At 72.4% G+C, this 49,837-nt stretch carries 50 protein-coding genes; 12 read left to right on the top strand and 38 right to left on the bottom strand.

All coding sequences use genetic code 11. From position 1 onward, the window contains the following. The first annotated feature begins 104 nt into the window (after nucleotides 1-104). The gene (locus tag AC0682_RS28785) at nucleotides 105-884 is read left to right on the top strand and encodes an SDR family NAD(P)-dependent oxidoreductase (RefSeq protein WP_478536083.1); all 780 of its coding nucleotides are present in this window, start codon (nucleotides 105-107) and stop codon (nucleotides 882-884) included. 132 nt (nucleotides 885-1,016) lie between these two features. Here the strand turns inward: AC0682_RS28785 and AC0682_RS28780 are convergent, their stop codons facing one another. The 17 genes from AC0682_RS28780 to AC0682_RS28700 form a co-directional block, all read right to left on the bottom strand. Further along, nucleotides 1,017-1,763, bottom strand: a complete 747-nt coding sequence (locus tag AC0682_RS28780) for a Clp protease N-terminal domain-containing protein (protein WP_478536081.1) — start codon at nucleotides 1,761-1,763, stop codon at nucleotides 1,017-1,019. Between the two features lie 79 nt (nucleotides 1,764-1,842). Continuing rightward, nucleotides 1,843-2,622, bottom strand: a complete 780-nt coding sequence (locus AC0682_RS28775) for an exodeoxyribonuclease III (RefSeq protein WP_478536079.1) — start codon at nucleotides 2,620-2,622, stop codon at nucleotides 1,843-1,845. A 106-nt stretch (nucleotides 2,623-2,728) separates the two neighbouring features. Continuing rightward, a complete protein-coding gene (locus AC0682_RS28770; protein ID WP_254811398.1) occupies nucleotides 2,729-3,382 on the bottom strand; it encodes an MBL fold metallo-hydrolase in 654 nt (217 codons plus the stop codon). A 12-nt stretch (nucleotides 3,383-3,394) separates the two neighbouring features. Further along, a complete protein-coding gene (gene pcaDC, locus AC0682_RS28765) occupies nucleotides 3,395-4,663 on the bottom strand; it encodes a bifunctional 3-oxoadipate enol-lactonase/4-carboxymuconolactone decarboxylase PcaDC (protein WP_478536084.1) in 1,269 nt (422 codons plus the stop codon). Between the two features lie 276 nt (nucleotides 4,664-4,939). Beyond that, a complete protein-coding gene (locus AC0682_RS28760) occupies nucleotides 4,940-5,530 on the bottom strand; it encodes an anthrone oxygenase family protein (protein WP_478536077.1) in 591 nt (196 codons plus the stop codon). A 150-nt stretch (nucleotides 5,531-5,680) separates the two neighbouring features. Beyond that, a complete protein-coding gene (locus tag AC0682_RS28755; RefSeq protein ID WP_478536076.1) occupies nucleotides 5,681-6,610 on the bottom strand; it encodes an alpha/beta hydrolase in 930 nt (309 codons plus the stop codon). After that, a complete protein-coding gene (locus AC0682_RS28750; RefSeq protein ID WP_478536075.1) occupies nucleotides 6,607-7,440 on the bottom strand; it encodes a beta/alpha barrel domain-containing protein in 834 nt (277 codons plus the stop codon). The genes AC0682_RS28755 and AC0682_RS28750 overlap by 4 nt, the downstream gene beginning before the upstream one ends. A gap of 33 nt (nucleotides 7,441-7,473) precedes the next feature. Beyond that, nucleotides 7,474-8,169, bottom strand: a complete 696-nt coding sequence (trpF, locus tag AC0682_RS28745) for a phosphoribosylanthranilate isomerase (RefSeq protein WP_478536074.1) — start codon at nucleotides 8,167-8,169, stop codon at nucleotides 7,474-7,476. Next, on the bottom strand, nucleotides 8,166-9,311 hold the full coding sequence (locus AC0682_RS28740; RefSeq protein WP_478536072.1) for an acyl-CoA dehydrogenase family protein: 1,146 nt from the start codon (nucleotides 9,309-9,311) through the stop codon (nucleotides 8,166-8,168). The genes trpF and AC0682_RS28740 overlap by 4 nt, the downstream gene beginning before the upstream one ends. 133 nt (nucleotides 9,312-9,444) lie before the next feature. Then, on the bottom strand, nucleotides 9,445-9,819 hold the full coding sequence (locus AC0682_RS28735; protein ID WP_478536071.1) for an ectoine synthase: 375 nt from the start codon (nucleotides 9,817-9,819) through the stop codon (nucleotides 9,445-9,447). Further along, nucleotides 9,806-10,648 (bottom strand): tryptophan synthase subunit alpha, encoded by an 843-nt coding sequence (gene trpA / locus AC0682_RS28730; RefSeq protein WP_478536069.1) that lies wholly within the window; start codon nucleotides 10,646-10,648, stop codon nucleotides 9,806-9,808. The genes AC0682_RS28735 and trpA overlap by 14 nt, the downstream gene beginning before the upstream one ends. Continuing rightward, entirely contained in the window at nucleotides 10,635-11,669 is a 1,035-nt protein-coding gene (locus AC0682_RS28725; protein WP_478536068.1) for a hypothetical protein, read from the bottom strand. The genes trpA and AC0682_RS28725 overlap by 14 nt, the downstream gene beginning before the upstream one ends. Nucleotides 11,670-11,672: 3 nt before the next feature. Then, a complete protein-coding gene (locus AC0682_RS28720) occupies nucleotides 11,673-11,936 on the bottom strand; it encodes an acyl carrier protein (protein ID WP_478536066.1) in 264 nt (87 codons plus the stop codon). A gap of 134 nt (nucleotides 11,937-12,070) precedes the next feature. Beyond that, nucleotides 12,071-13,567 (bottom strand): AMP-binding protein, encoded by a 1,497-nt coding sequence (locus tag AC0682_RS28715; protein ID WP_478536064.1) that lies wholly within the window; start codon nucleotides 13,565-13,567, stop codon nucleotides 12,071-12,073. Continuing rightward, on the bottom strand, nucleotides 13,564-14,415 hold the full coding sequence (locus AC0682_RS28710) for a MaoC family dehydratase (protein ID WP_478536063.1): 852 nt from the start codon (nucleotides 14,413-14,415) through the stop codon (nucleotides 13,564-13,566). The genes AC0682_RS28715 and AC0682_RS28710 overlap by 4 nt, the downstream gene beginning before the upstream one ends. Beyond that, nucleotides 14,412-15,671, bottom strand: a complete 1,260-nt coding sequence (locus AC0682_RS28705; protein ID WP_478536062.1) for a beta-ketoacyl-[acyl-carrier-protein] synthase family protein — start codon at nucleotides 15,669-15,671, stop codon at nucleotides 14,412-14,414. Before AC0682_RS28705 ends, AC0682_RS28710 begins: the two co-directional genes overlap by 4 nt. Nucleotides 15,672-15,763: 92 nt before the next feature. Continuing rightward, entirely contained in the window at nucleotides 15,764-16,978 is a 1,215-nt protein-coding gene (locus AC0682_RS28700; protein ID WP_478536060.1) for an aminotransferase class I/II-fold pyridoxal phosphate-dependent enzyme, read from the bottom strand. 414 nt (nucleotides 16,979-17,392) lie between these two features. On the opposite strand from AC0682_RS28700, the gene AC0682_RS28695 reads away from it, so the two are divergent. Beyond that, entirely contained in the window at nucleotides 17,393-18,199 is an 807-nt protein-coding gene (locus AC0682_RS28695) for an AfsR/SARP family transcriptional regulator (protein ID WP_478536059.1), read from the top strand. A gap of 63 nt (nucleotides 18,200-18,262) precedes the next feature. On the opposite strand, the gene AC0682_RS28690 is transcribed toward AC0682_RS28695, so the two are convergent. Genes AC0682_RS28690 through AC0682_RS28680 form a run of 3 tightly spaced genes read right to left on the bottom strand, consistent with a single transcriptional unit; the run spans nucleotide 18,263 to nucleotide 20,268 of the window. Next, on the bottom strand, nucleotides 18,263-19,018 hold the full coding sequence (locus tag AC0682_RS28690; RefSeq protein WP_478536057.1) for an SDR family NAD(P)-dependent oxidoreductase: 756 nt from the start codon (nucleotides 19,016-19,018) through the stop codon (nucleotides 18,263-18,265). After that, complete coding sequence (locus AC0682_RS28685; RefSeq protein WP_478536055.1) at nucleotides 19,015-19,998, bottom strand: 3-oxoacyl-ACP synthase III family protein; 984 nt, start codon at nucleotides 19,996-19,998, stop codon at nucleotides 19,015-19,017. Before AC0682_RS28685 ends, AC0682_RS28690 begins: the two co-directional genes overlap by 4 nt. 9 nt (nucleotides 19,999-20,007) lie before the next feature. Beyond that, complete coding sequence (locus AC0682_RS28680; RefSeq protein ID WP_010064097.1) at nucleotides 20,008-20,268, bottom strand: hypothetical protein; 261 nt, start codon at nucleotides 20,266-20,268, stop codon at nucleotides 20,008-20,010. Between the two features lie 202 nt (nucleotides 20,269-20,470). Between AC0682_RS28680 and AC0682_RS28675 the strand changes: the two genes are divergently transcribed. The 6 genes from AC0682_RS28675 to AC0682_RS28650 all read left to right on the top strand — a co-directional run bounded on the left by AC0682_RS28675 (nucleotide 20,471) and on the right by AC0682_RS28650 (nucleotide 26,792). Further along, nucleotides 20,471-21,355: a class I SAM-dependent methyltransferase gene (locus AC0682_RS28675; RefSeq protein WP_478536053.1), complete on the top strand. Its 885-nt coding sequence runs from the start codon at nucleotides 20,471-20,473 to the stop codon at nucleotides 21,353-21,355. Between the two features lie 5 nt (nucleotides 21,356-21,360). Next, nucleotides 21,361-22,887 carry a flavin-containing monooxygenase gene (locus tag AC0682_RS28670; protein WP_478536051.1) on the top strand — a complete coding sequence of 509 codons (1,527 nt, stop codon included), beginning with the start codon at nucleotides 21,361-21,363 and terminating at the stop codon, nucleotides 22,885-22,887. A gap of 25 nt (nucleotides 22,888-22,912) precedes the next feature. Continuing rightward, the gene (locus AC0682_RS28665) at nucleotides 22,913-24,421 is read left to right on the top strand and encodes an FAD-binding protein (protein ID WP_478536049.1); all 1,509 of its coding nucleotides are present in this window, start codon (nucleotides 22,913-22,915) and stop codon (nucleotides 24,419-24,421) included. Between the two features lie 67 nt (nucleotides 24,422-24,488). Beyond that, a complete protein-coding gene (locus AC0682_RS28660) occupies nucleotides 24,489-24,989 on the top strand; it encodes an SRPBCC family protein (RefSeq protein ID WP_478536048.1) in 501 nt (166 codons plus the stop codon). After that, the gene (locus AC0682_RS28655; protein WP_478536046.1) at nucleotides 24,986-25,867 is read left to right on the top strand and encodes an alpha/beta fold hydrolase; all 882 of its coding nucleotides are present in this window, start codon (nucleotides 24,986-24,988) and stop codon (nucleotides 25,865-25,867) included. The genes AC0682_RS28660 and AC0682_RS28655 overlap by 4 nt, the downstream gene beginning before the upstream one ends. A 157-nt stretch (nucleotides 25,868-26,024) precedes the next feature. Further along, complete coding sequence (locus AC0682_RS28650) at nucleotides 26,025-26,792, top strand: 4'-phosphopantetheinyl transferase family protein (RefSeq protein ID WP_478536045.1); 768 nt, start codon at nucleotides 26,025-26,027, stop codon at nucleotides 26,790-26,792. On the opposite strand, the gene AC0682_RS28645 is transcribed toward AC0682_RS28650, so the two are convergent. From AC0682_RS28645 to AC0682_RS28595, 11 genes are all read right to left on the bottom strand, one after another. Then, nucleotides 26,782-27,774 carry an AraC family transcriptional regulator gene (locus AC0682_RS28645; protein WP_478536044.1) on the bottom strand — a complete coding sequence of 331 codons (993 nt, stop codon included), beginning with the start codon at nucleotides 27,772-27,774 and terminating at the stop codon, nucleotides 26,782-26,784. The genes AC0682_RS28650 and AC0682_RS28645 overlap by 11 nt on opposite strands. A 186-nt stretch (nucleotides 27,775-27,960) precedes the next feature. Continuing rightward, a complete protein-coding gene (locus tag AC0682_RS28640) occupies nucleotides 27,961-28,473 on the bottom strand; it encodes an anthrone oxygenase family protein (protein WP_478536042.1) in 513 nt (170 codons plus the stop codon). Between the two features lie 57 nt (nucleotides 28,474-28,530). Then, a complete protein-coding gene (locus AC0682_RS28635) occupies nucleotides 28,531-29,136 on the bottom strand; it encodes a hemerythrin domain-containing protein (RefSeq protein ID WP_478536040.1) in 606 nt (201 codons plus the stop codon). Between the two features lie 170 nt (nucleotides 29,137-29,306). Beyond that, nucleotides 29,307-30,134: an NmrA family NAD(P)-binding protein gene (locus AC0682_RS28630; protein ID WP_478536039.1), complete on the bottom strand. Its 828-nt coding sequence runs from the start codon at nucleotides 30,132-30,134 to the stop codon at nucleotides 29,307-29,309. Nucleotides 30,135-30,260: 126 nt separating this feature from the next. Next, nucleotides 30,261-30,725, bottom strand: coding sequence for an anthrone oxygenase family protein (locus AC0682_RS28625; RefSeq protein ID WP_478536038.1), 465 nt, complete (start codon nucleotides 30,723-30,725; stop codon nucleotides 30,261-30,263). A 127-nt stretch (nucleotides 30,726-30,852) separates the two neighbouring features. Further along, nucleotides 30,853-31,452, bottom strand: a complete 600-nt coding sequence (locus AC0682_RS28620) for a hypothetical protein (protein ID WP_478536036.1) — start codon at nucleotides 31,450-31,452, stop codon at nucleotides 30,853-30,855. A gap of 184 nt (nucleotides 31,453-31,636) precedes the next feature. Continuing rightward, nucleotides 31,637-32,803 carry an ROK family glucokinase gene (locus tag AC0682_RS28615; protein WP_478536034.1) on the bottom strand — a complete coding sequence of 389 codons (1,167 nt, stop codon included), beginning with the start codon at nucleotides 32,801-32,803 and terminating at the stop codon, nucleotides 31,637-31,639. Between the two features lie 132 nt (nucleotides 32,804-32,935). Further along, the gene (locus AC0682_RS28610) at nucleotides 32,936-33,781 is read right to left on the bottom strand and encodes an ATP-binding cassette domain-containing protein (RefSeq protein WP_478536033.1); all 846 of its coding nucleotides are present in this window, start codon (nucleotides 33,779-33,781) and stop codon (nucleotides 32,936-32,938) included. Next, nucleotides 33,778-34,824 carry an ABC transporter permease gene (locus AC0682_RS28605; RefSeq protein WP_478536032.1) on the bottom strand — a complete coding sequence of 349 codons (1,047 nt, stop codon included), beginning with the start codon at nucleotides 34,822-34,824 and terminating at the stop codon, nucleotides 33,778-33,780. The genes AC0682_RS28610 and AC0682_RS28605 overlap by 4 nt, the downstream gene beginning before the upstream one ends. Then, nucleotides 34,821-35,825, bottom strand: a complete 1,005-nt coding sequence (locus AC0682_RS28600) for a sugar ABC transporter substrate-binding protein (protein WP_478536030.1) — start codon at nucleotides 35,823-35,825, stop codon at nucleotides 34,821-34,823. The genes AC0682_RS28605 and AC0682_RS28600 overlap by 4 nt, the downstream gene beginning before the upstream one ends. 196 nt (nucleotides 35,826-36,021) lie before the next feature. Further along, nucleotides 36,022-36,777 carry a GntR family transcriptional regulator gene (locus tag AC0682_RS28595; RefSeq protein ID WP_478536029.1) on the bottom strand — a complete coding sequence of 252 codons (756 nt, stop codon included), beginning with the start codon at nucleotides 36,775-36,777 and terminating at the stop codon, nucleotides 36,022-36,024. Nucleotides 36,778-36,876: 99 nt separating this feature from the next. Between AC0682_RS28595 and AC0682_RS28590 the strand changes: the two genes are divergently transcribed. Beyond that, nucleotides 36,877-37,890 carry a Gfo/Idh/MocA family protein gene (locus AC0682_RS28590; protein WP_478536028.1) on the top strand — a complete coding sequence of 338 codons (1,014 nt, stop codon included), beginning with the start codon at nucleotides 36,877-36,879 and terminating at the stop codon, nucleotides 37,888-37,890. Between the two features lie 158 nt (nucleotides 37,891-38,048). Here AC0682_RS28590 and AC0682_RS28585 read toward each other — a convergent pair whose 3' ends face one another. From AC0682_RS28585 to AC0682_RS28565, 5 genes are all read right to left on the bottom strand, one after another. Further along, complete coding sequence (locus AC0682_RS28585; protein WP_478536026.1) at nucleotides 38,049-39,392, bottom strand: cytochrome P450 family protein; 1,344 nt, start codon at nucleotides 39,390-39,392, stop codon at nucleotides 38,049-38,051. Between the two features lie 39 nt (nucleotides 39,393-39,431). Then, nucleotides 39,432-40,604: a cytochrome P450 family protein gene (locus AC0682_RS28580; RefSeq protein WP_478536024.1), complete on the bottom strand. Its 1,173-nt coding sequence runs from the start codon at nucleotides 40,602-40,604 to the stop codon at nucleotides 39,432-39,434. A gap of 53 nt (nucleotides 40,605-40,657) precedes the next feature. Then, nucleotides 40,658-41,407: a response regulator transcription factor gene (locus tag AC0682_RS28575; protein ID WP_478536023.1), complete on the bottom strand. Its 750-nt coding sequence runs from the start codon at nucleotides 41,405-41,407 to the stop codon at nucleotides 40,658-40,660. Between the two features lie 83 nt (nucleotides 41,408-41,490). Continuing rightward, the gene (locus tag AC0682_RS28570; RefSeq protein WP_478536021.1) at nucleotides 41,491-42,711 is read right to left on the bottom strand and encodes a sensor histidine kinase; all 1,221 of its coding nucleotides are present in this window, start codon (nucleotides 42,709-42,711) and stop codon (nucleotides 41,491-41,493) included. 372 nt (nucleotides 42,712-43,083) lie between these two features. Beyond that, a complete protein-coding gene (locus AC0682_RS28565; protein WP_478536020.1) occupies nucleotides 43,084-44,046 on the bottom strand; it encodes a DMT family transporter in 963 nt (320 codons plus the stop codon). 270 nt (nucleotides 44,047-44,316) lie between these two features. Between AC0682_RS28565 and AC0682_RS28560 the strand changes: the two genes are divergently transcribed. Beyond that, nucleotides 44,317-44,958: a TetR/AcrR family transcriptional regulator gene (locus AC0682_RS28560; RefSeq protein ID WP_478536019.1), complete on the top strand. Its 642-nt coding sequence runs from the start codon at nucleotides 44,317-44,319 to the stop codon at nucleotides 44,956-44,958. Between the two features lie 430 nt (nucleotides 44,959-45,388). Here AC0682_RS28560 and AC0682_RS28555 read toward each other — a convergent pair whose 3' ends face one another. Then, entirely contained in the window at nucleotides 45,389-46,507 is a 1,119-nt protein-coding gene (locus AC0682_RS28555) for a fatty acid desaturase family protein (protein WP_478536018.1), read from the bottom strand. 7 nt (nucleotides 46,508-46,514) lie between these two features. After that, the gene (locus tag AC0682_RS28550) at nucleotides 46,515-47,570 is read right to left on the bottom strand and encodes a ferredoxin reductase (protein WP_478536017.1); all 1,056 of its coding nucleotides are present in this window, start codon (nucleotides 47,568-47,570) and stop codon (nucleotides 46,515-46,517) included. 87 nt (nucleotides 47,571-47,657) lie between these two features. Here AC0682_RS28550 and AC0682_RS28545 point away from each other — a divergent pair, with 87 nt between their 5' ends. Both AC0682_RS28545 and AC0682_RS28540 read left to right on the top strand, forming a co-directional pair. After that, nucleotides 47,658-48,797 (top strand): PucR family transcriptional regulator, encoded by a 1,140-nt coding sequence (locus AC0682_RS28545; protein WP_478536015.1) that lies wholly within the window; start codon nucleotides 47,658-47,660, stop codon nucleotides 48,795-48,797. A gap of 255 nt (nucleotides 48,798-49,052) precedes the next feature. Continuing rightward, nucleotides 49,053-49,391 carry a thioredoxin family protein gene (locus AC0682_RS28540; RefSeq protein WP_478536014.1) on the top strand — a complete coding sequence of 113 codons (339 nt, stop codon included), beginning with the start codon at nucleotides 49,053-49,055 and terminating at the stop codon, nucleotides 49,389-49,391. Nucleotides 49,392-49,837: the final 446 nt, after the last annotated feature.

Below are 49,837 nucleotides of genomic sequence, written 5' to 3'. Positions count from 1 at the left end.
GGCATCGCCCGGATGCACAACCTCGCCCTCGCCGGATAAGCAAGGCGGCCGCCATGCCCGAGGCGGCTTCAAGATCTTTGCGGGACAGCCCTTAGGGTACGAACATGAGTGCACAGGCGTACGTGTCGAAGCTGTTTTCGTTGGCCGGGCGGGTCGCCGTTGTGACCGGGGGGAGTTCCGGGATCGGGCGGGGTATTGCCGGGGCGCTGGCTCGGGCCGGGGCCAGTGTTGTTGTGGTGGCTCGGCGAGAGGCCGAGTTGAAGGACACCGTTGGGGAGTTGGAGGGCTACGGGTGCCGGGCCGCCTGGGTCAGTGCTGATCTGGGGACCGGTGAGGGAGTGCGGGCGGCCGCCGATGGGGTCGTTGCCGCATTCGGGGAGCCGGACATTCTTGTCAACTGTGCTGGGATCAACCTGCGGCCGCCCATGGACGACCTCGGTGAGGACGTGTGGGACACCACCATGGCCGTGAACCTCAAGGCGCCCTTCCTCCTTGGGCAGCGATTCGGGCCCGGGATGGCTGAGCGGGGGTACGGGCGGATCATCCATGTCAGCTCGCAACAGGCACACCGCGCCTTTGTGAACAGCGGGGCGTACGGGGTGTCCAAGGGCGGGCTGGAGTCGCTGGCCCGGTCGCAGGCCGAGGCGTGGTCCCCGTACGGCGTCACCGTGAACACGCTGGTGCCGGGGTTCGTGCTGACCCCGCTCAACGCGCACCTCGCCTCCGATCCGGAGAAGGTCGCCTCGCTCGCCGCCCGCACCTTCGTCGGGCGCAACGGGCTCGCGGAGGACTTCGCGGGGGCCGCCGTCTTCCTCGCCGGGCCCTCCTCCTCGTACGTCACCGGGCAGGCGTTGTTCGTGGATGGTGGGTTCTCGTCGCACTGAGGCTGAGGCCCGGGAGTTCTCCCTGGTCGCTGGGGCCGGGGAGTTCTCTGTTCGTCGGGGTTCGAGCGACAGCGACCGGGCGGCGGGCCCCGTGCTTGCCGGAAGCCCGCCGCCCCTCCCCCGGAACGGCCCTCAGGAACTCTGCTGCCAGAGCGCTGCCGCCGCCTCCTCCACCGCCGACGCGACCGCCGTCGACGTCGCCTCCTTCGTGAGGCCGAGGCCGGTCAGGACGCCGGTGCCGGCTTCGAACTCCAGCAGGGCCAGCAGGATGTGCTCCGTGCCCACGTAGTTGTGGCCGAGCCGCAGCGCCTCGCGGAACGTCAGCTCCAGGACCTTGCGCGCGTCCGCGTCGTACGGGATCAGCTCGGGGACCTCGTCGGCGGCGGGCGGCAGGGCCGCTTCCGCCGCCGTGCGCAGGGCCTCCGGGGTTACGCCCTGGGTCGTGATGACGCGGAGCGCGATGGCTTCCGGTTCGGCCAGGAGTCCCAGGGTCAGGTGGGCCGGGACGATCTCGGCGTGGCCGGCGGCCTTGGCCTCGTTGTAGGAGGCCATGACGACGTTCCGGGCCCGCTGGGTGAAGCGGCCGAAGCCCTGGCTCGGGTCCAGGTCGGACGCTTCGTCGCCCTTCTTCGTGACGAAGCGCTTCTGGGCGGCCTGACGGGTGACCCCCATGCTGCGGCCGATGTCGGTCCAGGACGCACCCGAGCGGCGCGCCTGGTCCACGAAGTGGCCGATGAGGTGGTCGGCCACGTCTCCGAGATGGTCGGCGGCGATGACCGCGCCGGAGAGCTGCTCCAGTGCGTCGGGGTTGGACTTCTTGATGGCCTCGATCAGGTCGTCGAGGCGCACGGACGGCGTCGCGGGAAGTGGCTGCGTCATGCGTCAACCCTAAGTTGACACCCGGAGAGTGTCAACCTTAGGTTGCGCTCAAGCCCCAAGCCGCTCCCTGGCCGCTCCGTCAGAGGTCCAGGTCGACCACCACCGGCGCGTGGTCGGACGCGCCCTTGCCCTTCCGCTCCTCGCGGTCCACGTAGCTGTCCTTGACGGCGGCCGTGAAGGCGGGGTTGCCGTACGTCAGGTCGATCCGCATGCCCTTGTTCTTGGGGAAGCGCAGCTCCCGGTAGTCCCAGAAGGTGTACGCGCGGTCGTACTTGAGGGGGCGGGGCAGCACCTCGCCCAGCCCCTCCCCCTCCAGGGCCGAGAGGGCCGCGCGCTCGGCGGGGGTGACGTGGGTGGCGCCGACGAAGAGCGCGGGGTCCCAGACGTCCTCGTCGGTCGGGGCCACGTTGAAGTCGCCTAGGACGGCGAAGGGCAGCGGGCCCGCCACCTCGGGGGCGACGGCCTTGCGGAGGGCTTCCAGCCAGGCCAGCTTGTACGTGTAGTGGTCGTGCTCCACCTCCCGGCCGTTGGGGACGTAGACCGACCAGAGGCGGACCGGGCCACAGGTCGCGGAGATCGCGCGGGGCTCCTGGGCCCCGTCGTAGTCCGGGCCGCCGGGCAGTCCGGTGACGACGTCGGTGAGGCCGACCCGGGAGAGCAGCGCGACCCCGTTCCACCGGCCGTTGGCGTTGACCGCGGATTCGTACCCCGCCTCGCGCAGGGCTTCGGCGGGGAACTGCTCGGCCGTGCACTTGGTCTCCTGGATGCACAGCACGTCCGTGCCGCTGCTCTCCAGCCAGGCCAGCAGCCTCGGCAGCCGGGCGGTGATCGAATTGACGTTCCAGGTGGCGATGCGCATGACCCCAAACCTAGCGGCTCCCACTGACAGTCGACGAAACCCCGCCGTCGGGCGACGAACGGCGGGGCGGGGTGGGCTGCGGCAGAGGGGGCGGGCCGTCGGGCCCTCACAGCTCCGTGACGCCGCCCGGGGCCAGTCGGCCGTGGTCCGCGCCGCCCAGGGCACCGATCTGGTTGTCGTAGATCGGCCGGGCCAGGTCGGTGAGCAGGGCGTCGTGGACGTCGATCGCGCGGCGCGGCTTCACCTCCCGTACGTAGTCGATGACCTCGGAGATCTTGCTCCAGGGGGCCATCACCGGGAGCAGCAGGGTGTCCACGGCGCGGTCCGGGACGGTCAGCGCGTCACCGGGGTGGAAGACCGAACCGTCCACCAGGAAACCGATGTTGGTGATCCTCGGGATGTCCGGGTGGATCACCGCGTGCAGTTCCCCGTGCACGGTGACGTCGAACCCGGCCGCCGAGAACGCGTCGCCGTCGCCCACCGTGTGCACCCGGCCGGGGAAGGCGGCCGAGAGCTGGTCGGCCACGCTGCGCAGGGTCCAGATCTCGGCCGCCGGGTTCGCCTCCAGGCCCGCCCGCAGCCGGGCCTCGTTGAAGTGGTCCGGGTGCTCGTGCGTGACCAGGAGGGCGTCGGCGCCGAGGGCCGCGTCGTCCTCGGAGAAGCCGCCCGGGTCGATGACCAGGACGCGCCCCTCCTTCTCGATCCGCACGCAGGAGTGGGTCTTCTTGGTGAGCGTGAGTGGCTGAGGCGATGCGTTCATGGGTCCATCCTGCTACGCGGGCGGGGTGGTTTCCTCCTGGATGACGGACTGCGCGACCGTGAAGGCCGCGCCTGCCGCCGGGATGCCGCAGTAGACGGCGGCCTGGAGCAGAACTTCCTTGATCTCGGCGGGTGTCAGACCGTTGCGCAGGGCGGCCCGGGTGTGCGCGGCCAGGCCCTCCAGGTGGCCGGAGGCGACGAGCGCGGTGAGCGTGACGCAGCTGCGGGTGCGGCGGTCGAGCCCGTCCCGGCTCCAGGCCTCGCCCCACTCGTACCGGGTCACCAGCTCCTGGAAGTCCTCGGTGAACGCGTCGGTGGCGGCGGTCACCGCGTCGACGTGGGCGTCCCCCAGCACCTCGCGTCGCATCCTCGTGCCGCGTTCGTGGCGGCTGTCCGGCTGCGGGCCCGCTCCCTCGGGCGCGTCGGGCGCCGGGGCGATCTCGGCGACGGGCGCCGCGGGCACGAAGGGGGCGGGCGTGGCCGGGCCGGGGACGAGCGACGGTACGGAGGCCGTGGCGGGCGCGTCCTGCCAGGCGGTGGAGAAGTGGGTCAGGAGCAGGTCGGTCACGGCGGCGGGCTGCTCGACCGGGGCCAGGTGGGAGGCGCCGGGGACCAGCGCGAGTCGGGCGTCGGGTATCCCGGCGACCAGCGTGCGCGCCTCGGCGGGTCCGGTGACCTGGTCCTCCGCACCGACCAGTACGAGGGTCGGGACGCCGATCCGGCCCAGGTGGTCGCGGATGTCGAAGGCGGCCAGCGCCTCGCAGGCAGCGATGTAGCAGCCGGGGTCGGTGGTACGGACCATCTGCACGGCCCATTCGACGATCGCGGGCTGCGAGGCGGCGAAGCCGGGGGTGAACCAGCGCTCCGGAGCGGTACGGGCCATCGGCTCCAGGCCGTTGGTGCGGACGATCACCCCGCGCTGGCGGAACTCGTCGGCCGTGCCGAACCGGGGCGAGGAGGCGACCAGTGCCAGCGAGGCCACCCGGTGCGGGTGGCGCAGGGCCAGGTCCGTCCCGACGGCACCGGAGATCGAGCAGCCCAGGTAGCCGAACCGGTGCACGCCCAGCTCGTCCAGGGTCGCGATCAGCCGGTCAGCGAGCTCGGCGACGGAGGACGCCGGGTGGGCGGGGGCGCCGCCGTGGCCGGGCAGGTCGTAGCGGAAGACTCTCCAGTGCTGGGCCAGCTCGGGTATCTGGCGGTCCCACATGTGCCATGTGGTTCCCAGCGAGGGCCCGATCACCAGGACCGGTGCACCCTCGGGGCCGTCGAAGCGGTACTGCATGGATTCCGTCGCCTTCTCACTCACCGTTCCCACGCTCCCACAGCTCTCCGGGCCGCCGGACGGCGGGGGCACGGTACCCGGGCTCCGCCGTGCCGAGCGGTACGGGGAGACGGGCCGCCGGGCGCACCGATGGGCCGGCCGCCTCCCCCTGACCGGACCAGACCTGACCAGTGAATAGCGAGGGCCGTCATGTGTGAACGCAAAGAGGGAAAGTGAAGCGGCGGCCTTTCACTGCAAAGCGGCAGCTGTTTCGTGAGTTTTCCTTCGGGATCTCCTCTATCCCGGTGTCATGGAGGATTCCGTCCGCCCGTGGCGGATCAGTGCGGCGCACAGAGCGCCCAGGCTCAGTACACAGAAAAGGGTCCGGAACACATTGGCCGTGACCCATGCCGACTTGAATTCGTCGATCACCGCGTGGAGGTCCTTGGCGGGCGCCGGGTCGCCCAGCGCCTCCAGGTCCGCGTTGAGGGGAAGGTTGAGCGCGACGGTGACGACGAGCACCGCCAGGTAGCACAGGGCCGCGACGGTCAGCGGCAGGGCCACCGAGCGGCGCTTGCGGCGGAAGGCCAGGATCGCGGAGGCGACCGTCAGGCCCAGTGCGGCGAGGAAGACCAGGCCGAACAGCGCACTGCCGTCGATCGCCGTGTTGAACCGCCGCATGGCCGCGGCGTAGGCGGCGTCGTCCAGCTCGGCGAGGCCCGGCATGACGGAGATGTCGTAGGCGAAGAACAGCCCCGCCATCAGCCCCGTGCAGAGCACGGAGGCCACCAGTAGCGCCACGGTGGTCCGCTCACGGGCGGGCGGGGGTCCGCCGGGCCGGACCGGGTCGGCGGAGTGCGGGGCGGCGTGGGGAGGGTACTGGCTCATGTGGCGGTCCCGTCGGTCGGATGGACTCTCCCGGATGGTTGCGTACGGTGCACGCAGCAGAACAGAGCGTACGTGCCGTGCGCGTGGTCATCCCAGCAGGTTCGGGGCCCCGCGGTCCATATCCCACACGCTCACGCGCATACGCGTGCGTCACCGCGCGCGGTCGAAGGAGGCTGCCAGGCACTCCTCCAGGAACGTCAGTGCCCGCGCGTGGTAGAGCGGGGCGGCCTGTCCGAGGCTGAGGTTGTGCCCGGCCTCCGGCAGGCGTTCGACGACAGGGCGGCGGGTGCCCGTGAAGCTGGCGGCCACGGCGGCCAGTTCGTCCCGGTCCAGGCACCACCAGCCCTCGTACGCGCCGAAGGTGAGCCGCACGGGGCAGCGGACCCGGGCGGCGGCGGCCGGGAACCGGCCGGGCCACCGGGCCGTCTCCTCCTCCTCGGCGGCCGGGACCTCCCGGAGCAGGGTGCGGCTGGCCCGGAAGGTGCCGCCCGGATAGAGGCGCAGCGGGCCCCAGTTGAGCGATCCCGCACCGCCGCCCAGAGTGTCCGGGAAGTGGGCGGCGGCCGGTGCGTAGTGCCAGCCGCAGCCGTTGAGGTCGAGTCCGAGGAGGCGGTCGGCGGGGGTCTGCCCGGGCCAGGGCTCCCCCGCCAGGTGCAGGGCCGTCTTGCCGCCGTCGGAGTGCCCGAGGAGATGGAATCCGGCCCCTACGGGGTGCAGTTCGGCGTAGTCGGCGAGCGACCGGCGCAGCAGCCGGGCCTGTTCGGCGAGCGGCAGGCCGCGGGGCAGGGTGGCGCGGGAGAGGCCGTAGCCGGGCCGTTCCACCGCGAGGACGGTGTGGCCGAGTGCGGTGGCGAGGGCGAGCAGCGAGGTGTGCGGGGCGACCGGTCCGGCGAAGTAGCCGGGCGACATCGCCCGGCCGTGGACGGCGACGAGCACGGACCGGGGCGCCCCGGTGGCGGGTTCGGCCCGCCAGGCGCCGAGGCGGTGGGGGCCCCGGCCGAGCACGATCTGCTCCACGCCCCTGGGGACGAGGTCCCGCGCGGCGGCGTCCGCGGTGGCGACGGTCGGCGGAGCGCTCATGCGGGCACGTCCTCGGCCTCGGGGCCGGCCGGGACCTCCGGTTCGGCGGTCTCCGTTCCGGGTACGGGGGCCGGGGGCGGCAGGACCGGGGGCGCCTCGGCGGTCGGCGGGACCACGATGCGCCCGGTCGCCTCGGCGCTCGCCGCCCGGTGCGCGTCGAACGCGCCCAGCCAGGCCTCCACGCTCGGGGCCCGCAGGAGCGAGGTGCCGATGAGCAGGCCCCGGTAGCCCTCGGCCAGCAGACCGGCGGCGGTGGCGGGGTCGCCGACCGCGCCGGCGCTGACGGGGCAGAGGGTGCCCGCGGCCCGTACGGCGGGCAGCAGCGCGCGGCTGCGGTCCAGGTCCCCGGCGTCCCGTTCGCGGGCGGTGATGTCCTTGTTGTTGACCGCGACGACGCAATCCTGCGGGTCGGGCAGGCCGACCGCCTCCTCGGCGCGGGTCACCTCCACGAACGGGGTCAGCCCGTGCTCCTGGCACTCACGGGCCAGGTCGTGCAGGGACTCCCGGGGCAGCAGGGCCGCGGTCAGCAGGACCGCCGAGACGCCCGAGCGGGCTGCGGCGGTGATCTGGTCGCGCCGGGTCACGAAGTCCTTGAGCAGGACCGGGACGCCGACGCGTGCGGTCACCTCGTCGAGCATGGCGGCCGTCCCGCCGAACCACCGGCCGGTCACGACGGAGACGCACGGCGCCCCGGCCCGCTCGTAGGCGGCGGCGACATCGCCGGGGGCGCGGCCCCGCAGCAGGTCGGTGCCGTGTGCGTCGCGGGACTTCACCTCCATGATCACGGGGCGTTCCGCGCCGAGGAGCGCGGACAGGAAGGGCTGCGTCATCGGGGGTTCCTCACGGGGTGATCGGGGCGCCTCTCACAGGGCAGAGGTGCCGGTCCAGGCGCGGTCCAGCGCGGCGACCAGGGCGGGGTCGAGCGGACCGCCGTCGCCGCGGGCGGCGTGGTCGATGTCGACGCCCCGGAAGCCGGGGTGCGCCGCGACGGCATGGCCGGCGGCGTCGGCCTCGGTGAGGCCGCCCGCCAGGAGGAAGGGCAGGGGCAGGGCGGGCAGCAACGTCTCCAGCTCCTCCGCGGGGACGCGGTGGCCGGTGCTGCCGACCGCGCCGTCCCGGGTCGCCGCGTCGACCAGGAGGAGGTCCGCCCCGGCGCGGGCGTACGCCGTCAGGAACGGCCGTTCCACACAGGCCCCGTCGAGTACGTGCACCGCCTTGACCAGCACCGCGTCGGGCAGCTCCGCGCGCAGGGCGGTGACGACGGCGGGCGGCTGGTAGGCGTGGAGCTGGATCCAGCGCACCCGGGCGGCGTGGGCGGCCGCCGCGATCCGCTCGGCGTCGTGCAGGAAGGTGACGAGCACCGGCTCGGCCCGGTCCGCCGTGCGGACCGCGTCGGCCAGTGCGGTCAGCTGAGCTCCGGTCAGGTCGCGGGACCCGCCCTCCACCCCGTACCAGAGGCCGACGAGGTCGGCCCGTACGGCCACGGCGGCGGCCTCATCGGGGGCGGTCGCGCCGCACACCTTGAGCAGTGGCCGGGGCGGACCGGTCGGGGCGCTCATCCGCCCAGTCCCAGGGCCGAGGCGACGTGGTTGTACTGGATGTCGTTGGTCCCGGAGTAGAGGGTGCCGGCGACCGCCGCCCGTATCTCCTTCTCCAGGCCGACCTCGGTGAGGTAGCCGGCGCCGCCGAAGACCCGGACCGCGGAGAGGCTGGTGGAGAGGGCGGCCTCGCTGGCGAGGATCTTGGTGATGGCGAGGTCGGCGGTGACGTCCTCGCCCGCGGCGAGCCGCTCGGCGGTGTCGTAGAGCCACTTGGCGGCGGTCTCGGTGCGGATCTTCATGTCGGCCACGCGGTGCGAGACCGCCTGGTAGTCGCCGATGGGGTGGCCGAAGGCCCGGCGTTCCCGGGCGTAGGCGACGGTGCGCTCCAGCCGGTGGCGCATCTCTCCGAGCTGGACGGTGAAGCCGAACAGGATCTCGCGCTTCATCACGTGGTCCAGGACCAGCAGTCCGCCGCCCACCCGGCCGAGCACCCGGTCGGCGGGTATCCGGCAGCCGTCGAGGTGCAGGGTGGACAGCGGGGCGGTCCGCAGCCCCATCTTGGCTGTCGCCCCGCCGACGGAGAGTCCGGGGGTGTCCCGGTCCACGAGGAAGGCGGTGGTGCCGAGCGGTCCGCCCTCCGGGCGCGTACGCGCGTAGACGACGAAGACGTCGGCGATGGGGCCGTTGCTGACGAACGCCTTGCCGCCGGTGAGGACGTAGTGCGTGCCGTCGCGTACGGCGCGGGTGGTCATCGCCATGGCGTCGGAGCCGCTGTCGGGTTCGGTGATGGCGTGCGCACCGATCAGCTCGCCCGAGCAGATGCCGGGGAGATAGCGTTCGCGCAGGGTCTCGCTGCCGAAGGCGGTGAGCGGGACGCCGGTGCTGGCCATCGAGGTGGTGGCGCAGAAGTTCAGGCCGGACTCCCGGCAGGTCTCGCCGAGGGTCTCCAGGACGTGCAGCGTGGTGACGAGGGACTGTCCCGCGCCGCCCCACCGCGGGGGGAACGGCAGCCCGAGGACGCCGCTCCTGGCGAGGGACCGCCAGCGGTCCGGTTCGAACGCGGACCGGGCGTCCGCGTCGATATGTCCTTCGCTCAGGATCGTGCCCCACTGGGCCATGCCTGCGCAGAGCGCCTGCTGATCCGCGTCGCGGTTGCTCATGGCTGAGCCTTCCGTACGGGCCGTGCGGGTGGCCTCGGTCGATGGCGGTCGGAGGGGGACGGCGGTCTCCCGTCGTCGTCGGATCGGCGGGCGCCCGTGGTTCAGGCGCCCGTCGGGTGAGCGGCTGAGCCGTCTAGTACGCGGAGGGGACGTTCTCGTCCAGGCTGTGCACCTCGTCGCCGCGGAGGGCCGGGGCGAAGACGCAGACCAGACGCAGGTCCTCGTGGGGTGAGGCGATCAGGAAGTGCGGGTCGTTGTTGTCGAGCGAGTAGAGGACGCCCGGTGTCAGCGGATGACTGGTGCCGTCGAGTTCGACCACCTCGCCGGAGCCCTCGATGCAGTAGCAGGTCTCCAGGTGGTTGCGGTACTCCAGGCGGGACTTGGTCCCGGCCCGCACCGTGGTGTCGGTGACGCTGTACCCCAGGCCGTCGGCGTCCAGGAGGAATCTGCGGCTGAGTCCGTTGCCCCAGTCGACGGTCTTGACGGTCTCGATGTTACGGATGAGCACGAGTGTCCTCCTTCGGACGGGCGGTGGCGGGACGGCCGAGCGCGGCGACGAAGGAGCGGTAGTCCTCGACCGGGTCGGACCCGGCTTCCAGGCCCCGTTCCAGCGTGGCCACTCCGGCGGAGCCGACGATCGCCGCGTCCGCGCCGCTGCGGGCGACGGACGCGAGATCCTCGGCGGTGGACACCCCGAAGCCGACGGCGATCGGGGAGGTGGTGAGGTCGCGCAGTGAGCCGACGAACGGCGCCAGTCCGGCGTGGCCGCCGTGGGGCGTCCCGGCGCCGCTGCGCCCGTAGCGCGCGACCAGGTAGAGGTATCCGGTGGCATGGGCCGCTGCCTCGGCGACGGTGGCCGGTGGGCTGGCCGGGTAGCAGGTGGTGACCTCGGGCAGGCCCGCCGCGCTGAGCGCCTCGTGGTGGGCGGGGCGCAGCCGGGGCGGCAGCCCGTGGGCCAGCAGGGCGTCCGCGCCGCTGTCCGCGACGGCGCGGGCGCAGTCGGCGGGCGGGGCGGTGCGCAGGCTGTGGCTCCAGTCGGCGAGCACCGCGATCCTCAACCGCTTCAGGCCGGGCCGTACGGCGGTGACGAAAGCCAGGGTCTCGTGCAGTCCGACGCCCCGTGCCAGCGCCCGGTCGGCGGAGCGGCGCACGACGGGCCCGTCGGTGGGCGAGTCGGGGAAGGGGACGGCCAGTTCGAGGCAGTCGACGCCTGACTCGTCCAGCAGGGCGACGAGGTCGGTGAGGACGGGCAGCGGCGGATCGCCCGCGTTGAGGAAGACCGCCAGGCCCAGCTCCTCGCAGGCGCGGGCCTCGGCGAAGAAGTCAGCCCGCGCCATGGCTCGCCCCTTCCCGGCGGCCGGAGGTCAGCCGCTCCAGCAGACCGAGCGCCGCCCCGTCGTCGAGCGCGGCACCCGCCTCGGCAACCGCCTTCGCCCAGTCGTCGCGGTGGCCGGACGCCAGGGCGAGCGCGGCCGCGTTCAGCTGGAGGGTGGCGCGCAGCGGGCTGCCGGCCCGGCCGGTGAGGAGGGTACGGAAGTGGTCCGCGGCCGCGTCCCGGGAGACGGGGGCGAGGTCGTCGGGGGATCCGTCGGCGGGGACGAGGTCGCCGGCGCACAGCGTCAGCGTGGTGCCGTCGGGGAGGTGGATCGTGTTGTCGCAGATGCTGAGGAGCTCGTCCGCCCCGAGCGGGTTGGTCACCAGCCAGGTCGCCGGAGCGCCCGGCCGGGCTGCGACGGCCCGCAGGGCGGGCGGGAGTTCGGCGCCGCTGACCCCGGTGACCTGGGCGGCCACCGGGACGGCCGCGAGGAACGGGCCGACCGTGTTGAGGAAGCGGCCGAACACGCGCATGGGTGTCGGCACGGCCAGCAGCGCGAGCCGGGCCAGCTGCACCGGATAGACGAACGGCCCGGTGAAGGAGATGCCATGGGCGTCCAGGTGGCGGGACGCCTGGTCGAAGGAGGCGGCGAACGGGACGCCCAGTCGGTCCAGGAGGTCGACGGAGCCGGTGCGCGCGGTGTGGGCGCGGGAGCCGGACTTGACGACGCGGACCCCGCAGGAGGCGGCGACCAGCGCGGAGGCCGTGGAGAGGTTGACGGTGGGCGGACCGCCGCCGGTGCCCACCACGTTGACGGTGCCGGACCACGGCGTCGTGGGCCGCGCCGGTCGCCGCCGGTCCAGGGCGTCGAGCATCGCGAGCAGGCCGTCGGCCTCCGGCAGGGCCGCGGTGAGCGAGGCAAGCAGCGCGAGGGCGTCACCGCGGTCCAGGGCTCCGTCGGCCAGCGCCTGCCACAGCGCGTCCCACTGGTCCGGGCCGGCCGGCGCGCGCCGGTCGATGATCGGGACGAGGGCCGGGTGCACGGCTCAGCCGCCCGTGGCGGCGGCGCTCTGGGAGCGCGCGATGTAGGCGTCGATGGCGTTGACGCTGCGGAAGTTGTCGGGGTCGAGGTCGGTGTCGCCCACCGCGAGCCGGAAGTGGTGCTCGACCCAGGCGATCAGCTTGAGGACGCCGAGGCTGTCGAGCGCGCCGTCGGCCAGGAGGTCCAGGTCGGGCGGGAGTTGGGCGGGGGTCAGGTCGGGCAGGAACTCCCGGACGATGTAGTCGCTGATCTGGTCGGTGTTGCTCACGGGGCGCTCCTTGGCGGGTTGCTCGTACGGGGGTCGAGGACGGCTTCGGATCTGCCGAGGGCCTGCGGGATCGCCCTCGGGCGGTCTGCGGATGGCCTCCTCCCGACGGAGGGGTGGGCCGGCCCCCGGCGGGGTCAGGACACGGCGGCGGGTGCGGCCACGGTCGCCGCGAGCGCGCGGCGGTCCACCTTGCCGGTGCTGGTGCGCGGCAGGGGTTCACGCGACGGGATGAGAAGAGCGGGGACCCATCCGCGGGCGAGCCGTGCGGTGCAGTGCCGCTTGAGGTCGAGACCGGTGGTGGTGGAGGCGGCCTCCAGTCGGACGACGGCGACCAGGCGGCGGCCCTCGACCGGGTCGGGGACCGTGGTCACCCCGGCCTCCAGCACCTCGGGGTGCTCCAGCAGCACCTGCTCGACCTCGCCGGTGTTGACGGCGACGCCCCGGATCTTCACCTGGTGGTCCAGCCGGCCGACGAGCCGGAGGGCGCCGTCGGCGTCCTTCTCGACCAGGTCTCCGGTGCGGAACCAGCGGACGCCCGGCCTGCCTCCCGCCGCCGGGTCCAGGACGAACTTCTCCGCGGCCCGGCGCGGATCGGCGTACCCGGTGCTCTGAAAGGGCGTGGAGACCTCCAGTTCACCGCGGCCGGGACCGGTCAGCAGCCGCCCGTCGGAGTCCCGCAGCCGCAGGCGGACTCCCGGCAGGGGGCGGCCCAGCGGCATCGGGACGGGGGTCGGCAGGCTCCGGTCGACCTCGTACATCAGGCTGTCGTTGGTCTCGGTGCAGCCGTAGATGTTGTACAGCCGGGCCCCGGGGGCGAGCTGTGCGAGGTCGGCGAGCACCTGCTCGGGCATCACGTCGCCGGTGAACGCCGCGTGCCGGACGGTCTCCAGCGGGCCGCCGCCCTCCGCGCGGGCCTGGGCGCCGACCAGGGCGTAGAAGAGGGGGACCGCCTGCACCACCTCGACGCGGTGGGTACGCAGCAGGCGGAGCAGGCGGGGGCCGCTCGCCGCCGTCGTCGCGTCCACCAGGACCACCTGGCCGCCGTGGGCGAGGGTGGTCCAGACGTCGAGCAGGCAGAGGTCGAAGTTGAGCGGGGCGTAGTTGAGGACGGGGGTGGACTCGGTGATGCCGAAGGCGCCGGCGGCCCAGTCGGTGAAGGCGTCCACGGCCCGGTGCGGCAGGGGGACGGCCTTGGGGATGCCGGTGGAGCCGGAGGTGGTGAGGACGAGGGCGGTGTCCGGCGGCACGGCTTCCCCGCAGCAGTCGCCGCGCTGCGGGCCGGTCGCCGTGACGGTCGCCCCGGCGAGCACGTAGCGGCAGCCCGCCTCCGCCATCACCGCCGCCAGGTGGTCGGGCGGCAGGGTCGGCGAGGGCAGCAGCGCGGGGCGGCCCGAGGCCAGGGAGGCGAGGACGGCGGCGACGGCGCCGGGCGACTTGTCGTCGAGCACGGCGACCGTGGCAGCGGCAGGCACGTGCTCGGCGAGCAGGCCGCGGGCGGCGGCGGTCGCGTCGGCCAGCTCCCGGTAGCTGGTGGGGGTGCCGTTCCACCACAGGGCCGGCGCGTCCGGGGTCCTCTCGGCCCAGCGCAGCACGGAGCCCGCACTCCCGCCGTACCGGGCGGTCCCGGTCATCGGCCCGCTCCCGACGCGGGGCCCAGCCGGAGCCAGCCGCCCTTGACGGCGGCCGCGCCCTGGGACCGTACGGTGAAGGCGACGGTGTCCCCGGCGGCGGAGGGCGTGAGGTCGAGGGTCGTTCCCCTGCCGGGCAGGACGGGGCGGGCGAAGCGCGCGCCGACGGCCAGCACCCGGTCGACGTCCCCGTCCGCGTACCGCTCGGCGGCCTCCTCCACGGCGAGCGCGACGAGGCCCATGCCGTGGGCGATGACATCGGCGAACCCGGCTTCCCGGGCGGCCCCGGGGTCCAGGTGGACCGGGTTGAGGTCTCCGGCGGCGTGGCCGTAGTCCGCTATCCACGCCCGGTCGATGCCGAGGTCGCGGCTGACGGTGGCACCCGGCGACTCCTGGCGCACCGCGGCCGTCGGGACGAGCGTGCCGTGCGGTTCGGCGGTGCGCAGGCCGACGAGCAGGATGTGGGCGGTGAGCCGGGCCTGTTCGGCGCCGGTCGCCCGGTCGGTGAGCATGGTGGTGAGGACGAGCCGGGTGCCCCTGGGTTCGGGGCGTACGGCGTCGAGGGCGGCGGACGCGACGAGCGGGACGCCGGGGCGCGGCGGTCGGTGCAGCTCGATCTCCTGGGCGAGGTGGACCAGGGAGTACGGGCCGTGCCCGGCGGCGAGGCCGGCGACGGTGCGTTCGGCGAGCGGGTGGGTGAGGACCAGGGCGGCGAGGGGGCCCGCCCCGGCCCGGCGGCCGGGCGCGGGGCGGCCGAGCGCGCGGCGGGTGACGGTGCGGTAGCGGCGGGCGGCGGGCGCGTCGAGGAGCGGTGCGGCAGGGTCGAGGGCCGGGCTGGGCAGGGTCGTCATGCGGGGGTCACCACCAGGCTGCTGTTGTGGCCGCCGAAGCCGAAGGAGTTGGTCAGCGCGGGGCCGGTGGGGACGGGCCGCGGACTGCCGTGGACCACGTCGATCTCCATCTCGGGTTCCGTTCGTGTGTGGTTGGCGGTGGGCGGCACCGCACCGGCGTTCATCGACATCACGGCGACCACGAGTTCGACGGCTCCGGCCGCTCCGATGAGGTGGCCGAGCACGCCCTTGCTGGCGGTGACCGGTGGCCCGTCGGGCCCGAACACCTTGGCCAGGGCGGCGGCTTCGGCGCGGTCGTTGTGCACGGTGGCGGTGCCGTGGGCGTTGACGTGCGCGATGTCCGAGGGCGTGAGGCCCGCGTCGGCGATGGCCCCGGACATCGCCTCGGCGGCGAACGCGCCGTCGGGTCGGGGGGCCGAGAGGTGGTGGGCGTCGGAGGTGGCGGCGTACCCGGCGACCAGGCCGTACGCGCGGGCGCCGCGCGCCGTTACGTCCGTCGCCCGTTCCAGCACCACGAAGGCGGCGCCCTCGCCCATCACGAAGCCGTCCCGGCTCACGTCGAAGGGGCGGCAGGCGGTGGCGGCCTCGGTACGGAGGGAGGCGGCGCTGAGGTTGCCGAACCCGGCGAGGGTGATCGGCGTGAGGGTCGCCTCGCAGCCGCCCGCGATCACCACGTCGGCGCGGTGGTCGCGGAGCATGGCCGCGCCGAGCCCGATGGCGTCGGCCCCGCTGGCGCAGGTGGTGGAGACCGTGAGCGCCGGTCCGTGCCAGCCCAGTTGGAGGGCTATCTGGGCGGCGGCCGCGTTCGGCATCGTCATCAGGGGCATCAGCGGGCGGACTCCGCCGGGGCCCTTCGCCGCGAAGTTGACGGACTCGGCGTCGCTGGTGGCGCGCCCGCCGACGGCGTTGCCGACGACGATGGCGCACCGGGCGGCGGGCGCCCGGGGCAGCCCGGCATCGGCATGGGCGGCGAGCGCGGCGGCGAGACCGTAGCGGGCGAAGGGGTCGAGCCGCCGGGCGGCCTTGGTCGCCAGGGCCTCCTGCCAGGGCAGGCCGTGGCCGGTGAGTTCCGGCACCCGGCAGCCGATCCGGATGCGGTGGTCCGTGGTGTCGAAGTGGGTGAGGCCGACCGCGAGGGAGCGGCCCGCCGACACCGCGTTCCACAGGTCGTCGGTGGTGAGTCCGGCCGGGGTGACGGTGCCGATCCCGCTGATGGCGATGTCCGGCCGGGCGGAGCGTTCCGCCTCGGTGCGCATGGTCCGTGTGGTTCCTTCCCGTTCCGGTGACCGGCCGTCGGCCGTGGACGCGGTGGCCGCGCCCGCGGGGGGTACGCGGGCGGCGGCGGGGGTCACCCCGTCAGGAGGCCGCACTCCCCCGCGGCCTTGAGGAACGCCTCGGCGGCCAGCTCCACGTCCGCGTCGGTGTGCCGTGCGGTGACGGCGATCCGCAGCCGGGCCAGGTCGCGCGGCACGGCGGGCGTCACCACGGGCAGCCCGATCACGCCCAGGCGGCGGGCGGCGGTGGCCAGGTCGTAGGCCGCTTCGTCGCCGCCGGCGATGAGCGGGACGACGGCCGTCTCGCTGTGCCCGGTCCGCATCCCGCCCGCGCTCACCAGCTCCCGGAACCGGGCTCCGTGGCCCTGGACGCGGGCGACACGCTCCGGTTCGGCGCGCAGCACGCGCAGTGCCTCCAGGGCGGCGCCCGCCGAGGCGGGTGCGAGCGCGGCGGAGAAGAGGAACGGCCGTGCGGCGTAGCGGAGATGGCCGATCAGCTCGGCCGAACCGGCGACCCAGCCGCCCATGGAGGGGATGGCCTTGGAGAGGGTGCCCAGCTTGACGTCCACCCGTACCCGGCCCTCGAAGTGTTCCTCGATGCCCAGGCCGGTGCGGCCGATGACGCCGAGGGCATGGGCCTCGTCGGTCATCAGGAGGGCCTCGTGGGCGTCGCAGACCTCCCGCAGCCGGGGCAGCGGCGCGATGTCCCCGTCCATGGAGTAGACGCTGTCGACGATGACCAGCCGGACTCCGCCGGGGGCGGCGACCTCCATGCGGCGGGCCAGGTGCTCGGTGTCGTTGTGCCGGAAGCGGACCACGGCGGCTCCGCTGAGGCGGCAGCCGTCGACGATGCTGGCGTGGGCGTACTTGTCGACGAAGACGGTGTCGCCGGGGCCCACCAGGGCGCCGATGGTGCCGACGTTGGCCGCGTAGCCGGAGCCGAAGACGATGGCCCGCTCCCGCTCGGCGACGGCGGCGACCTCGGCCTCCAGCTCCTCGTGGAGGGGGATCGACCCGGCGAGGGCCCGCACTCCGTGGTTGCCGGTGCCGTAGCGGGCGGCGGCGGCCTGGGCGGCGGCGACCACGCGCTCGTCACCGGCCAGGCCCAGGTAGCTGTAGCCGGACATCATCAACAGCCGTCGGCCGTCGAGGTCGACGTAGGCCGTGTCGCGCTCGGCGGTGTAGGGAACGAAGCTGTTGCGGCGCTCCGGCTCCCACTCCAGGGAGGTCACACGGCGCTCCGTCGCCTCCAGTTTGTGCGTGATTCTCCCCCACGCTGCGGATGCCATCGGCCGTCCTCTCCCTCGTGACCGCCATTGCACAGAGGTGCAACGAATCTGATGCGCCTCGAATTCAACGACCCTCTCGCAATGGAGGCGCAACACGGGAGCAAGATCAAACAGCCGCCAATGGATTTGGCATGTGCCAGAGCTTCCGATTCACCACTCGTTTACTGATGCAACTTTATGGCGCAGTTGACACACCTACTTTTTGAACGAGAATGCTATTCACTCAGCCGTGGAGAAGATTTGACCGAGCTCGTTCCGACCGACGCAGACCCCCCACGAGATCCTCACGCGCCACCCGGTCCACGCGTCACGCCCTGGGTCCTGCACACGGAACCGCACGCACGCCAGAAAGTCGACTTCCGTCATCCATGCCGCCGAGGAAGTCGCCTCAACCTTTTCTTGGGGGGATCGACCGTGCTCATCAGGCTTGTCGGCCTTGTCTCCATCGAACATGAATCCGAAGCTCCGCGGGTACTGGCCAGTCATCAGGCCCAGATCGCCCTGGCCCGACTCGCCCTGGAACGCCCTTCCGGCATAGGCCGGGAGCAACTCGCCGACACCATATGGCCGGACGGCCTGCCCAGCACCTGGGCCTCGGCGTTACGCAGTGTCGTCAGCCGCCTTCGGGCTCTCCTCTCGGAGGGGGAGAACGCCGAGACCGCGGTGATGGCACACGGCGGGCGCTACCTGCTGCGGCTGCCGGAGGATGCCCAGGTGGACGTGGAGCGCGCGGAGCAGGCCGCTCTCACCGCGGCCGCCGCCCACCGCGAGGGCGACCACAGCACCGCGCAGCGGCTCGCCACCACCTCCGTGTCCCTGCTGCGGGGACCGTTCCTCGCCTCGCACGAGAGCGAGTGGGTGGAGTCCGTCCGGCGCCACCTCAAGGAGCTGCGGGTCTCGGCCCTGGAGACCGCGAGCAGTTCCTCGTCCGCGCTGGGCGACACCCACCACGCCCTGCGGTACGCGGAGGAGGCGGTGCGCCAGGCGCCGTTCCGGGAGAGCGCCTACCGCTGCCAGATGACCGCGCACCGCCTCGCCGGCAACAGGGCCGAAGCCCTGCGCATATACCAGCAGCTGCGCGTCGTCCTCGCCGAGGAGCTGGGCTGTGACCCGAGCCCGGAGAGCGAGGCCGCCTACCTGGGCCTGCTGGAGCGGACCCGGCTGCCGGTGGCCCCCGCCCGGGCGGAGTGGGAAGCGCTGTCGACACACCGGCTGAGCTGACCCCCCGGCATGGCGGTGGGGAGGAACGCGGCATCGCGTCCCTCCCCACCGGCCCGGAGCGGCTCACATGATGGAGACTCCGCTGTCGATACTGACCACCTGTCCGGTCATGCAGTCCTGGTCGAGGAAGAGCGAGACCCCGCGGGCGACCTCCTCCACCGTGACGAACCGCGGGACCGGCGCCTTGTGGGCCATGTCGGAGACGATGCTCTCCGGCAGCTGATCGGTCATACCGGTGATCATGAACCCCGGTGACAGGGCGTTCACCGTGACCCCGCGCCGGCCGCACTCCGCGGCCAGCGCACGGGTCATCCCCATGACGCCCGCCTTGGACGCCGAGTACGCGGTCTGCCCCGCCGTCGCGATCAGGCCCGACGGCGAGACCACGTTGATGATCCGCCCCCAGCGCCGCCGCAGCATGGACGGCAGCGCCACCCGGCTGGTGTGGAAGGACCCCAGCAGGTTGGTACGGATGACCTCGTGCCAGTCGTCCGGGGACTGCATCGCCATCAGGGCGTCCTTGCGGACGGCCCCGTTGTTGACCACCACGTCGATGGGTCCCAGCGCCTCCTCGACCTCCCGGTAGAGCTGCTGGGTCTCCTCCCAGGACCCGACGTCCGCGCCGACGACGACCGAGTCGTTCGTCAGTCTCCCGCTCACCGCGCGGGCCTGGTCGGCCGCGCTGCGGTAGTGGACGGCCACCCGGCAGCCCAGCGCGTCCAGTTCGACCGCCAGCGCCTGCCCGAGGCCGCCCGACGCGCCGGTGACCAGGGCCACCGGCGCGTCGGGCCGCTCGCCCGCTCCCCTTCCTCCGCTCACGCGGTGCCTCCCCAGCGCATCAGGACCGACCCCCAGGTCATGCCCGCCCCGAACCCGGCGAGCAGCACCAGCTCCCCGGCCTTGATCCGGTCCGCCTCCAGCGCCTCGGTGAGCGCCAGCGGGATCGAGGCCGAGGCGGTGTTGCCGTATCGGTCCAGGTTGGTGATCAGGGACTCCGGGCGCAGACCTGAGTGCTGCACCACGGAGTTGATGATGCGGATGTTCGCCTGGTGCGGGATGACGTGATCCACCTCCGCCGGAGCGATCTTCGCGCTCTCCAGCGTCTCGCGCACCGTCCGCACCGTGTAGCGGACGGCGTTGAGGTAGATCTCGTTGCCCTTGATCCGGGCGAAGTGGAGCCCCTGCGCGACCGTTTCCGGTGTTGTGGGCATCCGACTTCCGCCCGCCGGAACCTTGAGTGCATCTGCACATGATCCGTCCGCACCCAGGTTCCAGGCCAGGACGGGATCTTCCGGACCCGGTACGAGCACCACCGCGGCCGCCGCGTCGCCTACCAGGATCGAGAGGTCCCGGTCAGCGGGGTTGGCGGTCAGGGTGTGGGTGTCCGAGCCGATCAACAGGATCGGACGGCGGTCCATGCGCAGGAGGCCCATGGCCGCGACCAGCCCGTACACGAAGCCCGCGCACTCGGAGTTGACGTCCATCGCCCCGCCGCCGATGCCCAGTCCATGGTGGACGAAGGCGGAGGTGGCGGGGGACGGCTGCTCGGGCGTGGCCGTGGCCACGATCAGATGGGCGATGTCGGCGCCGGTCAGCCCCGCCTTCGCCAGGGCGGCGCGGCCCGCGTCGACGGCAAGGGAGGCGGTGGTCTGCCCCGGGCCGACGGCCCGGCGCTCATGGATGCCGCAGCGGCTGACGACCCAGTGCTCGTCGACGCCGAAGCGCTCGGCCAGTTCGGTGCTGGTGACGACCCGCTCGGGCAGGGCCTTGCCCCACCCCGCGATGGCGAATCCACTCATGGGCCCGCCTCAGGCCTCGGCCGGCTGCGGCGCCAGGTCGACCAGCTTCGCGTACACGTCCCGCATGGTCGTGCTGTCGTCCAGCTCCGCGAAGAGGGACTCGTCGGCGGGGATGTCGGGGTGCTCGTTCTGGAAGTTGTACAGCCACTCCATCAGATCCAGCGAGTCCACACCCGGGATGTGCCGGATCGGCGCGTCGGGTGTCACCTCGGTGGCTCCGGAGACGGCGGCGAGCTGCTCCGAGAGAACCTCGACAGTCGGCAGTGCCATGATTGTTCCTCTCTCAACGCGACGTACGGTCGTGTCGGCATGCAAGCCGCTCCTCGCAACCGGATCGCAACAGGCCGGTCATACGCCGCTGTTGCGGATGGATTGCACAGGTCCGCTTGGCTCCCTCCCAGCACGGTTCAGGACCGGACAGCCGCCCGGCGCTCAGCGCCCGGTCGGCAGGAGCTGCGAGGAGAGGGCGAGGATGGCGACGATTGCCTCCCACACCGCGGAGCCGGAGGTGGACGCAGTCCGCCACCACTACGAGGTGGGAAACGAGTTCTACCGTCTGCTGCTGGGCCCCAGCATGATGTACAGCGGGGGCTACTGGCAGGAGGGGGAGGGCCTGACCGAGGCTTTGGACCTGGCGCAGGAGCGCAAGCTCGACGTGTTCGCCGAGCTGGCCGACGCGGCGGGCAAGAGCCGGGTGCTGGACATCGGCTGCGGCTGGGGCACCCTGATGGACCGGCTGACGCGGAAGCACGGCGTACGCGAGGCGGTCGGGCTGACGCTGAGCCGCACCCAGGCCGACTTCATCGCGGGCCTGGGCAACCCGGCCCTCACCACCCGGGTGGAGAGCTGGTCGGAGCACAGCGCCCCGGGCGCGTACGACGCCGCGTTCTGCGTCAACGCACTGGAGCACTTCGTGCCGTCCAGCATGTCGCCGAAGGAGCGCACCAAGCGCTACCGGTTCTTCTTCCAGCAGGTTCACGAAGCGCTGGTGCCGGACGGCCGGTTCGTCCTGCACACGATGACCGCCGAGGCCCAGCCGATCGGCCGGAAGATCCTGGCGGACCTGAAGTTCCTCCAGCGCTCCGAGTTCGCGGGGATGCACATCCCACACCTGCACGAGCTGGCTGCCGCCACCGAGGGCCTGTTCGAGGTGGTGGAGCTGGTCAACGAGCGTGAGGCGTTCGCCCGGGCCTGCCGCGCCTGGCTGATGCTGCTCGCCGAGCGGCGCGAGGAGGCCGTGGCGCTGGAGAGCGAGGAGGTGGTGGCCCGCTTCGAACGCTACCTGGACATCTTCGCGTACACGCTGGAGGACCGCTTCTTCAACAACTTCCGCCTGACGCTGGCCCGCAAGAGGTGACCGGGATGGCTCAGGCACCCCTGGATCCGGCCCGCGACCTGCGGGTGGCGGTGATCGGCAGCGGCTTCTCCGGGCTCGGCACCGCGATCCGGCTCATGCAGCGGGGCATCGACGACTTCCTGGTCTTCGAGCGCGCCGACGAGGTCGGCGGCACCTGGCGCGACAACACCTACCCGGGCTGCGCCTGTGACGTGATGTCGCACCTGTACTCCTTCTCGTTCGCGCCGAACCCGAACTGGAAGAGCACCTTCGGCACGCAGCGGGAGCTCTTCGCCTACCTGCGCGACTGCGCCGACCGGTTCGGGGTGCGCTCGCGCATCCGCTTCCGGCACGAGCTGACCGAGGCGCGCTGGGACGGCCTGCGCCAGCGGTGGCTCATCTCCACCACCGGCGGCGACTACACCGCCCGGGTGCTGGTCACCGGCACCGGCTACCTCAGCGAGCCCGCCGTCCCCGACATCCCCGGCCTCTCCGGGTTCCAGGGCGAGGTCTTCCACTCCTCGCGGTGGCGCCACGACCTGGACCTCACCGGCCGCCGGGTCGCCGTCGTCGGCACCGGGGCGTCCGCCATCCAGTTCGTCCCCGCCATCCAGCCGGAGGTCGGACAGCTCGACCTCTACCAGCGGACCCCGCCCTGGATCGGCCCGAAGAACGACAAGGCCAACAGCGCCCTCCAGACCAGGCTGCTGACCTCCGTCCCGGGCTACCAGCGCTTCCGCCGGAACTTCAACATGTGGGGCCGGGAGGTCCTGGCGTTCGTGATGGCACGTCCCGCCGTCGCCGGGAAGATGCAGAAGATGGCGTCCGACCACCTCAAGAGGAGCGTGCCCGACGAGGCTCTGAGGGCCCGGCTCACCCCCGACTACGTCATGGCCTGCAAGCGGCTGCTCTTCTCCGACACGTACTACCCGGCGATCCAGCAGCCCAACGTGGAACTGGTCACCGACCGGATCGCCAAGGTCACCGCCGACGCGGTGGTCGCGGCCGACGGCCGGGAGCGCCCGGTGGACACCATCGTGCTCGGGACGGGCTTCGAGGCGATACGCCGGCCGATCGCGGAGCGCGTCTTCGGCCGGGACGGCGTCAGCCTCAAGGACACCTGGCACGAGGGTATGAGCGCGCTGCGCGGTACGGGCGTGGCCGGGTTCCCGAACCTGTTCATGCTGCTCGGACCGAACACGACACTGGGCCACTCCTCCCAAGTGATCATGATCGAGGCGCAGATCGCCTATCTCCTCGACGCCCTGGCGACGATGGACAAGCGCGGTCTGTCCAGCGTCGAGGCGCTGCCCGAGGCCCAGCGCGCCTACAACCGGAAGCTGGACCAGCGGCTGGAGGGCACGGTGTGGAACGCCGGGAACTGCCGCAGCTGGTATCTCGACGACCGCGGCCGCAACCCCTCCATCTGGCCGACCTACACCTGGCGCTTCCGGCGGGCCACCCGGCGCTTCGACCTCGCCGAGCACCGGCTGACCACCAGCGAGGACCTGCGGACGCCCGTGCCCGCCGCTTCCCGACCTCCGTACGCGTGACCGACGAGACATGGAGTCCCTCCCCGTGAACCTGCACACCCCTTCCCGAAGAGCAGTGCTCGGCACGGTCGGCGCCGCCGCCACGGTGATCGGCTGGAACGCCACCACCGGAAGCTGGGCCTGGGCCGCCGACCCGGCTCGCCGATCCGGCGACCACATCGTGTCCGTACCGCCGCTGGACGGCACGCTCACCACGGACACCAGCGCATTCGGCTCCTACAGCCATGACTTCGGACGGCTGGTCAACAACACCGTGCCCTGGGCGGTCCTCACCCCCGGCTCGGTCGAGGACATCGCCAGGATGATCCGCTACGCGGCGGCCAACCGGCTGAAGCTCGCGGTCAACGGGCGCAGCGGCACCGGCGGCGACCTGGAGTCCCACTCCTGCTACGGCCAGGCCGCCGTCCCGGGCGGCATCTCGGTCGACGCCCGCGGTATGGCCCGCATCGTGTCCACCGGCCGCGACTCCATCACCGTGGAGGCCGGGGCCACCTGGGCGGAGATCACCGACCATCTGCTGCCGCGCGGCCGCACTCTGCCCGCCCTGCCGGACTATCTGCCGCTCTCGGTGGGCGGGACGATCAGTGTCGGGGGCATCGGCCTGACCATGGGCTCCGAAGGTCTCATCGCGGACACCGTGACCTCGATGACCGTGGTGACCGGCACCGGCGAGATCGTCACCACCTCGAAGACCCGGCGCTCCGACCTGTTCCGCACCGCGCTGGCCGGCGGCGGCCAGGTCGGCGTCATCGTCGGCGTGACGCTGCGAACCGTGCCGGCTGCCGAGCGGGCCACCGTGTTCAGCCTGTTCTACAGCGACGTCACCGCCTTCATGAAGGACTCGGAGATCCTGCTCGCCGACCACCGCTTCCAGATGCAGGGCGGCGAGATGGTCCGCAAGCCGGACGACTCCGGCTGGCGCTACAAGATCGAGGCCGTCGCCACGTACTCCGGCGGCCGGGCCCCCGACCGGGCGAGACTGCTGTCGGGCCTGAAGGACCTGCGCGCCGAGGCGCACGTCGAGGACCACTCGCTGCGCGACTACCTCTTCCGCCTGGACGGCTACGAGGCCTTCCTCAAGGAGGCCGGGCACTGGTTCGAGGCCAAGCCGTGGCTGAGCCTCTTCCTGCCGCGCTCCTCCGCCGCCCGCTTCCTGCGCCTGGCGGAGAGCCAACTCACCACGGAGAGCCTGGGCGCCGGGGTGGTGCTCACCTACCCGTACCCGACGTCCAAGGTGACCGCGCCGATGGCGGTGCAGCCGACGGACAGGACCGGTTACCTCTTCGACCTGCTGCGCTTCCCGGACCCGGGGACCAGCGACGCCGAGATCGCGCGGATGGTCCAGCAGAACCGCTGGCTGTACGACCGGGCGGTGGAGCTGGGCGCCAAGCGCTACCTCGTCGGGGCTGTCCCGGACCTGACCGCCGCGGACTGGCGGCGCCACTTCGGCAGCGGCTACCGGGCCCTGTGCGATGCGAAGCGGCGCTTCGACCCCGGCAACGTCCTCACCCCCGGTCAGGGCTTCTTCGGCTGACCGAGCACGGCCCCGGGCCGCTCCTGCGGGAGCGGCCCCTCCCGTTCATCCCCTGGAGGAGGAGCAGTTGAAGAAGTACGAGCTCGTCGACGAGGCATTGCTCGCCGCCGGTCCGGACACGGTCTGGGAGGCCCTGCTGGGCGAACTCGCGGGCGAGGCACGGTGGTGGGTGCCGGACAACACCTTCGAGCCGGTGGACGGCGCCCCGGACCGGATCGGCGCGCTGACCCGGGTCACCGTCCACACCAAGGGCGTCGACAAGGGCGGACGGAAGCTGAGGTTCACCGCGCGCACCACCGCCGTACAGCGGGCGGAGCGGCTGGCGCTGGAGTACGTGGAGGGGGCGTTCCGCGGCACCGCGGAGTTCACACTCACCGCACTGGAGGACGGCGGCACCCGGCTCGCCATGTCCTTCCGCGCAGTCCCGCAGGGGCAACTGGCCCTCCTGGCACGCCTGGTGGACGTCGGGGCGCTGCACACCCGGGCCACCCGCGCGGCGTTCGGCAGGCTCAGTCGGCTCCTGGCCGCCACCCCCGCCACCGCTCCGGCCGCCGGAGGTTCGCGGTGACCCCTCCCGCCGCCGGGGAGGTACTCCTGGCCACCGAGGACGGCGGTCGCCTCGCACTCTCCGTGCTGCATCCACTGGAACACAGCGGCCGGGAACTGCCCGTGGTCGTGCTGGCCCACGGCTGGGGCGGCGGCCGTCGGATCTGGAGCCCGGTGACCGACCGGCTGCTGCGCCGCGGCTTCCCGGTCCTCGCCTACGATCTGCGCGGCCACGGCGCCTCGACCGCGGGCTCCTCGGGCATGAGTGCCGAGGCGATGGCCGCCGACCTGGCGACGGTCATCGCGTACGCCGGTGACGCGCCGCTCGTCGTCGGCCACTCCGGGGGCGGGTTCGCGGCGCTGTCCCTGGCGGCCGCGTCCGGCCCGGCTGCCGGAGCGGCGGGCCTGGTGCTGGTCGCCTCGGCCGCACACGACCAGGACACACCGGAGAAGGAGGCCTCGATGATGGAGGCCCCCCTGTTCTCGTGGGCCCTGCGGCGGCCCGCGCTCGGGCGGCTCCTGCTCGGCCGGATGACGGGTACGGCGCTGGACCCGCGACTCCGTGAGGTCAACCGCCAGGTGTTCGCGGGGACCGCGCCGCCGGTGCGGGCCGCCTGCTTCCGCTCCTCCCGGGGCATGGACCTGCGGGCGGCGCTGTCCTCGGTACGGGTCCCTGCCGCCGTGCTGGCCGGGGAGAAGGACACGGTGATCCGGCCGGAACTGGGCCGGGAGCTGGCCGCCGCGCTGCCGAACGCCTCGTTCACACCGGTGCCCGGGGCCGGGCACGTCCTGCCGCTGGAGAGCCCGGACGCGGTGGTCTCGGCGGTCCTCCGGGTCCGCGACGGCGTCGCCCGGGGCCCCCGGGGCGACGTGGCCGCGAAGCCCGGGGGTGCCCGGTGACGGCCGCCCCGCGCCGCTCGACGCCCCGGGGCCGGGCCCGAGAGGACATCCCTGGCACGCCTCCGTCCGGGCACCGTCTCAAGGTGCTCCGGGCGGGCACGGCCGGTTCGCGGCGCCCGGCCCGCGCCCTCGGGTGGTCCGGGGGGACGGCGGGCCCGTGATCGAGCGGGTCGTCCCGGAGGGGGTGGCGGGGGCGGAGGCGTTCGACGACGCGTTGCCCGGACTGCCCGACCCCCGGGAGCTCGCCCTGCTGCGCGGGCGGCCCGAGGCGACCGTCCGGCGGTTCGCCGCCGCACGGGCCTGCGCCCATCGCTGCCTCGACCAACTCGCCTTGGAGCGGGGCCCGCTGCTGCGTACCGTGGACGGCGGCCCGGCTTGGCCGTCCGGCGTCGTCGGGAGCATCACGCACTGCGCCGGCTACCGGGGTGCGGTGGCCGCGCGCTCCGAGATGTGGGCGGCGCTCGGCGTGGACGCCGAACCGGCCCTGCCGTTGCCGCCGGGGGTGCTGGGCCTCGTGGCGACGGCCCAGGAGCGGCGCATGGTCGTCGAACTGTCCCGCGATGTGCCCGGCGTCCCGTGGGACCGGCTGCTGTTCAGCGCGAAGGAGTCGGTCTACAAGGCCTGGCACCCGGCGACGGGCCGCTGGATCGGGACCCGTGCCGTCGAGGTCGCGTTCACCTCCGACGGCCTGCTCACGGCCTCGGTACGTCCGGAGCGCACGCAGCCGCCCCCGGCGGGTCGGCAGTCGGCCGCGCTCGCGCCCGGGAGCGGCGTACCGCGGCCGGTGCGTGGCGCGTACCCCTACACCGGGTGCTGGCGCGTCGGGGGCGGACTGCTGCTCACGGCCGTGGCCGTGCCCGGGACCGGGGCCCGGGGCGGTATACCGGACGCGGCGTCCCGGCCGACGCGGCGCCTCAGCGTCTGAGCATCACGGTCCGGCCGTCGGAACCGGTGGTCGGCACCCCCTCCGAGCGCTTGCCCCGGCGGTACTCCTGGGGGCTGACTCCGCGTTCGCGTTTGAACGCGGCGCTGAGCGCGAACGGCCCCGAATAGCCGACCTGTTCGGCGATCTTGGCGACCGAGAGGTCGGGGTCGCGAAGCAGGTCGGAGGCGAGCGTGAGCCGCCACCCGGTGAGGTAGGACATCGGCGGTTCGCCGACCAGTTCGGTGAAGTGACGCGCCAGCTTCGCCCGGGAGACCCCCACGGCGGAGGCGAGCGAGGCCACCGTCCAGGGGTCGCCCGGCCGGTCGTGCAGCAGCATCAGGGCCCGGCCGACGACCGGGTCGCTCTGGGCCCGGAACCAGAGCGGGGCTCCGGTGCCGGGCTCGACCAGCCAGGAGCGCAGCACATTGATCAGCAGCAGGTCGAGCAGCCGGTCCAGGACCACCTCCTGACCGATGTCCTCCTGGTCCATCTCGGCGGCCAGCATGCCGATCAGCGGCGTCCGGGCGGCCGAGGCGGGCTGCACCAGCAGGGCGGGCAGGCTGGCGAGCAGCCGACGGCCGACCTCGTTGGGCGCCTGGTAGGTGCCGCTCAGCATCACCGTGGACCCCGCGCGGTGCGGCTCGCCCCAGGTGCGCACGCCCAGCGACATCGTCTCCGTGACGTCCTCGCCGTCGGCGGTGCTGCACCGCTGTTCGGCGGCGACCGTGACGCCGGGCGGGGTGGCCGGGTCGTCGACGAGGGTGTACGGCTCGGGGCCGCGGAGGACCGCGACGTCCCCGGCGGCCAGCTTGACCGGCTCGCCGCCTTCGCGGAGCACCCATGCCGATCCGTGCAGCAGGGTGACGAGCGACAGCGGGGCACGGTCCTCGACACGCAGGCCCCACGGGGGGTTGAACACGGATTTCAGCAGAAAGGCCCCCCGCGCCTTGGGGCTTCCCAGCAGGCCGCTGAACGCATCCACCACAGTCACCTCATACGTTTCGCCATCGTGGTCACGCGAGCCGGCACGGCGTGGGCCGCCGCCTCTCACACGGGACGCCGGGCGCCGTACGGACCAGCCCCAGAGGCTCGGTCGTGCTCCCGGGTCCTCCTGCAACGGCCCGGGACCTACGGCGGTTCCCACCCCTTCGCCCCTCGGCACATCCCGTCACCCCGCCCGGGAGTCCGTCCGCCGCCGGGCCGCGCCACCGAGCAGCGCGAGGGCTCCCAGGCAGGCGGCCGTACGGACGGCGTTGGCCGCCCGCCACGGCCGTTCGTACGCGGTCCTGGCGGCCGTCGCCGCAGCCGTCGTGGCCACGGGAGCGTTGCGGAGGCGGCGGTTGAGCGGCAGGTTGGTTCCGATGGTCACCGCGATGCTGAGGCCGTAGAGCACCGCGGCGGCCCTGGCCCGCCGGGCGGCTTCGCCCTGCTCGGCGCGGCGGAGCCGACGGGCCGCGACACCGGTGGCCACGAACACCCCGAGGAAGAGCGCTCCGAAGGAGGCGCTGTCGTCGAGGGCGTCGTTGGCCCGGCGCATCGTGCTGACGAACCGCTCGTCCTCGCGGCGTGCCAGCACGGGCATCACACCGACGTCGAAGGCGAGGTACAGCCCGGCCATCAGACCGGTGCCGACGGTGGCGGCGAGGAGCGCCGGTTCGGGTCGGGAAGGGGTGGGGCTCATGGTCTCTCTCTCCGGTCGTTCGGTGGTGCGGCCGGCGGGCGCGGGTCCGGGTCCGGGTCAGGTCGGTTCCAGCAGTCCGGTGACGGAGCGGCGGTAGGACTTCAGGAGCAGCGTGCGGCCGATCAGCCGCACCGGCCCCGGCATCACTCCGTCCGGATCGGGAAGTCCGTCGAGCAGCCAGGGCGGCAGAATCCGCTTGATGCCGAAGGGTGCTGCCGCCAGGACCCGGCGTTCCAGGGCGGCGAAGACGTCGGGCGGCACCCGGGCGAAGACCGGGAAGGTCAGCTCCTCCTCCTCGTGCAGGTGCTGGTGGAGGACGGAGTCGAACATGCCGACGGGCCCGGTGAGCGCTTCGGCCCGGCCCGCTTCGAGCGCGCGGGTGACCCGGAGCATCGAGTCCTCCAGAGCCACGTGGTCCTGGACCATCAGGTGTGATCCGGCGGCGATCTCGGGCGCGTGCTCGATCAGCCCCGGCCAGAGGATGTCGTCCTCGGTGCGGTGGTGCCAGTCGACGATGGCCCGGAACTGCCGCCACCACTGCGCGACTGCGGGCAGGCCGGCCGATGTCAGCAGCGGTACCGCGGCTACCAGTCGGCGGGAGTCACGTCGCAGCGCGAGATGCGTCTGCGCGAACCCGCGGAGGTGGCGGGGCAGCGCACCCACACCTCTGCCCTCCCACGCCGGCCCGTCCATCGCGTTCCTCTTTTCTCCGGGCGTGCCGGCGCTGTGCTGCCGGGCCCCGGCTTGTCGGTATGTGGCGACACACGGTCGACAGGGTGGCCCTCGGACCGGCTTCCCGGTGCCGCGGACCACCGCTGCTCGAACGGGAGCGGTCAGGCGTTCCAGGCGCCGCCCGCCGCCGCCTCCTTGGCGTAGTCCGCGAAGTCCTTGGGCTCCCGCCCGAGCGCTTCGCGGACGCCGTGCACCACGCTGGCGTTGCGGCCGTCGACGATCAGCGTGAAGAGGTCGGCGAACTCCTCCGGCTCGCCCAGCTGCCGCAGCGCCGCCCGGTAGTCGTCGACGCTGACCGGGATGTAGGTGATGGTCCGGCCGGTGGCGGCGGACAGCTCGCGGGCCACGTCGTGGAAGCTCAGCAGCCGCGGTCCGGACAGCTCGTAGGTCTTGCCGATGTGGTGGTCGTCGGTGAGTGCGGCGACGACGACGTCCGCGATGTCGTCGGCGTCCACGAAGGGCTCGACGGCGTCGCCGGTCGGCAGCGCCAGCTCGCCGGAGAGGACGGGGTCGAGGAAGAAGCTCTCGCTGAAGTTCTGGTTGAACCAGTTGCAGCGAACGATGGTCCAGTCGCAGCCGGACGCCTTGAGCGCGTCCTCGCTCGCGACCGCTCCTTCCTCGCCCCGGCCGGAGAGCAGCACGAGGCGCTTGACCCCCCGCGCCACAGCGGTGGCGGCGAACCGTCCGATGGCCTCCTTGGCGCCGGGGAACGCCAGGTCCGGGTAGTAGGTGACGTAGGCCGCGGAGGCTCCGTCGAGAGCCGCCTCCCAGGTGCTCTCGTCCTCCCAGACGAAGGGGGTCCCGCTGGAGCGCGAACCGACGCGGGTCGGGCGGCCGAGCGTCTCCAGGCGGTCGACGACGCGTCGGCCGGTCTTGCCGGTGCCGCCGATGACCAGGACGGGCGGTGTGTTCTGTTCGTGAGTGCTCATGACTTCATTGAAGTCTCCAGAGCGCAGACGGTGAATAGCTCACAGACTCAGTTTCATTCGCCATCGTCTCATCTTGGTGAAGCTTCACGTAGGTGCGACGTCGCATCGGCAGTCCCGGGCTCCGCCTCAGCCGGTGACGGCCACGGCGACCAGGACGAAGGCCGCGGTGGCGAGCAGGGTGCGCAGAGCGTGCAGGGCGGTCCACCGGCCCTCGAACGCCGTGCGGGCGCCCCGGTCGTCGCCCCGCCCTTTCGACGACTCCAGCGCGTTGTTCAGCGGGACGTTGCCCCCCGAGGTGACCAGGTGGCCCACCAGCGCGCAGACGGCCGCGGCGCCCACCAGGGTGGTGTCGCCGCCCGTCCGCCCGTCCGGCTCGACGAAGAACGAGGCTGCGGGGAAGGCGAGCGAGCCGAGGAAGAGGAGCAGGAAGAGCGGGCCGGGCACCTTGCGGTTCACCGCCCGCATGACCGAGGTGAAGGACGTGTCGTCCATCTCCCTGAGGGCGGGCATGACGCCCGAGAGGAAGGCGAGCATGTATCCGGCGTACAGACCGGTACAGGCGAGGGCGAGGATCTCGAGAACTTCCGGCATGGCGATCATCATGGCCGCCGGGGACGCGTCCTCGCAGGGCATCGTCGAAACGAGCCGCGAGAGTACGGCCGGTTCTCGGCCGGTCGGCGGCCCGCGGCGCCCGGTCAGCCCGCCGCGAGGCGGCGTGTCAGGGAGTCGCCTCCGAGACGACATGGACGACGGGGCTCGCCGGGTCGGTCATGTTGACCGTGATGGTCTGGGTGGGGCGCGGCTTCTCGTTGCGGTGTGTGGTGCTCGCCCAGTTCTCGTCGGGGCTGAAGTGCCAGCCGGTGACGTTGACGTCACGGGCGCTGATGTCGACGGCGCCGGGCTCCAGTGCCGCGCGGCCGGTGCCGATTCCGGTCAGGAACCGGTCGAGCCCGCCGGAGGTGGTCTTGAACTCCACGTACATCCGGCTGGCTTTCCAGTTGTTGGTCTCGTAGTACTGGACGCCCGAGGCGTTCCCGGGGATCGGGATCTCGAAGATCCTGCGCTGCACCTTGGAGGGCCAGCCCTCGCGGAGCCCGACCGCGGCGGCCGCGGCTTCCTTGTCCTTGCCGGAGCGGCGGCTCTGGCCCGCGGAGATGAGCAGATAGCCGGCCGGGATGCCGATCAGCAGCACGATGATCGTGGCGGTGACGAACCGCCGCCGGAAGACCCGCCGACGGCTCTCGGGCGGCTTTCCTCCACCGTCGCCCGGCCCGTCGGACAGGGGCGTCGGCACCACGGGATGGTCGGCTGCGATCATGATCAGGTGGTCCCTCGTGCTGCGGAGCGGGGTTCGAGTGCGGGGTACGGGGTCGGAGGCGGTTCCCGTACAGCGGGAGCTGCATCCCGTACGGGGGCGGCTTCGAGCGTACGCAATCGGGAGCCGCTACCCGTAACGGACGGCGTACCCAGGGGGGTGAAGACGTCGGACGCGCGGGGGCGGTTCAGTCGGCCGTCCGGGTCGACCGGGTGTTGCGGATGGTGTTCGCCGCCTGGTCGTAGATCTGGGCGTACCGCTCGTACCGCTCGACGCGGCGCCGGTTGGCCCGGCGGAAGCGGCGGGCGACCAGCCGGGCGAGGTCCGCGGCACCGACCATACCGGCTTCGGGGCCCAGCTGGGCCTTGGCGATCCTTGCCTCGGGGCGGTAGCCGCGGCCGGTGAGGTGGCGCTTGAAGGCGTCCCGGGCAGGGTTGATCAGGAGGTCGTCGGCGGCGCTGACACCGCCTCCGATGACGAAGCAGGAAGGGTCGAGCGCGGCGGCCAGGTTGGCGATGCCCACGCCGAGCCACTGGCCGATGTCCTGGAGCAGTTCGATGCACATCGCATCGCCCTCGCGGGCCAGTTCGGTGATGAGGGGGCCGGTGATGTCGGGGATGTTGCCCTTCACCCGCTCCAGCAGACCGTGCGCGACCGGGGAGTCGGCGGCGGCCAGCTCCCTGGCCTCGCGGACCAGGGCGTTGCCGGAGCTGTACTGCTCCCAGCAGCCCCGGTTGCCGCAGGGGCAGCGGTGGCCGGAGGGCACGACCTGCATGTGGCCGAACTCACCGGCGACCCCGTACTTGCCGCGCTTGACCTGGCCGTCCTCCAGGATCGCGCCGCCGATCCCCGTACCGAGCGTGATCATGACGAGATGGTCCTCACCGCGGCCGGCGCCGAAGCGCCACTCCGCCCAGGCGGCGGTGTTGGCGTCGTTGTCGACCATGACGGGGACGACGAGGCGGGAGGCGATGGCGTCGCGCAAGGGTTCGTCGCGCCAGGCGAGGTGGGGGGCGAAGAGTACCTTGGAGCGGTCGGCGTCCACCCAGCCCGCCGCGCCGATGCCGACCGCGTGGACGTCGTGACGGTCGGAGAGGTCCAGGACCAGCTCGACGATGGTGTCCTCGACGACCTTGGGGCTCTTGGACTTGTCGGGGGTCTCGGTGCGGACCTTCTCCAGGATGTTGCCGTCGGCGTCGACGACACCCGCCATCACCTTCGTACCGCCGATGTCGATCCCGACCGTGGGGACGCGGGGGGCGGAGAGGTGCGAGCGGCGTTCCTTGGTGCCGACGGTCTTGAGGACGGTGGCGCGGGCGGAGCCGCGGTGTGCGAAGTCGCGGTACGTGCTCATCGTCCCTGCGGTGTGTGTGGGGGGGGCCGGCCGGCTCTCCCGCCCGGCGGCGGACGGCGCCCGCCGGGCTCGATTCTGCCACTGCCGGGCCCCTGGAGAGCTCGCCCGGGGTCGGCCGGGGCGGGTCGCGGGTCAGGAGCCTTCTCCGGTGGCGGCGGAGGTGCCCGGGAGGGTGGGGGTCGGGGTGCGCTCGAGCTCGTGGCTCAGCTCCTCCAGCTCGCTGCCGCCCGCCATCTGCCGGGTCAGCTCGTCGAGCGTGACGTCGTCCTTGGTATGGCTGCCGGACATCGCCCCGCGCTTGAGGAGGACGAACCGGTCACCGACGAGGTGGGCGTGGTGCGGGTTGTGCGTGATGAGGACCACGCCGAGCCCTGCGTCCCGGGCGGCGGCGACGTACTTGAGCACCACCCCGGACTGCTTGACTCCGAGGGCGGCCGTGGGCTCGTCGAGCACGAGGACCTTGGCGCCGAAGTAGACCGCGCGGGCGATGGCCACGCACTGGCGCTCACCGCCGGAGAGCGTCCCGATGGGCTGGTCGACGTCGCGCAGGTCGATGCCCATGCGGAGCAGTTCCGTACGGGTCGTCTCGCGCATCTTCCGCACATCGAGGCGCTTGAAGGGGCCGACGCCGGTGGTGGGCTCGGAGCCGAGGAAGAAGTTCCGCCAGACCGGCATGAGCGGGACGACGGCGAGGTCCTGGTAGACGGTGGCGATGCCCCGGTCGAGGGCGTCGCGCGGGTTGGCGAGAGCGGTCTCCTCGCCGTCGATCAGAAAGCGTCCGGCGTCGTGCCGGTGCAGCCCTGCGATGATCTTGATGAGGGTGGACTTCCCTGCGCCGTTGTCACCGAGGACGCAGGTGATCTCGCCCGCGTGGACCTCCAGCGAGACATGCTCCAGGGCCTTGATGTTGCCGTAGAACTTGGACACGTCGTCCAGCTCGACCAGGGGGCCCGGGCTCTTGTCGGACGTGGCCGTCATGTTGTCGCCTCCGCACGCTTGCGCACCCACGCGTTGAGCAGGGTGGCCAGGAGCAGCATCGCTCCCAGGAAGAACTTGAACCAGTCCGGGTTCCACTCGGCGTACACGATGCCCTTGCTGGTCATGCCGAAGATGAAGGCACCGACCGCCGAGCCGATCGCGGAGCCGTAGCCGCCGGTGATCAGGCAGCCGCCGATGACCGCCGCGATGATGTAGGTCAGCTCGTTGCCGACGCCCTCGCCGGACTGGACGACGTCGTAGCTGAAGAGCAGGTGCTGTCCGGAGACCCAGGCGGCGAAGGCGACGCCGAGGTAGAGCCCGATCTTGGTACGGATGACGGGGACGCCGACCGCGCGGGCGGCGTCGGCCTCGCCGCCGACGGCGAAGATCCAGTTGCCGAAGCGGGTCCGGAGGAGGATCCAGGTGGCGAGGGCGACGAGCGCGATCCACCACAGGATCGTCACCTTGAACTCGACGCCGCCGAGGGTGAGTGTGGAGGCGAACAGGGCCCGGGCGGAGTCGAAGCCCTCCATGTCCCCGATGGCCTTGGTGGAGACCGTGCCGCTGATCAGCTTGGTGAAGCCGAGGTTGAGCCCGGTGAGCATCAGGAACGTACCGAGCGTGATGATGAAGCTGGGCAGCTTGGTGCGGGTCAGCATGAACCCGTTGAACGCGCCGATGGCCAGCGTCACCAGCAGCGACACGAGGACGCCGACCCAGACGTTGGCCGTCATCTGGTAGCTGAACATCGACGAGACCAACGCGGAGCTGGTCACCAGGACCCCGGCGGAGAGGTCGAACTCGCCGCCGATCATCAGCAGCGCGACCGGGGCGGCCATGATGCCGAGGACCGAGGCCGCGTACAGCACGGTGCCGAAGCTGGAGGCCTGGAGGAAGCTGTCCGCGACGATCGCGAAGAAGAGGAAGACGGCCACCGCGCCGACGACCGAGCCCAGCTCGGGGCGGCCCAGCAGCTTGCGCAGCGGCGAGGTGTGGACGAGGCGTTCGTCCAGCTGATCCGGTGCGGCGGTGGAGCCGCTCATCGGGTGCCCCGCTTGGTGTAGTCGGCCAGGGCGTCGGCGTCGGCGGCGGTGATGATCTGCGGGCCGGTGAGGACGGGCTGACCGCCGCCGAGGACGTTGAGGTTGGAGCGGTAGAGCCAGAGCAGGTCGACGGCCTGGTACCCCTGGAGATAGGGCTGCTGGTCGACGGCGAAGCCGAGCTTCTCGATCTGGAGGCCGGTGGCGACCTTGGCGTTCAGGTCGAAGGTGTTGATCTCGGCCTTGCTGCCCGCCGTCTGCTTGGCCTGCACGGCCGCGTCCGCGAAGGGCGCGCCGAGGGTGACGACCGCGTCGATGCTCTTGTCCGACTGGAGCTTGGCCTCGATGGACGCGGTGACGTCGGGCATGTTGGTGCCGTCGACGTACAGGTTCTGCATCGTGCCCTCGAAGGTCTTCCCCGCCCCGGCGCAGCGCTGCTCGTGGCCCACGTTGCCCTGCTCGTGCAGGACGCAGAGGGCCTTCTCGCGGCCGCGTTCGTTCAGCTCGTCGCCGACGGCCTCGCCGGCGATCGTCTCGTCCTGGCCGATGTGGGTGAGCGCCCCGAACTCCCGGGACTCGGCGGAGCCGGAGTTCACGGTGACGACCGGGATGCCCGCCTTGACGGCCTTGGCGACCACGGCCTTCATGGCATCCGGCTTGGCCAGCGAGACGATCAGCCCGTCGACCTTCTTGTCGATCGCGGTCTGCACGAGCTGGGCCTGCTGGTTGCCCTCGTCGTCGTGCGAGTAGAGAAAGTTGATGTTGTCCTTGACGGCCGCCTGCTCGGCGCCCTTCTGGACGATGTCCCAGAAGGTGTCGCCGTCGCCCGAGTGGGTGACCATGGCGAAGGTCCAGCGGGGCGTGTTCACCGCGGCCCGCCCCTCGGCAGCCTCGGCGGCGCGCTCTTCCGCCCGCTTGCCGCCGGTGCTGCTGCACCCTGCGGCTGCCAGCACCACTGCCAGGACGGCGCCCAGCGCGCGTACCCCTGTCCGAACCCTTGCCACGACGCCGTGCCCTCCTGCTGCTGCTCGCTGTGCGCTTGACCGGGCCGGGGAGTGTACGGGGCCCCGGGCCGACTGACCAGTATCCCCGAGCGGCGACCGGGCCCGCCCGGCGGCCCGGTCGGTGCGGGCCCCGCCTGCCCGTCCGGCGGGCTGGATCGGGGGCCCGGTGGGCCGGGTCTCCCCCAGGCAGGCTGGATCAGCGGGACAGGAGTTGGAAGGTGAAGGTGTAGCGCGAGGCCCGGTAGACGTGGGTGGCGAACTCCACCGCGCGGCCCGTGTCGTCGTACGTCGTGCGCTCCATCGTCAGCAGCGGCGCGCCCGGCTCCTCCTCCAGGGCCCGGGCCTCCGCCTCCGTCGCGGCCCGGGCGCCCACCGACTGGCGGGCGCTGTGCAGGGTGATGCCCGAAGCCCGCATCAGCCGGTAGAGACCGGTGGACTCCAGCTCCGGCGCCCGGAGGTCGAGCAGGTCGGGAGGGAGGTGGTTGCGCAGGAGTGCCATCGGCTCGTCGTGGGCGTAGCGCAGCCGCTCGACGAGGTGGACCTCCGTGCCCTCGGGGAGGCCGAGCGCGGCGGCGATCTCGGCCGTGGCCGGTTCCGTGGTGGTGCGCAGGACCGTGGTGGCGGGGCGCTGGCCGGCCGCCTCCAGGTCGTCGTAGAGCGAGCTGAGCTCCAGCGGGCGGCGGACCTGGCTGTGCACGACCTGGGTGCCGACGCCCCGGCGGCGCACCATCAGCCCCTTGTCGACGAGCGACTGGATGGCCTGGCGGACCGTGGGGCGGGAGAGGCCGAGGCGGCGGGCGAGGTCGATCTCGTTGCCGAGCAGGGTGCCGGGGGCCAGTCGGCCCTGTTCGACGGCGGCCTCCAGCTGCTGCGCGAGCTGGAAGTAGAGCGGCACCGGACTGGTGCGGTCCACGCTCAGCGGCAGCGGCTGATCGGCTCCTTGTGCGGTCACGGGGGCGAGCCTAGTTCGATTGTCCGGACAAAGCCACGGCACGTCATTTGTCAGGACAAACGCTTGACATGATGACCGTGCCGACGTCACCTTGGGGCCATGCGTATCGGACTCGTCGGAGCGGGACGTATCGGCACTTTCCATGCGGAGGCGCTGAGCCGTCACCCGGCCGTGGACTCCCTCCTGGTGGCGGACGCGGATCCGGAGCGCGCCGCCGTGGCCGCCACCCGGACCGGAGCCTCGGCCGTCGGGGTGGACGCGATGTTCACCGGCGAGGGCCACGGCCTCCCCGACGCGCTGGTGATCTGTTCGGCGACCGCCGCCCACGCCCCGCTCATCGCCCGCGCCGCCCGGGCCGGGCTGCCCGCGTTCTGCGAGAAGCCGATCGCCCTGGACCTGCCCGGCACGCTGGGTGCGCTCGCGGAGGTGGAGGCGGCGGGGAGCGTGCTCCAGCTGGGGTTCATGCGCCGCTTCGACGCGGGGTACGCGGAGGCGAGGGCCGCGGTACGGGAGGGGCGGCTCGGGCGGCTGCACACCGTACGGGCCACCACCTCCGACCCCGCTCCCCCGCCCGCCGCCTACCTCCCGCTCTCCGGCGGGCTCTACCGGGACTGCCTGGTCCACGACTTCGACGTCCTGCGGTGGGTGACGGGCCGCGAGGTGCGCGAGGTGTACGCCACCGGATCGGACGCCGGGCCCGCGATGTTCCGGGAGGCGGGGGACGTGGACACCGCCGCCGTCCTGCTCACCCTGGACGACGGCACCCTGGCCACCGCCACCGCGACCCGCTGCAACGGGGCCGGATACGACGTCCGCATGGAGCTGGCCGGGGAGCTGGACCAGCTGGCCGTCGGCCTCGACGACCGTACGCCGCTGACCTCGGCCGAGCCTGAGGGCCCGGGCGCTCCGTCGAAGCCGTGGCCGGGGTTCCTGGAGCGGTTCGCCCCGGCGTACGAGGCGGAGCTGGACGCCTTCCTCCAGGTGGCCCGGGGTGAGCTGGCCAACCCGTGCGACGGCCGGGAGGGCCTGCACGCGCTGCGGATCGCCGAGGCCTGCGAGGTCTCCCGCCGCGAACGCCGCCCGGTGGCGATGGCGGAGATCCCGGGCGGCTGAGGCCGGGCGTCCTCCCGCCGTGTCCCGGCGGACCGGCGGCTGGGGTCGGACGGCTTCCGCCGTGTCCCGGCGTCCTTCTCCCTCGGCCGGTATCCCCGGGGCCCGCTCCCCCGTACGTGCCCCTCACCACCGCACCGGCAGGCTCAGCGGGCCGCGCATCAGGACGCCGGTGCGCCAGCTGAGCGCGGCCGGGTCGGCGGCGAGCCGTAGTTCGGGGCAGCGCTCCAGCAGCGAGCGGAGGGCGGCCTTCGCCTCGATCCGGGCCAGCGGGGCGCCCAAGGGCTGTCCCGCAATCCCTGGCGGGCGCACGACGACAGCTCCGGCGCCTCGCCGCGTTGTCGGAACGCCCGAATACATCCCGTATGCGGACGTCCCTCCGCCGTGCGATGCACCGCATCCGACGCCGCGCGCTGATCCACCAGGGATTGCGGGACAGCCCTCAGGCAGTAGTGGATGCCGTGGCCGAAAGCGAGATGGCCCCGGGCGTCCCGGGTGATGTCGAAGCGGGCGGCGTCCGGGTAGCGGGCCGGGTCCCGGTTGGCGTCCGACATCGCGACGAGGACCAGCTCCCCGCCGCCGGGGATCACCGTGCCGCCGATGTCGATCGGTTCGGTCGTGAAGCGGTACGTCGGTGTCTCGACGGGCCCCTCGAAGCGCAGGATCTCCTCCACCGCCCTGTCGATCAGCCCGAAGTCCGCTCGCAGGAGCGCCAGTTGATCCGGGTGCGTGAGCAGGCTGAGCACGCCGTTGGTGATGAGGTTGACGGTGGTCTCGTGACCGGCGACGAGCAACAGCCAGGCCATGCCTATCAGTTCGTCGGCCAGGAGCCGCTCGCCGTCCTCGTCGGCCGTGTGGATCAGCGCGCTCAGCAGGTCCTCGCCCGGCCGCGCCCGCTTCTCCTGGAGCAGCCCGGCCAGATAGGCGGCCATCGCCCGGGTGGAGGAGGCGCGTTTCGAGACGTCGACGGCGGAGACCGCGTGGTCGGACCACTCGCGGAAGGCCGTGCGGTCCAGGAACGGCACGCCGAGCAGCTCGCAGATGACGTTCATCGGCAGCGGGTAGGACAGCGCCTCGACGAGGTCGGAGCGCCGGTCGGGCGCGGCGAGCATCCGGTCCAGCAGCTCGTCGGTCGTCTCCTGGATGCGCGGGGTGAGTCGCTCCATCCGGCGCGGGGTGAACTCGCGGGCGACGAGTCGGCGCAGCCGGGTGTGGTCGGGGGTGTCGCTGGTGAGCATCGAGGTGCCCGCGGAGACCTTGGTGACGCCGAGCGCCGGTGAGGCGTTGGCCCACTGTTTGGAGAGCCGCTGGTCGGCGAGGAGCGCCCGCCCGGCCTCGTACCCGACGACGAGCCAGGCGTGGCCGCCCTCGGGGATACGGACCCGGTGGACCGGGCCCCTGGCCCGTAACGCGGCGTAGACCGGATACGGGTCGCGGGTGAAGTCGTCACCGAGCGCGGCCAGGTCGACCAGACCCTCGGGGTCCGTGGTTGCTTCGGCGGTCAACGGGTGCTCCTTCGTCACGAGTGGTGGAGACGGGCGGCCCTACCAGCGCACCGGCAGCCGCCGCACCCCGCGCATCAGCAGACCGGGCAGCCACTCCGGCTCGCCGCCCGCCGGGTCGCGGGCCAGCTCCGGGCAGCGCTCCAGCAGCGCCCCGATCGCGATCCGGGCCTCCATGCGGGCGAGCGGGGCGCCCAGGCAGTAGTGCGCCCCGTGGCCGAAGGCCAGATGGCCCTGGGGTGCGCGGCGGATGTCGAAGGTGTCCGGGTCCGTGAACTTCTCCGGGTCCCGGCCGCCCGAGGCGAGGGCGACGAGCACCGGTTCGTCGTACGGGATCACGGTGGAGCCGATGGTGACCTCCTCCCGGGTGAAGCGGAAGGTGGCGGTCTCCACCGGTCCGTCGTACCGCAGCATCTCCTCGACCGCCCCGTCCAGCAGTCCGGGATCGGCGCGGAGCAGGGCGAGTTGGTCCGGGTGGTCGAGCAGGGCCCGCACCCCGTTGGAGATCAGGTTGACCGTGGTCTCATGACCGGCGACGAGCAACACGAAGGCCATGCCGACCAGTTCCTCGCCGGACAGTCCGTCGCCTCCCTCGTCGCGGGTCCTGATCAGGGCGCTCATCAGGTCGTCGCCGGGTGAACTCCGTTTCTCCTCGATGAGCTGGACGAGGTAGGTGCTCATCGCGCCGACCGGGTCGGCCTCCCGCTGGGCCGGGGTGGGGGTGACGATGGCGCTCGACAGGGTGCGGAAGGCGTCCCGGTCGATGTCGGGGACGCCGAGCAGTTCGCAGATGACGGTCATCGGCAGCGGGAAGGCGAGCGCGTCGACCAGGTCGGCGGAACCGGCCGGGACCATCGCGTCGAGCAGTTCGGTGGTGATCCCGGTGACCCGGGGGCGCAGCGCCTCGATGCGGCGGGGCGTGAACTCCCGGGCGACGAGCCTCCGCAGCCGGGTGTGGTGCGGTGCGTCCAGCTCCAGCATGTTGGCGCTGATCGGGTCGACCTCGTCGGCCCAGCGCCCGGTGGCGCGCCAGTCCTTCCCGAACCGCTGGTCGGCGAGGGCCGCGCGGGCCTCCTCGTAACCGACGATGAGCCAGATCCGCTCCATCTGCTCGGTGCGCACCGTGTGCACCGGCCCCTCGGCACGCAGCTTCGCGTAGTACGGGTAGGGGTCCGCCGTGAAGTCCGGCAGTTCCCTCAGATCCAGCATGGCCATCGTCGGTCAGCCCCCCTCTTCCGGTCCGGTCCGCCCGGCACCGCTCGGTCCCCTCAGCGTAGGCGGCCGTCCCTCTCGCCGTCGCTGTCGAGCAGTCCGGCATCGTGGACCAACAGGGCGATCTGGACACGGTTGTTGAGGTCGAGTTTGGCGAGAATTCGTGAGACCTGGGTCTTGACGGTGGCGATGCTGAGATACAGCTCGCCCGCGATCTCGGCGTTGGAGCGTCCGCGCCCGACGGCGACCGCCACCTCCCGCTCCCGCTCGGCCAGTTCCGCGAACCGCCTGCGTGCCCGCTCCCTCCGGGGCATGCGCTCGTCCTGTGCATTGCCCGCTGCCCGGTCCATGAGCTGCCGGGTGACGGCGGGCGAGAGCACCGGGTCCCCGGCGGCGACCCGGCGGACGGAGTCGACGATCTGGGCGGGCGGGGTGTCTTTCAGGACGAAACCCGCCGCTCCGGCGCGGATGGCCCGCAGGACCTGTTCGTCGGCGTGGAAGGTGGTGAGGACGAGGACGTCGGGCGCGTCGGGGCGGCGGCGCAGCCCCTCGGTCGCGGTGAGCCCGTCCATGCCGGGCATCCGGATGTCCATCAGGACGACGTCGGGGCGCAGCCGTCCGACGAGGTCGGCGACCTCGCTGCCGTCCGCGCCCTCGCCCACGATGTCGATGCCCTCGGCCCCGCCGAGCATCAGGGTGAGCCCGGCCCGCACGAGCGGGTCGTCGTCCACGATGAGCAGCCGGACGGGCGGAGTGCGGGAAGGAGGCACGGAGTCCGGAGGGGGCGGTGGCGCCAGGGTGTTCATGACAGCCACCGTAACCAGCGGGCCGTACGCCATCGACACCTCGGCCCCGCCACGCGGGCCTTGTCCGGCTCAGACCGCCCGCCTCACGCCGACGGCCACGGCAGCCGGGCCCGGACCCGGAAGCCGCCGTCCGGTGTGGGGCCGTGCTCCAGGCCGCCCCCGGCGAGGGTGGCGCGTTCGGCGAGGCCGATGAGGCCCTGACCGGAGCCGGGGACCCGTTCGAAGGGTTCGGTGGGGGCCGGGTTCGCCACCTCGACGGTGAGCCCGTCGCCGGGGCCGCCGGTCACGGTGACGGTGACCTCGGTGCCCGGGGCGTGTTTACGGGCGTTGGTCAGGCACTCCTGGGCGATGCGGTACACCGTGCGGCCGGTGGCGGCGGGGGCGTTCGCGGGGGCGGCGACGCGCTGGTCGAGGGTGACCTTCATGCCCGCCCGCCGGGACTCCTCGATCAGCGCGTCCAGGGTGGTGAGGGTGGGCTGCGGCCGCTCGCCCTCGCCGGCGTCCCCGGGGCCGCGCAGCACTCCGATGATCTCCCGTAGGTCCTGGAGCGCCTCGTGGGAGCTGTCCCGGATGACTCCGGCGGCCCGGGCGATCTCGGCGGCGGGGGCGTCGGGCCGGAATTCGAGGGCTCCGGCGTGGACGCTGAGGAGGGTGAGCCGGTGGGCGAGGACGTCGTGCATCTCGCGGGCGATGGCCTCCCGAGCCAGCCGCTGGGCCTGTTCGGCGCGCAGTTCCGCCTCGGCCTCCGCCCGGCGGGCCCGTTCGCGGAGCGTGAGCACGAGCTGGCGCCGGGACCTTACGCCCAGGCCCCAGCTCAGCGCCAGCAGGACCAGCAGCACCCCGAAGAGGACGGAGGCCACGTAACCGGTCTGCGGGTCGGGGCGCACAAGCGGCTGGACGGGCACTGTGGCCAGCGCCGCCGCGCCGACGATCGCCGTCGGCTTGAGCGGGCGGTGGACGGCCAGGCTGAACAGGGCGACCAGCAGGGCGCCGACGGCGACGGGCTCGACGACGGCGACGACGGTCAGGGCCACGGCCAGACCGACGGGCCAGCGCCGCCGCAGCCAGAGCGCGCAGCAGGCCGCCGCACCCGCCACGGAGTCCACGAACACCACCGCGTCGGCCGTGGACTCGTCGGCCTCGACCGCGGCGACGGCGAGCATGCCGATGAAGGCCGCGCAGAGGAAGGCCGTGATGTCGACGACCCAGTCGCGTACGGTCCGCCGGCTGCGGGCCCGGTCGCCGGGCAGCTCGGGGTCGGCCATCGCCGAGGGGAGCAGCCAGCGGTACTCGGTGCGCGTCATATCGACAAACTTATGCAGCCGGGCGGCCGGAACGCGTCCCTCGCGGGGAGGGAGCGACCGAAGTCGCCCGGTCCGCTACTTTCGTCGCTGCGAAGGGGCCGGGTGGCCGACGCGGCGGGAGCGGGACGGCCGCGGGGTTCGGCGTATGAGGACATTCATCGAGGCGGTCGGGTTCCTCATCCTGCTGCAGGGCATCGGAGGGCTGGTCCACGAGTAGACCCGGGGGGGCTGCGGCTGTGGACGCCAGCTCGTCGCATGGACTTCTTCGGTGACCGGGCGCTGTTCGTCAGCGTCGTGCCGATCGTGACGGGGTTCGCGATCATGATCGCGCCGGACGCGGTCCGGAAGAAGCCCTGACCGTGACGCACGCGGTCAGGAAGGGGCGCGACCGCCTCCCCGCGTCCCGGGCCAGCCCCCCTCGTCCACGCTGCGCCGCCCCCACGCGGTGCCCGCCAGGACCAGGACGGCACCGGCCACCCCGAGGACCCCGAGCCGTTCGCCGCCGAGGCCGATCCCGACGGCGGCGGCCCACAGCGGTTCCGTACCGAGCAGCAGGCTGACCCGGGACGGCGAGGTGCGGCGTACGGACCACATCTGCACGAAGAAGGCGAAGAGCGTGCAGAACACGGAGAGGAAGACCAGCCCGGCCCACTCCCTGGGCCCGAAGCCCGTCGCCACGCTCCACGGTGCGGCGCCCGTCCCCGGGAGGGCCACCAGGACGGCGAAGACGGCGACCGCGCTGCCGAGCTGGACGGTGGTCAGGGAGAGCGAGTCGGCCGACCGGACCGCCTTGGTCCGGGCCATCGCCAGGACGTGGACCGTACGGGCGAGGGCGGCGAGCAGCATCAGCAGGTCACCGGCCGAGGGGCTGGTGAAGCCGCCGCCCTGGGTCAGCAGGACCACCCCGGTGACGGAGAGCCCTGCGGCGGCGACGAAGGAGGCCGGGGGCCGGACGCGGGTCACGGCGGCCTCGGCGAGCGGCGTGAAGATCATGGTGAGGCTGATGATCAGCCCTGCGTTGGTGGCCGAGGTGTGGACCACCCCGTACGTCTCCAGCAGGAAGATCCCGCTCAGCACCAGGCCCAGCAGCCCGGCCCCGCGCCACTGCGCCCCGGTCAGCGCCCGCAGTCTGCGCCAACCGGCCACCACCAGGACGGGCAGCACGACCGCGAAGCGCAGGACGAGGACGGCGATGACGGTGTGCGTGGTGGTGATGCCCTTGGCGGCGAGGTAGCTGGCACCCCAGACGGCGGCGACCGCCAGCACGGGCAGATCGGTGAGCCAGGCCCGGCGGGACGTTGCGAGGGCGGGGGCGGGCGCGACGGCAGCGGACACTTCTGGTGCTCCTGGTTCTCCACATCGGGACAGATGGTGGAGACCTCACCGGCTCGCACGCGGAACGATCACGCTACTCGCCGGGCGCGGCGGAAAGGAACACCTGTCTCACGTGCCGGATGCCGCCCGGTCCGCCCGCCGGTATCGCCCGTGGTCAGAGGCGGGGCGCGCGGGTGGGCGGGGCGACGGGGCGGGCGGCAGGTGGTCCGGTGGCGCCCGTGGCCGTCCCTAGAATGACGCCTCGATAACTCTGAGGCACGGAGTGGTCACATGGCGGCAGTACGGCTGGACGGGCGGGTCGAGCGGGGCAACCAGACCCGGCAGCTGGTCCTGGGGCGCGCGGTGCAGATCGCCTCGGTGGAGGGCCTGGAGGGCCTCTCGCTGGGACGGCTGGCGGCCGAGCTGAAGCTCAGCAAGAGCGGGGTGTTCGCCCTCTTCGGGTCGAAGGAGGAACTCCAGCTCGCCACCGTGCGCGCCGCGGTCGCGGTCTACGTCGACCATGTGCTGCGCCCCGCCCGTGCGGTCCCGCCCGGGGTCGGCCGGGTCTGGCGGATGTGCGAGGCGTGGATCGCGTACTCCCGCGACCGGGTCTTCCGGGGCGGCTGCTTCTTCTACGCGGCCACCGCCGAGTTCGACGCCCGCGGCGGCAAGGTGCACGACGCCCTGGCCGCCGCGCAGACCGGCTGGGTCACCTTCGTGGAGGAGACGATCGAGGAGGCGCGGGCGGCGGGCGACCTGGCGGACGACACCGACGTACGGCAGCTGGCCTTCGAGGTGATCGCCTTCCTGGAGCTGGCCAACGCGGAGTCGGTGCTCCAGAACAACAGCCTCGGATACGCCAAGGCGGCCCGGGCGATCCTGGCCCGGCTGCGGTCGGCGGCGACGGAGAGCGCGACGCTGCCCGAGCTCTGAGCTTCCCAGGCTCGGAGCGCGGGTTCGATTTCTCGTCACCCGCTCCATGAAAGAGCCCCAGGCCAGGCGCCCGGGGCCTTCTTGTTGGCCCGGAGCGGAATCCGGATGTCGCCGACCGGCTTCGGTCGCCGGCCGGGCCGGGGTGTACATCAGCTCGAAGAGGGGCCTGCAGCGCCGCCCCCGGCCGTGCTGTACCAGCAACCTGCTCACACCGAGTCATAGCCCACCGCGTCGCCCCTTCTCATCTGCCGTGCGCTCGTCGTGGAACCGGAGAGAAGCTCCCACTCAGTCGCTGTCCGGCGTGCGCTCACCAACCTGTAGGACCTGGGCAGCAGCGGACTTCACTGCCGAGTAGGCCGTCGTGCGGCAGCAGTGACGTCGCCCGAGGGCATGAGGTGCGGCCGGGGAACGCTCACGTACGTCCTCACTGTCAGGCGGTGACGAGGTCCTGCTCACGGTCCGGCGTTCCGACCTCGGGCCGCTTGTTCGGCAGTGCGAGCCGGAAGACCTTGTGCCACGCGGAGAACACCTGCTTGGGCAGCGGGCCGGTGACGTACTCCAGCTCGTACTTCTCGAACAGCGCGCGCACCTTCACCGCGACCTCGGCGTACCGGTTGCTCGGCAGGTCCGGGAACAGGTGGTGCTCGATCTGGTGCGACAGGTTGCCGGTCATGAAGTGCATGGCCTTGCTGCCGCTGATGTTCGCCGAGCCCATCATCTGGCGTAGGTACCACTGGCCGCGCGTCTCGCCCCTGATCGACCGGCGCTCGAAGACCTGTACGCCCTCGGGGAAGTGCCCGCACATGATCACCGAGTGGGTCCAGAGGTTGCGGACCAGGTTCGCGGTGAACGTGGCGGCGAGCGTGGGGAGGAACGACGGGCCCGACAGCAGCGGGTGGATCACGTAGTCCTTGAGCACCTGCTTACGGATCTTGCGGCCGACGGCCCTGGCCCGCGCGCGGAACTCCGGGTTCTTGCGGCGGCGCTTGTGCAGGTTCTTGCCGAGCTCCAGGTCGTATGCCGCGATGCCGTACTCGAAGAAGCAGGCGTTGAGGAAGTTCCACAGCGGCTGGCCGAGGTGGAAGGGGTGCCACTTCTGGTCTTCGTCGACGCGCATGATGCCGTAACCGAGGTCGTTGTCCTTGCCGATCACGTTGGTGTACGTGTGGTGCAGCTCGTTGTGCGAGTGCTTCCACTGATCGGACGGTGAGACGTGGTCCCACTCCCAGGTGGTGGAGTGAATCTTCGGGTCCCGCATCCAGTCCCACTGGCCGTGCAGGACGTTGTGGCCGATCTCCATGTTGTCCATGATCTTCGCCACGGACAGCCCGGCGGTGCCGATCAGCCACGCGGGCGGGAAGATCGAGAACAGCAGCACACCCCTGCTGACCAGCTCCAGCTTGCGCTGCGCCGCGATGACCCGGCGGATGTAGGCGGCGTCCTTCTCGCCTCGGTCGGCGATCACCTCGTCGCGGATGGCGTCCAGCTCGCGGCCCAGCTCCTCGATCTGGTCCGCGGTCAGGTGGTCGGTGGGGTCGATGGCGGTCAAGGTGCTCCTACCGTTCGATGTCGCAGGGGCCCGCCGCGGCGGACACACAGGTCTGGATGAGGACGCCCGGCTCGGCCTCGGTGATCTCGCCGGTACGCAGATCGCGGACAGCGCCGGCCTTGAGCGGCGTGACGCAGCCGAAGCAGATGCCCATACGGCACCCGGAGGGCATGAGCACGCCGGCCTCTTCGCCGATGTCCAGCAACGGCGTGGCGCCGTCAGCGTCGACGGTCTTGCCGGTGGCGCTGAACGTGACCTCGCCGCCCTCGCCGGCGACGATGGTGCCGACGCGGAACCGTTCGGTGTGCAGGCGTGCTCGGACGCCCTGTTCGGTCCAGTGCTCCTCGGCGGCGTCGAGCAGACCTGCGGGCCCGCAGGCCCAGGTCTCGCGCTCGGCCCAGTCGGGCACGAGTTCCTGGAGACGGGCGATGTCGAGCTTGCCGTCGGTGTCGGTGTGCACCTCGGTGAGCCGAAGCTTCCTGTCCACGACCAGGCTGTGCAGTTCCTTGCGGAAGATCACGTCCTGAGGCTGTGGCGCACAGTGGACCATGACGACGTCGTCGAGTTCGGTGTCGCGCAGCATGCCCATCACGGGCGTGATGCCGCTGCCGGCCGTCAGGTAGAGCACCTTGGCGGGCTTGGCCCGCGGCAGGACGAAGTCACCGGTCGCCTGGTCGAGCTGGATCAGCGTGCCCGGTTTCGCCCTGCGGACCAGGTGATTGCTGACCTTGCCGTCCGGGATCGCCTTCACGGTGATCGTGATGCGGCCGTCCTGGCGGTTCGTCGGCGAGGTGATGGAGTAGGCACGCCACAGGCGCACTCCGTCGACGTCAACCCCGATCCTCACGTACTGGCCGGCTGTGTGGCCGCGCCAGCCCCGCCCCGGCCTGATCACGACAGTCGCGGCGTCATCGGTCTCGGAGTGCACGGCCTCGACGCGCCCACACAGGTCAGCGCCCGCACGCAGCGGGCTGACCAGGTCGAGGTAGTCCGACGGCAGCAACGGCGTCGTGACCATCTCCAGTAGTTTCCACGCCCCACTGCGGAGGGCTCCACTCGTCATGACTCCAGCTTGCTGCGCCTCCAGGCGTAAAGTCCTGACCACAGGACGTAAATCTGGTCGGCTGAATTGTTCGCAGGGAACAAAAAGATGAGCTATGCAATGCGGAGGGCCAGCGAACTGGCCCTGGATGAGACGACGGTCACCGCGCTTCGGGCGGCACTGAAGACCACCGCCGACGAAGTCGTCCAGGCGATCATCGACGAGGTTCCCCCCTACGCCCATGCCTTGTCGGGCCGCATGGGCGCCACCATCCGCAGAGCCGTCCGCACCGCCCTGGGGCACTACCTGGACCTTGCGAGCGGGAACGCCACAGGCGGCGACGCCGGGGACGCCGCCTACGAGCTGGGCCGCGGCGAGGTGCGCGACGGCCGTTCGATGGATGCCCTGCTCAGCGCCTACCGCGTCGGCGCCCGGGTCGCCTGGCGATGTCTGGCAGCGGGGGCCGTACCCGCGGGTCTGCCCGCCGCCGAGGTCGCGAAGTTCGCCGAGCTGACCTTCGCCTATATCGACGAGCTCTCCGCCGCGAGTGCCGCGGGCCACGCCGACGAACTGGCCGCCCGGGGCAGAGCCCACGAGCGCCACCTGGAACACCTGGCCCGCGACCTCCTCGCCGGTGCGAGCCCGGACGTGCTGCTGGCCTCCGGCCAACGGGCCAGGTGGCAGCCTCCGGTTTCGCTGACCGCCGTCCTGCTGCCCGCCGCCCAGGCCCGGCCTGCCTACCGGACACTCGACCCGAGCACCCTCGTCCTCGACGACCTGCCGGATGCCACAGGTGTGCTCCTCGTCCCCGATGCCGACCGTTCACGTCTCCTACGGCAGCTGACCGACCGCGCCGCCGTGGTCGGCCCGGCCCGTCCATGGACCCACGCATCCGCCTCGTACGCACGAGCCCTGCGCGCGCGCTCCCTTTCCTCCGACATTCGCGACACCGAGGACCACCTGCCCGACCTGGTGCTCAGCGCCGACGCGGACGCGTTCGCAGACCTGCGCACCCGAGCCCTCGCACCGTTGCGGACCCTGCCTGCCGCAACCGCACGACGGCTGGAGGAGACGTTGCGGGCGTGGCTGCTGCACCAGGGCAGACGGGACGAGGTCGCTGCGGCGTTGTTCGTCCATCCCCAGACGGTCCGATACCGGATGTCGCAGCTCCGGGAGCTGTTTCCCGACCTCGCATCACCACACCGGGTCCTTGAACTGACGCTGGCGGTCGGCCTCCGGGTCAGCTGACGCGTCACCCGTCTACCGCCGCGCCCGCGAGCGTCCGGATATCGTGCTCGTTCCCGGTGCCGAGCCGCTATGACCTGGGAAACGGCTTTCCGGTCGTCGTGGCAAGGGGCCGGCCACTCGTCCCACGGGCACCGCCGTCCCGCGGCGGCCCGTACCTTCCTCCTGGCAGCCGGTCGGACGACCGGCCAGGGCCCACCTGGCACACCGCGCGAGGGAGGATGGGATGGAGTACGAAACCCGAGGTCAGGAGCCCCCATGACAAAACTCGTTCACCGACCTCGAGAGGACGCGGAGTTCGATTTCATCCTCCGGAGAAGCGAGGTTCCGGTTCTCGCATACTTCACCGGGGCATGGCCCAAGGCAATCGAGCCCTGTCGGGTGATGGATGTCGTCGTGGGCGACATCGCCGCAGCCTACGCGGGCCGCCTGACGGTCGTCCGCACCGACATCACGCGTTGCCCGGCGGCAACCGAGCGATACGGGATCACCGGAGCCCCGTCCTGCCTCCTGCTGAAGGAGGGAGCGGCGATGGCGCACGGCACGGGGCCTATGACCATCGATGAGGTACGGCAGTTCCTGGACGGTCACCTCTGAGCGGCCGCCGCGGCACCCGGACCGCCGCTTCCCGTCGCGTTCGAAACGGACGCGGGCGGTCGGCAGCCCGTCTCCCGCCTCACCGCCGCAGGGCGGTTCGAGGCCGTGCGCGAGACCGCGGAGCCGCTGATTCCCAGGATTTGGGGCACATCCCATTCGGCGAATACGAGACCAACCACTACCGCGAAACCACGAAACCCCAGGTCACACTCACGACCTAGAGTCTCGATCAAACCCGGAACGGTTCACGGGGCTGGTGGTGGTCCCATGACGTCCGATTCCCGCCGGTTTCCCGGCCTCCGGGCGACTTTGCTGGAACCCGTCGCCGGATCGGCGGCGCTTCCCGAAGGCAAGGAACTTCCCAATCGTGTTGTCAAGCCGCTCCCGTGACGGGAGGTGAAGTGTGAAAGCACTCTCCGTCACGGATCATCGCCCACAGGACGTTG

It is taken from the genome of Streptomyces sp. NPDC043746, from assembly GCF_056436485.1.
The sequence above is the reverse complement of the archived record's forward strand: the minus strand, read 5'-3'. Positions and strand labels throughout refer to the sequence as shown.

What these genes read in the sequence shown, in the direction of transcription:
- AC0682_RS28785 (WP_478536083.1), top strand. Translation starts at nt 105, where the DNA reads ATGAGTGCACAGGCGTACGTGTCGAAGCTGTTTTCGTTGGCCGGGCGG.
- AC0682_RS28780 (WP_478536081.1), bottom strand. Translation starts at nt 1,763, where the DNA reads ATGACGCAGCCACTTCCCGCGACGCCGTCCGTGCGCCTCGACGACCTG.
- AC0682_RS28775 (WP_478536079.1), bottom strand. Translation starts at nt 2,622, where the DNA reads ATGCGCATCGCCACCTGGAACGTCAATTCGATCACCGCCCGGCTGCCG.
- AC0682_RS28770 (WP_254811398.1), bottom strand. Translation starts at nt 3,382, where the DNA reads ATGAACGCATCGCCTCAGCCACTCACGCTCACCAAGAAGACCCACTCC.
- pcaDC (WP_478536084.1), bottom strand. Translation starts at nt 4,663, where the DNA reads ATGCAGTACCGCTTCGACGGCCCCGAGGGTGCACCGGTCCTGGTGATC.
- AC0682_RS28760 (WP_478536077.1), bottom strand. Translation starts at nt 5,530, where the DNA reads ATGAGCCAGTACCCTCCCCACGCCGCCCCGCACTCCGCCGACCCGGTC.
- AC0682_RS28755 (WP_478536076.1), bottom strand. Translation starts at nt 6,610, where the DNA reads ATGAGCGCTCCGCCGACCGTCGCCACCGCGGACGCCGCCGCGCGGGAC.
- AC0682_RS28750 (WP_478536075.1), bottom strand. Translation starts at nt 7,440, where the DNA reads ATGACGCAGCCCTTCCTGTCCGCGCTCCTCGGCGCGGAACGCCCCGTG.
- trpF (WP_478536074.1), bottom strand. Translation starts at nt 8,169, where the DNA reads ATGAGCGCCCCGACCGGTCCGCCCCGGCCACTGCTCAAGGTGTGCGGC.
- AC0682_RS28740 (WP_478536072.1), bottom strand. Translation starts at nt 9,311, where the DNA reads ATGAGCAACCGCGACGCGGATCAGCAGGCGCTCTGCGCAGGCATGGCC.
- trpA (WP_478536069.1), bottom strand. Translation starts at nt 10,648, where the DNA reads ATGGCGCGGGCTGACTTCTTCGCCGAGGCCCGCGCCTGCGAGGAGCTG.
- AC0682_RS28715 (WP_478536064.1), bottom strand. Translation starts at nt 13,567, where the DNA reads ATGACCGGGACCGCCCGGTACGGCGGGAGTGCGGGCTCCGTGCTGCGC.
- AC0682_RS28710 (WP_478536063.1), bottom strand. Translation starts at nt 14,415, where the DNA reads ATGACGACCCTGCCCAGCCCGGCCCTCGACCCTGCCGCACCGCTCCTC.
- AC0682_RS28705 (WP_478536062.1), bottom strand. Translation starts at nt 15,671, where the DNA reads ATGCGCACCGAGGCGGAACGCTCCGCCCGGCCGGACATCGCCATCAGC.
- AC0682_RS28700 (WP_478536060.1), bottom strand. Translation starts at nt 16,978, where the DNA reads ATGGCATCCGCAGCGTGGGGGAGAATCACGCACAAACTGGAGGCGACG.
- AC0682_RS28685 (WP_478536055.1), bottom strand. Translation starts at nt 19,998, where the DNA reads ATGAGTGGATTCGCCATCGCGGGGTGGGGCAAGGCCCTGCCCGAGCGG.
- AC0682_RS28680 (WP_010064097.1), bottom strand. Translation starts at nt 20,268, where the DNA reads ATGGCACTGCCGACTGTCGAGGTTCTCTCGGAGCAGCTCGCCGCCGTC.
- AC0682_RS28675 (WP_478536053.1), top strand. Translation starts at nt 20,471, where the DNA reads ATGGCGACGATTGCCTCCCACACCGCGGAGCCGGAGGTGGACGCAGTC.
- AC0682_RS28670 (WP_478536051.1), top strand. Translation starts at nt 21,361, where the DNA reads ATGGCTCAGGCACCCCTGGATCCGGCCCGCGACCTGCGGGTGGCGGTG.
- AC0682_RS28640 (WP_478536042.1), bottom strand. Translation starts at nt 28,473, where the DNA reads ATGAGCCCCACCCCTTCCCGACCCGAACCGGCGCTCCTCGCCGCCACC.
- AC0682_RS28630 (WP_478536039.1), bottom strand. Translation starts at nt 30,134, where the DNA reads ATGAGCACTCACGAACAGAACACACCGCCCGTCCTGGTCATCGGCGGC.
- AC0682_RS28625 (WP_478536038.1), bottom strand. Translation starts at nt 30,725, where the DNA reads ATGCCGGAAGTTCTCGAGATCCTCGCCCTCGCCTGTACCGGTCTGTAC.
- AC0682_RS28620 (WP_478536036.1), bottom strand. Translation starts at nt 31,452, where the DNA reads ATGATCGCAGCCGACCATCCCGTGGTGCCGACGCCCCTGTCCGACGGG.
- AC0682_RS28615 (WP_478536034.1), bottom strand. Translation starts at nt 32,803, where the DNA reads ATGAGCACGTACCGCGACTTCGCACACCGCGGCTCCGCCCGCGCCACC.
- AC0682_RS28610 (WP_478536033.1), bottom strand. Translation starts at nt 33,781, where the DNA reads ATGACGGCCACGTCCGACAAGAGCCCGGGCCCCCTGGTCGAGCTGGAC.
- AC0682_RS28605 (WP_478536032.1), bottom strand. Translation starts at nt 34,824, where the DNA reads ATGAGCGGCTCCACCGCCGCACCGGATCAGCTGGACGAACGCCTCGTC.
- AC0682_RS28590 (WP_478536028.1), top strand. Translation starts at nt 36,877, where the DNA reads ATGCGTATCGGACTCGTCGGAGCGGGACGTATCGGCACTTTCCATGCG.
- AC0682_RS28580 (WP_478536024.1), bottom strand. Translation starts at nt 40,604, where the DNA reads ATGGCCATGCTGGATCTGAGGGAACTGCCGGACTTCACGGCGGACCCC.
- AC0682_RS28575 (WP_478536023.1), bottom strand. Translation starts at nt 41,407, where the DNA reads ATGAACACCCTGGCGCCACCGCCCCCTCCGGACTCCGTGCCTCCTTCC.
- AC0682_RS28570 (WP_478536021.1), bottom strand. Translation starts at nt 42,711, where the DNA reads ATGACGCGCACCGAGTACCGCTGGCTGCTCCCCTCGGCGATGGCCGAC.
- AC0682_RS28560 (WP_478536019.1), top strand. Translation starts at nt 44,317, where the DNA reads ATGGCGGCAGTACGGCTGGACGGGCGGGTCGAGCGGGGCAACCAGACC.
- AC0682_RS28550 (WP_478536017.1), bottom strand. Translation starts at nt 47,570, where the DNA reads ATGACGAGTGGAGCCCTCCGCAGTGGGGCGTGGAAACTACTGGAGATG.
- AC0682_RS28545 (WP_478536015.1), top strand. Translation starts at nt 47,658, where the DNA reads ATGAGCTATGCAATGCGGAGGGCCAGCGAACTGGCCCTGGATGAGACG.
- AC0682_RS28540 (WP_478536014.1), top strand. Translation starts at nt 49,053, where the DNA reads ATGACAAAACTCGTTCACCGACCTCGAGAGGACGCGGAGTTCGATTTC.